Below are 57,671 nucleotides of genomic sequence, written 5' to 3' on the forward strand. Positions count from 1 at the left end.
ATCCGCAGCTTCGGCACATAGTTTTAGCCCCGTTACATCTTCCGCGCAGGCCGACTCGACTAGTGAGCTATTACGCTTTCTTTAAAGGGTGGCTGCTTCTAAGCCAACCTCCTAGCTGTCTATGCCTTCCCACATCGTTTCCCACTTAACTATGATTTTGGGGCCTTAGCTGGCGGTCTGGATTGTTTTCCTCTTGACTACGGACGTTAGCACCCGCAGTCTGTCTCCCGGATAGTACTCATCGGTATTCGGAGTTTGCATCGGTTTGGTAAGTCGGGATGACCCCCTAGCCGAAACAGTGCTCTACCCCCAATGGTATTCGTCCGAGGCGCTACCTAAATAGCTTTCGGGGAGAACCAGCTATCACCAGGCTTGATTAGCCTTTCACCCCTATCCACAAGTCATCCCCTGGCTTTTCAACGACAGTGGGTTCGGTCCTCCAGTTAGTGTTACCCAACCTTCAACCTGCTCATGGATAGATCGCCTGGTTTCGGGTCTACACCCAGCAACTATACGCCCTATTAAGACTCGGTTTCCCTACGGCTCCCCTATGCGGTTAACCTTGCTACTGAATGTAAGTCGCTGACCCATTATACAAAAGGTACGCAGTCACCACACGAATTTGCTCCCACTGCTTGTATGCATGCGGTTTCAGGATCTATTTCACTCCCCTCACAGGGGTTCTTTTCGCCTTTCCCTCACGGTACTGGTTCACTATCGGTCAGTCAGGAGTATTTAGCCTTGGAGGATGGTCCCCCCATATTCAGACAAGGTTTCACGTGCCTCGCCCTACTCGTCATCATTATGTGTGCCCTTTCGTGTACAGGACTATCACCCACTATGGTTGCACTTCCCAGAGCATTCCACTAAAACACACATAACTTAATGGGCTGTTCCCCTTTCGCTCGCCGCTACTGAGGGAATCTCAATTGATTTCTTTTCCTAAGGGTACTGAGATGTTTCACTTCCCCTCGTTCGCCTTGCAACACTATGTATTCATGTTGCAATACCTACCTTATGGTAAGTGGGTTTCCCCATTCAGACATCTCCGGATCAAAGGATATTTGCCGCCTCCCCGGAGCTTTTCGCAGGCTATCACGTCTTTCTTCGCCTCTGACTGCCAAGGCATCCACCACATGCACTTAATTACTTGACTATACAACCCCAAACAGTCGTTAATCCCTACAAGTAGGATTAAGACAATTAAATAAATAATCAATTATCTATTTAATCTACAGTTCGAAGTCACGTGCACTTAAGCACCGTACAGCTTCAATCTAAATTCATATACCAAAACGCTTGATTCAGTTAATTTGCTAGTTCTCAATTCAATCTACGTTCATCAACCCGTCATAACAACGCGTTAACGTATATTGATTGAGTGAACAATTTATTTCAGACTCAATTTTGCCAATCTGTTAATGATTCACTGCATCCTCGTCGGACTGCAGTCAACTGTGATAAATCACAGAGATTAATAAGCATAAACTTACTAAGCTCTATAATCTATGGTGGAGACTAGGAGAGTCGAACTCCTGACCTCCTGCGTGCAAAGCAGGCGCTCTACCAACTAAGCTAAGTCCCCAGCTTATCATTTAAGTCAATGTTCTGATTTCTATTCGCTCTGCAATTGCTTGCTTGTCGTTAGTGGTGGGTCTGACAAGACTTGAACTTGTGACCCCACGCTTATCAAGCGTGTGCTCTAACCAACTGAGCTACAGACCCTCAGATACATCGTCATGAAGAACAACTTGTTGTGGATTCTTACTAATCGTCAATCTTTCGTTAAGGAGGTGATCCAGCCGCAGGTTCCCCTACGGCTACCTTGTTACGACTTCACCCCAGTCATCGGCCACACCGTGGTAAGCGTCCTCCCTAAGGTTAGACTACCTACTTCTGGTGCAACAAACTCCCATGGTGTGACGGGCGGTGTGTACAAGGCCCGGGAACGTATTCACCGCGGCATTCTGATCCGCGATTACTAGCGATTCCGACTTCATGGAGTCGAGTTGCAGACTCCAATCCGGACTACGATCGGCTTTTTGAGATTAGCATCACATCGCTGTGTAGCAACCCTTTGTACCGACCATTGTAGCACGTGTGTAGCCCTGGCCGTAAGGGCCATGATGACTTGACGTCGTCCCCGCCTTCCTCCAGTTTGTCACTGGCAGTATCCTTAAAGTTCCCATCCGAAATGCTGGCAAGTAAGGAAAAGGGTTGCGCTCGTTGCGGGACTTAACCCAACATCTCACGACACGAGCTGACGACAGCCATGCAGCACCTGTATCAGAGTTCCCGAAGGCACCAATCCATCTCTGGAAAGTTCTCTGTATGTCAAGGCCAGGTAAGGTTCTTCGCGTTGCATCGAATTAAACCACATGCTCCACCGCTTGTGCGGGCCCCCGTCAATTCATTTGAGTTTTAGTCTTGCGACCGTACTCCCCAGGCGGTCTACTTATCGCGTTAGCTGCGCCACTAAAGCCTCAAAGGCCCCAACGGCTAGTAGACATCGTTTACGGCATGGACTACCAGGGTATCTAATCCTGTTTGCTCCCCATGCTTTCGCACCTCAGTGTCAGTATTAGGCCAGATGGCTGCCTTCGCCATCGGTATTCCTCCAGATCTCTACGCATTTCACCGCTACACCTGGAATTCTACCATCCTCTCCCATACTCTAGCTAACCAGTATCGAATGCAATTCCCAAGTTAAGCTCGGGGATTTCACATTTGACTTAATTAGCCACCTACGCGCGCTTTACGCCCAGTAAATCCGATTAACGCTCGCACCCTCTGTATTACCGCGGCTGCTGGCACAGAGTTAGCCGGTGCTTATTCTGCGAGTAACGTCCACGCATCTAGGGTATTAGCCTAGAGCGCCTCCTCCTCGCTTAAAGTGCTTTACAACCAAAAGGCCTTCTTCACACACGCGGCATGGCTGGATCAGGGTTCCCCCCATTGTCCAATATTCCCCACTGCTGCCTCCCGTAGGAGTCTGGGCCGTGTCTCAGTCCCAGTGTGGCGGATCATCCTCTCAGACCCGCTACAGATCGTCGCCTTGGTAGGCCTTTACCCCACCAACTAGCTAATCCGACTTAGGCTCATCTATTAGCGCAAGGTCCGAAGATCCCCTGCTTTCCCCCGTAGGGCGTATGCGGTATTAGCATCCCTTTCGGAATGTTGTCCCCCACTAATAGGCAGATTCCTAAGCATTACTCACCCGTCCGCCGCTAAGCTAAGGTGCAAGCACCCTCGCTCCGCTCGACTTGCATGTGTTAAGCCTGCCGCCAGCGTTCAATCTGAGCCATGATCAAACTCTTCAGTTAAAATCATTTCGAGTTTTATAAGTAAAACTCTTAAACTTGGCTCATCAATTTTCTGACTTAAATTTCGCTCAAATAAACTTCGAGTAATTCAAACCAATCAATCAATGAAAATAATTTCGATCAATCAACCAGTAAAAATCCACACAAGTTGTTCTTCATAATCTCTTAATGATCTTTCCAACACCTCGTCAGTGCCAGAAGCTGGACTTAATAAACTTAACAACTCAGCACTTCGTGCTTCGTTCGTTTCCGTCTATCTCGTCGGTATGGGGTGCATTATAGAGAAATTTAAAAGCTTTGCAAGCACATTTTATAAAGTTTTAAGAAAAAAGTACCTGTCTGGTTATTTTTAAACCAGATTGCTGCATATTTCATCTGTATTACTAAGTTTAGCTAAGTAATTATAAAAATAAAGTAGTCCACTTAGACTTTAAATCTATAAATAAAAAACCAGCCGAAGCTGGTTTTATAATCTTTTCATTTTATTGCGGTTTTTAATTGGCCTGTTCTGCCAGCCACGACATAAATTTTTGTCGTTCTGTTTTAGACGCTTGTTGCCACAGCTGAATCAGTTGCTGATCTGCACCGGCAACATTGCTAACAGTTGCAACGGGTTTGGTTGTCACGACTGCTTGCGGACTATACACCGCTGCTGGTTGTGTCACCGATACAGGTGCGGCCTGCGCAGATTCTGTTGAAGAAGTACTAAATAAGTTTTGTAAAATGCCACGGTTTAAATCTTTGGCTCCAGCCTGCTGCACCAGCAGCTGATTTTTCGCATCAAATAAACCGAATACCGGCTGCTTGGCAAACTCCTTGGCATCATCATGCGTTTTTGGTGGATTCACCAGCCCTAAACGGTATGTGGCTTTATCTTGTAAAACCGGAGTTTTAATATGCACGATGCCCGAACGTACAATATCGTGTGAACCAATGCCCGGATGCTCTTCAAAAAACTGTACATAACGTACGCTCAGCACATTCTCGCCAGGCTTCACGCTATAGTTATGATTACTGCTAAACAGACGGCTTTTCACTTCCTGACCATTTAAACCTTCAACCTTAATTTCTTCCGGTGCCGTAATGGTCACTGCGGAAAAAGCTGTACTACTTAAACTTAAAGCCAGTGCTGCGAAGGATAAACGTAAAGCCATGCTGTTCACTCTAGTCGATTGTTCAATTTTAGTTGCACTATGCAGCGCTGAAATGACAGTTTTATGACAAAAATGGGGAAAGCCCAATTTCTCTCTTTTTAGTGTCGTTTTGCCATAAAAAAGAGCGCTGAATGCCATTGCTGTCCCACAATTTTTCACAAGAGGAAGCTCATTTGAGCTTCCTCTTGTTTTATGGGTATTTTATCGGGTGAAAATAAAGCTTTTAAAGTTCTTCTTTCAAACAAATTCACTTGAATTATTCTGAGTAAACGTTGAACTGTCCAACCTGTTTTTCCTAAATGTCGAGCGAAACTCACCAATAAATAGGCGATCATCGCAATCCAGATTTGTGTCTGAATTGCGTTCCTGCTGCGGCCTAGAAACGCTTTTAATTTGAGATTCTGCTTAATCGCCTTAAAGAACAGCTCAACTTTCCAACGATCTTTATAAATCGCCGCAATGGTGGAGGCGGCTAAATGAAAGTTATTGCTGAGAAAGCTAAAGTGCTTGCCACTTTGCTGATCTCTATATTCAATTCTTCTTAACACTGGGGCTTTTCTTTTTAGGGCATGTGCGCTATTCAGCTGAATGGTTTCATCTTTTAGAATACCTTTGGATTCAAGCACTGGATGTTGCTGGATCACCTGATACACAGATTTAGGCCTAAAACGTGTGACAAATCCAATGTTTTGAGCAGTCAGATTTGCATACCATTGGTAATCGACATAGCCTTTATCAAAAACTACAATGCTGCCAGCAGGAAACTGGAATTTGCGGCCTTGTACCATGTCATTTTCTTTGCCATTTTCAACTGCAACAAACTCAGGAATATCATTGCTGTGATTCAATCCTATACTGAGTTTCATGCTGGCTTTTGAGTCGTGAACTTTGGCCCATTCACATAAGGAAAGCGACAGGTCAATATGACTGGCATCCAAGGAATACAAGGGATTCTTAAAGCGAAATTTATGAGCTACTTTTGAGTGTTCATAGTATTTAAGCAACTTGTAAAATAGCTGTTGATACAAGGCAGCAGGCTGCTGCTCATTGATTCGTGCCAGCGTGCTTCGGGGAATAGACTTTGCTCCGAGATGACTCAGCTTTTCCTGTTGGCACTCCAAATTGGATTGAATATCTCTCAGACTTTGTCTACAAGAGAATTGAGACATCAATATGGCAATAAACTGATCCCACCGGGAAGCCGCTCTAAATTTCTGTCCAACATGGTGTACTTTAGCAAGTTGTTCAAAATCCTGTCGCACAACAGGTTTAATTAGCTCATGAAATACGGTATTCTGATGTGACAAAACCTGAATCCTGGTCGTTAAAGTGTTTGTTTACACTCATATTTTAACTGTTAGGACTCAGGTTTTTTTATTTAAAGCAAACTATGGGACAGTAGTGCGCTGAATGCGCCCTTTCTTTGGTTTAGCTATGCAACTTAGTGAAAAGTTTTAAAACGATCTGCATCATTCATAAACTCTTTATCACCCGCTGGTGCTTCAATTGAACCGAACACCAGTTGCGCTCTTAATTTCCAGTTGGCTGGTACATCAAAGGTCGCCGCAACTTCTTCATCAATAATCGGGTTGTAATGCTGTAGCGATGCACCAATGTTGTTTTCTGCCAGCGCAATCCAGGTTGCAAACTGGGCAATCCCTGTTGAATGCTCTGACCATACCGGGAAGTTATCTGCGTATAGTGCAAATTGTTCTTGCAGTGCTTTCACGACATCTTGGTCTTCATAGAATAACGCAGTACCAAAACCTGCGGCAAAGCTGCTGATTTTGCTGTCAGTTGATGCAAAGTTTTCAGCCGGCACCATTTTACGCAAGGTTTCACGTACAATTTCCCAGAATTTGGCATGTGACTCACCAAACAGAATCACCACACGTGAAGTTTGCGAGTTAAACGAAGATGGGCTTAAACGAACGGCTTCTTTAATAATTTCTTCAATTTTCGCTTCGTCTAGCGCCACATTTTTACCAATTGAGTAAATGGTACGGCGTTTAAGTAAATGATCTTTAAATGACATATCTTTTTCCTTGGTATGGTCTTGTATTTATAACAGATGGATTTATCTTAACGGCTGCCTGGGCTGGAAAATAGTCCCAGTTTTATAACAATGTGTTGCATTTATGGAACAATAACCGCGCTTATCGTAGATTTTATGAAAACAAGTTAAATTTTAAAGCGCATCAAAGCTGTCTGAGCACAATCCCTGCTCTAGGTTTAGATCAATTATTAGGTTTTCTTCCAGTTTAAAGGATATATAAAAAAACTCCGCAAATCGCGGAGTTTTTTGAGCTACTTATTTGTCTGTTTCAAACAGCGCCGCCACAAAGGACTTGGCTGAGAATGGACGCAGGTCATCAATTTTTTCACCCACCCCAATAAAGCGGATAGGCACATGGGTACGGCTGGCAATATTAAACAGCACACCACCTTTGGCGGTACCATCCAGTTTGGTAATAGTTAAGCCAGTTAATCCAACCGCTTCATCAAACATTTCAACCTGGTTAATCGCGTTCTGACCGGTACCGGCATCTACCACCAGCATCACTTCATGCGGTGCAGTGGCATCAATTTTTTGCATCACACGTTTAACTTTGGTCAGTTCCTGCATCAAATGACCTTTGTTATGCAAACGCCCTGCAGTATCAGCAATCAAGACATCCATACCTTTGGCACGCGCACTTTCAAAGGCATCAAAAATGACCGAGGCACTGTCTGCACCATGACCTTGCGCGACCACAGCAACATCATTACGCTCGCCCCAGATTTGCAACTGTTCAGTAGCTGCGGCACGGAAGGTATCACCAGCGGCCAGCATAACTTTCTTGCCTTCACCTTGTAAACGTTTGGCCAGCTTACCAATGGTCGTGGTTTTACCCACACCATTCACGCCCACCACCAGAATGACATACGGATTTTTATTCGAATCAATATGTAACGGTTTAACACGCGGTGCCAGTAAAGCCACCAGCTCTTCCTGCAAGGCTTTATACAGCGAGTGTGAATAAATCAGATCACCACGCGCAGTACGTTCAGTCAGGTTGGCAATAATGGTTTTGGTGGCATCGACACCAATATCAGCCACCAGCAATTGCTCTTCAACTTCTTCTAAAAGTTCATCATCAATTTCTTTGCCACCAATTAAGATGTTGACCATCCCATCGGCAAAGTTTTTACGGGTTTTGGTTAACCCTTCTTTCATACGGCTAAAGAAACCGCCTTTTGATTTCTCTTCAGCTGCTTCTGTGGCTACAGGCGCAGAAACAGGTGCTTGTTCTACTTTAGGTGTTTCAACGATAGGTACATTTACCGCAGGTAAACTTGGTAAAGTGACATCGTCATCCCCGATATCAGCATCAATCAAAAATTTATTTTGCCCATTAGATTGCTGTTGCATGCCGAATCCTTGAAAAGCAGTGCGTTAAAAAGTTGGATTCTAACATAAACTGCCCGCTTTGACTTGTCATTGCCAATCATGTTTCGCAGGCTGCAAAAAGTTACAGGATTCCCTTGCTTTCACTGCCCCGTTTCTGAAGAATGAAAGCAAATACAGATGCATTGCGGATCATCTTTGTGATACTGAACAATAAAATTTTGCCTGCTGTGGTTCATCATTTAAAACAACAACGTTTCGCCCTTACCCTACTTCTGATCGGTTTCTCATCGAGCGCTTTGGCGGCCAATACTCAAAGCGAGCTGGCACGCAGTACCGTTGAAACCACGTTAAAAAACGGTTTAAAAGTCATTATTCGTGAAGATCATCGTTCGCCGATGGTGATGACTCAAATCTGGTACAAAGTTGGTAGCAGTGATGAGTCGGGAAATTTACTCGGTATTTCCCATGCACTGGAACACATGATGTTCAAAGGCACACATAAAGTGCCGAATGATGAGTTTACCCGACTCAGCCGGATTTACGGCGGCCGGGTCAATGCCTCGACCTTTACCAATTACACCAATTATTATCAGCTGTATCCAAAAACCTATTTTCCGATGGCGCTGGAGCTTGAAGCCGACCGGATGCGTAATTTATTGCTGCGCCAGCAGGATTTTGCCACCGAAATCAAAGTGGTGATGGAAGAACGGCGCCAGCGTACCGATGACAATCCGCGTGCTTTGGCTTTTGAACGGTTTAAATGGATTGCCTACCCGACCAGTCATTATCGCCAGCCAATTATTGGGCATATGAAAGATCTGCAAAATATCCAGCTGGAGGATTTACGTCAGTGGTACAAGCAGTGGTATAGCCCGAATAATGCCATTTTAATTATTGTCGGCGATGTTAATGCTGAAGCGGCTTTGCTCCAGGTACAAAAATACTTTGCCGATATTCCAGCGCGCAGCCTGCCAGCCCGCAATGATGTCCGCGAATTTGAACGTCTGGGCTATCGGCACATGGAACTGAATTTTCCGGTTCAGGTGCCGAATTTGTATATGGCCTGGAATGTCCGTTCGCTAACGACTGCGACCAATCCGCAAGATGCCTATGCGCTGACCATCATTCAGCATTTATTAGACAGCGGCATTTCTTCGCGCCTGCAGCAGCGTCTGATTCGTGAGCAAAAACTCTTAAGCGCCTTAAGCGTCAGCTATGATCCATATAATCGTGGCGACAGCCTGTTTACCATTTCAGCTTTACCGGTGGATGGCGTGGATCTGGCCCAAGCCGAACAGGCGATTCAGGCTGAAATTGAACGCCTGAAAACCGAGCTGGTGCATGAACCGGAAGTAAAACGCGTGACAGCCAAGTTTGTGTCGAATTTGCTTTATAGTCAGGATGATCTAGCGGGACAGGCCAAGATGATGGGTAATCTGGAGGTGAATGGATTGAGTTATCGCCTGATGGATGAGCTGCCCCAGCATTTTGAAACCGTACGCCCGCAAGACATTCAACGCGTCGCCAATGTCTATTTTGTGCGTGACAATTTGACCACCTTATATTTGCGTCCACACAGCAAGTCACCCTAAAGGATACCGACATGCCCTATTTCCGTTCCTGCGTTCTGGTGGCCAGCTTATTTGCGATCAGTTCTGCGCAGGCCAATGTCAATACCACCACCGAAGTGGATGAAAATCCAAATACCTTACAATCTCTGCCGCTGCTGCAAAGTCTCAGAAATATTAATCAGCAGAAATTGGATTATCGCGCGCCTTATGTGCATGACCTGAACAACCGTTATCAGGTCAGAACCCTGTTTGTGGAAACACAGGACTTGCCAATTCTGGATATACAGCTGACCTTTAATGCCGGTGCTGCGCGTGATCGGGAAATTGAAAGCGGCTTATACGGCGTGGCCAATATGGCCGCCCAGCTCTTAGATGAAGGCACGCCCAAATATAACGCACAACAAGTGGCTGCCGTGTTTGAACAGGTCGGTGCGCAGTTTAGTGCGCGAGCCTATCGAGATATGTTTATTGTCAAATTACGGGTGCTGTCTGACCCGGAAAAACTGGAACCGGCTTTAGCCATGATGATGGAACTGCTCAAACATGCCACCTTTGAAAAACAGAGTATTGGCATGGTGGTCAGCAATAACCAGCTGGGGCAAAAACAGCTGAAAGAAAATCCCAGCCGGATGATGGAGATTCAGCTGTATCGCAGCTTATATGGGCAACATCCTTATGCCCAGCCAATTAACGGTACCAATGGCAGTATTCAGCGGATTCAGCCCAAACATCTGCAACAGTTCCGTGAGCAGTTTCTGGTGGCGCAGAATATGAATATTGCCATTACCGGAAAAATGCAGGCCAAAGCAGCTTTAAATCTGGCAGAACGTATTGCCGGCAACTTAGCGCAAGGTCAGGCGGCTGCACCACTCCCCACACCCATCACAGCAAATGGCTTTCAGATTGTACACATGCCCTATCAGTCCAGTCAGGCGCATATTGTGCTCGGTCATATTGGCACCACACGTCATGATCCAGACCGGCTGGCTCTAGAAGTGGCCAATCGTATGCTCGGCGGTAGCGGCTTTCATTCTGTTTTGATGAAAGAACTGCGGGTAAAACGCGGCTATACCTATGGCGCATCCAGCAGCATGAGTTTTAGTCAGGCACCGGGTGTATTTCGCATCAGCTACTCAACCCGGCAAGATCAACTGATGGACAGTATTCGTGTCGCGCATAAGGCACTGGTCGATTTTGTCCGCGAACCGATTGATCCGAAACAGCTGGAAGAAACCAAAAACGGCTTGTTAAGAGCCTATCCTAACCATTACAGTAGCAATGCTAGTATTAATGCCCAGCTCGGCAGTTTGGGATTTTATGAACAATCGGCACAGAGCTTGAGTGAATATTCAGCACAGCTCAGCAAAATTAGCGCCGAAGATGTGCAAGCTGCGGTACGCCGGCATCTGCATCCGGAACATCTGACTGTGATTGTGGTCAGTGAAAGTTTAGATAAGGCGGCTTTAGAACAAGTTTTACAACACAATTTACAGACCACCGGCAGTCAATCGCTTCCTCAGGTTGAAGATATTCCGGCGATTAATATGCCTCCACATCCAGAGGAGGAAGTTGTTTTGCCTGACCCAGTTCCATCTGATGGGCCTGCATCAATTTAAGATATTGCCCATAACGCACCTGTGGCTGCTGCATTAAGCGCACAGCCATCTCCTGAGTTTCAGGATACATCGACTGCTGTGACAGATACTCAATATTCTGAAATTGTACGGACCCGACCGGGCGATAAAGTGCAATGGAAGATAACAGGAGAATAATGACAATAATGCTGACCACTACCCCATTATAAATTTGCTCTAACGTGAGTCGTGATTTTAATTGAATGAATAATTGAGAAATTTTTTGTATTGCGTCATGCATAGCCTACCTCGAATAGCCGTAGTGTAGGATGCTAGCGGTATTTGCACAAGATAGATGGCTCAATTTTACCCGAACTGGTGAGTAAAAGTGAGCCATTGCTGTTTAAGTCATCAACGCGCGGAATACGGTATACAGGATAATACCCGCGACAATGGCCAGCACAATGAAGATGGCAAAGATACTGACCCCTTTTTCGGCATCAGCCGGATGCAGTTCATCATCATCGGCAATGCTGATTAGCTCACCATTATAAATACGGTAGAATTCTTCACGCTGCTGTGGATCGAGTGTACTGGTAAAGTCATGCACACGTTTACGCTGCGCCAGACAATACTCACCTAAATGAATTTCCTGATGGAACACCGCCTCATCGAGTTTTTTACGGTGATGATGGGCCAGCTCGATAATCTGCTCCGCACGTAAAGGCAGATCAAAGTTAAAACCGTCTATTGTATTTGTCATGTGGCTCTCCTTTTTATGTTACCTTTCTTATATGCATATCATAATAAAATTATAGAGTGTTCAATGTTTAATCATGTAAACTTGAAATATCACGGATCTGCCCCATCTCTTAGTTGACATTTCCACGAATGTGTAATATTAGTTTAACACAACCTCGATAAACTATTATTTAGACTGGCTATACAGTCTTTATTGCGATCATAATTAAAATAAAGGAGTTTTATATGATTCAGAGTATCTCTCACCATGATCTTGAAATTGCATATGCAAATGCGGTTAACACCATTCAATCACAGATGAACTTCCAAGATGCTGTGGCTGAACTTGAACAGGTTGCCCGCGCGGGTCATGGCAAAGCCGCTATGTTCTTAGCTGAACTGTACTATCAAGGCTTCCGCGTAGAACGCGATTCACTCAAAGCACAGTACTGGCAGAATATGGCCACCATGCAAGCATAAACAGACGTCACCTAGGTGGCGTTTTTTAATGCCTGAAATTTGTTTTTTATATTTGTTTACGATTTAACGCAAAGCTTAAACGCTTTATTCATCTGAATTTCCTACAATACAGGCACCACATTAGTGTTTATATGACATGAACCAGATTAAGTCTTTAAAACCCGCTGCCCAAGATATTCACATGAAAATCAGTATTCTAAAATCAATGATGTATTGCGGAGTACTTTGGGGGCTATATCATCAGGGTTGGGCCATGACCTCCGATCAGGATGATTTTATTTTTCCCTTTTGGTTAAACGGTGTCCAAGCCTATAAATATGCCAAGAAACACTGGCCAAACTACACTCCGCGCCAGATTAGCCCGCAGGATTTCCAGAATTCCCTGCTACCGACCTTAACCCGTTTAAAAGTTACACCGGCGCTGTGTCATTGTTCCAGCCAGCAATTCAAGCTGACCACACAGCAAATGAAACACTTTTTCTTTAATGACGCCCAGTTAAAGACCGCTTAACGTAGAGATTCATGCACCATCAAACCTCAATGAAAACAATATGACTGCTGATTATGGCCTCTAATGATAAAACTATTGGCATTTTTCAAAATTGAGGTTAAGTTAGAACCCATACCAAGAACAAAAATGGCAAGGACCAGACAGAATGACCAATGTAACACACGTATTAAAAGATAAGCATAGCCAGGAAATATACACCGTTAGTCCAGAAGCAACTGTACTCGAAGCAATTTCAATTATGGCCGATAAAGGCATCGGGGCGCTTGTAGTGACCCATGAAGGCCAAGTGGTCGGAATTTTATCCGAGCGTGACTACACCCGTAAAATTGCGTTGATGGAACGCTCTTCTTATGACACCACCGTCAATGAGATTATGACCGCAAAGGTACTGACCGTGACCCAAAGCACCAGTGTAGAAGACTGTTTGAGCCTGATGACCGATCGTCATTTACGTCATTTACCGGTAGTAGAAAATGACAAACTGGTCGGACTGGTGTCGATTGGCGACTTGGTAAAAGCAGTAATGGATGATCAACGTAAACTGATCGACCAGCTACAACAATATATTGCCAGCTAAACAGACAATATAAAAAACAAAAAAACTCTCCTTCAAGAGAGTTTTTTTATGGCTAGCCTTTTAAAAAACGATCTTTTTTAAAACTGCTCGTTTAAAAGAGACTAAACAGGATTAATTCAAGCCCAGCTTGTGTGCCACATAGTCCGCATCTTTGTCACCGCGACCAGACAGGTTCACCACAATATTGGTGTCTTTGGACATTTTTGGTGCTTCACGCATTGCCCATGCGACCGCATGCGAGCTTTCCAGTGCCGGCACAATCCCTTCAACCCGTGATAGCTGAATAAAGGCGTCCAGACACTCCTGATCAGTAGCAGTGGTATATTCGACACGACCAGCATCTTTCAGGAAGCTGTGCTGTGGCCCTACACCCGGATAATCCAGCCCAGATGCAATCGAGTGTACCGGGAGTGGCTCACCCTGCTCATCTTCCAACACATAACAGGCCATACCGTGTAACTGACCCGGTTTACCTAAGGTGAGGGTTGCAGAGTGCATATCGGTATTCAGGCCATGACCGGCTGGCTCAACACCAACCAGTTTTACTTCCGGATCATTCAGAAACGCGGTAAAAGCGCCCACAGCATTAGAACCACCACCGACACAAGCCACAATATAATCCGGCTGTGCACCAAAACGTTCCTGCGCCTGAACTTTAATTTCATCACCAATAATGGCCTGGAAATCACGTACCATCATCGGGAATGGATGCGGTCCCACCACCGAACCAATCGCATAAATATAGTTTTTCGGATCTTTTAAGTATTCTTCGAAGGCGCTGTCTACCGCATCTTTTAAGGTTGCAGTGCCGCGGGTCACGGAAATCAGCTTGGCGCCCAGAATTTTCATTTTTACGACATTGGGATGTTCTTTCTCAATATCGACCTGACCCATGTGAATTTCGCATGGAATACCCACCAGAGCACAGGCGGTTGCCAATGCCACGCCATGCTGACCAGCGCCAGTTTCGGCAATGACTTTGGTTTTGCCCATATATTTGGCCAGCAAGGCTTCACCTAAACAATGGTTAATTTTATGTGCACCAGTGTGGTTTAAATCTTCACGTTTTAAATAGATTTGTGCCCCGCCCAACTGCTCAGATAAACGCTTGGCATGAAATAGCGGACTTGGACGACCTACATAATGTGCGAATAGCTCAGCCAGTTCCTGCTGAAATTCCGGAGTCTGACGAATTTCTTCGTAGGCCACTTTAATATCATCCATCGCCGCTTTCAGATGCGGTGGAATAAACTGCCCGCCATATTCACCAAAAAAACCATCTTCATTGGGTAAGGCAACGCCATTCATCTGAGAGTTCATGCAGTATTCCTTCTATTTTATGAAGCTTAACGCGCCAAATAACGGGTTAAATCTTCAATCCCCTTTAACGTCATGGGATACATATGATTTTCAAAAATTTGCTGAATTAAACCGATGGTCTGGGTGTAGTGCCAATATTGCTCTTGTTCCGGGTTCAGCCAGGCGGTTTTATCAAAATGCTGGCGTAAACGGCGCAACCACACTTGCCCGGCCTCATCATTCATATATTCCACTGAACCCCCAACGGCATTCAGCTCATAAGGTGCCATACTGGCATCCCCGACCACAATCACACGATAGTCGCGTCCATAGGTATTGAATAAATCCCAGGTGTTCATACGGGTGTGTGAACGGCGCACATTGTCTTTCCAGACATAGTCGTACAGGCAGTTATGAAAATAAAAATATTCCAACGTTTTAAATTCGGTTTTGGCCGCACTAAACAGCTTTTCACACTGGGCGATGTGCGCATCCATGGAGCCGCCGACATCAAACAGCATTAATACTTTAACGCGGTTACGCCGCTCGGGTACCAGTTGCACATCCAGAATGCCCTGTTTGGCGGTTTCACGAATGGTGCCATCGACATCTAATTCTTCAGCCGCGCCCTGACGGGCAAACTTGCGCAGACGGCGCAGCGCCATTTGCATTTGCCGTGAACCGAGCAGCTGGTCATCATCCAGATTACGGTATTGACGCTGTTCCCAGACTTTAACCGCCGAACGTTTACGGCCCGGCCCGCCTATACGCACCCCTTCAGGATGGTCGCCATAGGCACCAAACGGCGAGGTTCCACCGGTTCCAATCATGCGGTTACCGCCCTGATGCTTTTTATGCTGTTCGCGTAAACGCTCTTCCAGCATTTTCATCAGTTCTTCCAGTGAACCGGCTTTTTTCAGTTCTTCGCGCTGCTCTGGGGTTAAATGCTTTTCCAGTAGCTCCAGATCGAACCAGTCTTTGGGTAATTTATGGACTTGATTGAGCAATTCATCCAGATCAAAGGTAGAGATACCATCAAAGTAATCTTTCATGGCCCGGTCAAACTTGTCAAAAAAGCGTTCATCCTTGACCATAATGGTTTTGGCCAGATGATAAAACTCATCTTGATTGGCAAAGACCAGACCTTCTGCCACTGCACGGTTCAGGTCAATCAGTTCACGAGTGGTGACCGGGACGCCGTATTTTCTTAAGGTATAAAACAATCGCACAAACATGTGGCGATTACTCCCTTAACGACGGGCCATAAAGGCTAAGCGTTCCAGTAACTGAACATCCTGCTCGTTTTTAATCAGCGCACCGTACAACGGTGGAATGGCTTTGGTTTTGTCAGCATTACGCAGAATATCGTCCGGCATGTCATCGGCCATTAACAGGCTCAGCCAGTCAATCAGCTCAGAGGTTGAAGGCGGTTTTTTCAGGCCCGGAATCTGGCGTAGTTTAAAGAATACCTGTAAGGCTTCTGACACCAAAGTCGTGGAGATATTCGGGAAATGCACATTGATGATGTCACGCATGGTGGCTTCATCAGGGAAATCAATATAATGGAAGAAACAGCGACGCAAGAAGGCATCGGGCAGTTCTTTTTCATTATTGGAAGTGATGATCACAATCGGGCGCTGCGTTGCGGTAATGGTTTCGCCAGTTTCATAAACGAAAAAGGACATTTTATCCAGCTCATGCAGCAAGTCGTTTGGAAACTCAATATCGGCCTTATCAATTTCATCAATCAGCAGTACACAGCGCTCTTCACTGCTAAATGCCTCCCACAGTTTCCCCGGCTTGATGTAGTTTTTAATATCATAAACCCGGTCATCACCGAGCTGGCTATCACGTAAACGCGACACGGCATCATATTCATACAAGCCTTGCTGGGCTTTGGTGGTTGATTTGATATGCCAAGTGATCAGTTTCAGTCCCAGACTTTGGGCGACCTGCTCGGCCAGTAAGGTTTTACCGGTACCCGGTTCACCTTTAATTAACAGCGGTTTCTGTAAACGGCGTGCAGCCTGTACTGCCAGCTTTAAGCTGTCAGTGGCGATGTATTGATCGGTACCAGTGAAGTGTTGTGTATCTACAGACATGAGATAACCTTATTTCAATTTAAACTTATTTTTGTAATTAAAGCGCTGTGCTGTTGTTCTTGGCGGCAAGACCTTCTTTACGCTGGCTATATTTAGACCAGAAATAACCAACCACCAGTCCTAAACCAATCACCACCAGAATGGCAGATAAATTGGACCAGACCAGCGGCATTTCCTTGGTTAATACACCAAACAGCAAACCAAAGGTGGCCGGTGCAATACCTGCATTATGCCCTTCGGAAATGGTAGGGGTCAGCAAGATGGCAAAGACCACAATCCAGCTTACGCCGCCAAGTGGATGAGGCAGACGTTTGGCAATTTCATACCAGCACCATAAAATAATCAGGCTACCCAGCAGATAGACCGTAACGGCAATGGTATTTTCAGGAATTGATTCTAAAAAAGTCATTAAATTTTCCATTACTCAACTCCTGAATTTAACTTAGGCACCGCGTAAGCCTTCTGGCTCAACCGCATTCGGATTAATTAAACCTTCTGGCGGCATTTGAATAAAGAAGCCTTTGGTTTGAATCGAATCCATGACATGCAGAATATTGGCCCGCGCGAGTTTACGGTTTTCATGCAATTCTAAATCCATGACAAACGTTGCACGACCAAATGCAGTACGCAGTACTTCCGGTACCACTTCAAGCGGATCTGCCGCTTCTGCTTGATCATCTTGGCTTTCAATACGAGCGACATAAAGATACATTTCATCTTTTTTGCTCGATTTATAAATTGAACAGAACATATTCAGCACAATACTCGTTTAACTCAGGCCAAAGCATACATCAAAAAAAAGACGGATACATTAGTGATTATTAACGCATCAGTCGTGATTGTGTACAAATCATAATTCTGGCAGCAGTTTGCTGTTTTTTTAATCCATCACTTTCATATGATTGGATAAATACTGCTGATCTTGATGCAGCACTTCAATCAGCGGCTTGGTCAACAGATCATAACGCCAGCCCAATAAATAGCCCGGCAAATCCTGCTCATCATTTTTAAATACCACATGCTGATATAGAGCATTCAGCCATTTTTTCCGCATCAGCACTTCTTTGGGGATACCGGTTTCATTGACGCCGCGCTGAATCACCTGCTCAATGTGCTGCCCCACTTCTTTGGAAGAATGGCGAATTGGACGCGCCATGCGCAGCGGCCAGTGCTCTGAATCGGGCAGGAACTTCAACAGGTCTAAAATGGTTTTGCCATGTTCACGTAAAATATTCGGACGGATTTCCTTCACATGTGACAGCTGAAAATTATTTTTCGGATTTTTTTCAACCAGATCCAGTAAGGTGGTATTTTTCAGAATAAAGCTGCGTGGCTGGTTTAAAGCCTTAACCATCTGTTCACGCCAGACCACCAGTTGCTGTAACTGCATGAGCTGACGGCGTGAATGGCGGTAATTGCCGACATCCTGATACAAACGCTCTAGCGGTGTATCTTCCCCAATTTCCTGGGTTAAATGACGGCAATCTTCTACCACCAGATTCAGTAACGATTTTTGCTGCAAGTCCTGCTGTACTTTTTCTGCCAGTTGCATTAAATACAGCACATCATTGGCTGCATATTGCAACTGTTCCGGTGATAATGGTCGCGCCAGCCAGTCCGAGCGGGTCTGGTCTTTGTCAATATCGACTTCCAGCACCTGCTTTAAAGCATTCTGATAGCTGACCTGCAAACCATAGCCCAAAAAGGACATCCCAACCTGGGTATCAAATACATTTTTCAGTGATTTTTGCTGGGCATAATGATAGATCAGGTCGATATCTTCGCCGCAAGCATGGAAAATATTCTGCTGCGCCTGGAAGATTTTTTCCCAGAACGCCGAAAGATTCAGCGTTGTTCCATCCAACAAATAAACTTTTCCTGCGACATTAATCTGGAACACCCCCAATTTGGGCCATAAGGTATCAACCTTGATGAATTCGGTATCCAGTCCATAGGTAGAGTTTTGACTCATTAATGTTAAAACATTTTCAAAGTCTTGTTGCTGTTGAATAAATTGGAACATAGCAGAGAGAGTCGTTAAAGTTTCTCAAGGGGTATTTTAACCAATAAATATAATTTAGCTATAAAAAAATAAAACTTACGGTATATTTTGCTGATTTTTTTTAAAGTTTAAGCTCAAGATAAACAAAAGTTTATATTTTTTATATCTTAGTTAAAGTTTCAATATTTGATTAAGACACAATTTAAAAAGTTGAAATCTGATGAAATAAGCACCCGAGTACTTATTTCATGCGCATACGGTTATGGACAGCCTGACTTAAAGTGTGACTGTCGATATATTCCAGTTCACCACCTTGCGGCACGCCCTGGGCAATCCGGGTCATCTGCACCGGTAAATGCTTGGTCGCTTCGACCAGATAATGCGCCGTCGCCTGACCTTCTACCGTGGCATTGGTCGCCAGAATCACTTCTTTGACCTGACCCGAGCTTAAACGGTGAATTAAAGCTGGAATCCCGATTTCTTCCGGGCCAATCCCGTCAAGCGGCGATAAATGCCCGCCCAAGACATGATATTTACCGCGGAAGCTGCCACTTTGTTCAATTGCCATGACATCGGCTGGTGATTCTACCACGCAGAGTAATTCTTCATCACGTTCCGAAGATGCGCAGATATTGCACACTTCATCTTCGGTTAAAGAATGGCAGATGGAACATTCGTGAATATGCGTGGTCGCCTCATTTAAGGCATAAGCCAGACCCAGCGCGCCTTCACGGTTTTTCATGATCAGGTGCAAGGCCATGCGCTGGGCCGATTTTGGCCCAACACTTGGCAAAATACGCAAGGCTTGTACCAGTTGATCAAAACGATCGCTGAACACAGATGCGCTACCTTAGAACATGCCTGCCAAACCTGGTGGTAAGCCCATACCAGAATTCGCTGCTTTCATACGTTCTTCAGAAATGGTTTCTGCCTGACGCGCTGCATCATTCATGGCCGCAGCAATCAGGTCTTCAATCATGTCTGGATCGTCTTGTAACAATTCAGGATTGATTTCAATACGCTTTACCACGTTACGGCAGGTCATGGTTACTTTGACCAGGCCACCGCCCGCTTCAGCATGCACTTCAGTTTGTGCCAGTTCTTCTTTGGCTTTCTTGATATTGTTTTCTACTTCTTTCTGCATGCGCTGCGCTTGCTGCATTAACATATTAATGTTCATAAAAATCTCCGAACAAAACTGACATCTTTGGCTAAGCACTCTACACGAAAATTCAGCAAAAAGATGTCAGAATTTATAAATTAAATCAGGTCTAAACCACGGCTAAGGTCGCGAATAATATCATCAATATCTTCCAGACCCACAGAAACACGAATTAAACCTTCTGAAATACCGGCTTGCTGTTTGGCTTCGGCAGACATACGGCCATGTGAGGTGGTAGCAGGATGGGTGATTGTAGATTTTACATCGCCAAGGTTACTGGTAATCGATAAGAAACGTGTGTTGTCAATGACAGTCCAGGCGCCTTCACGCTCACCTTTCACCACGAACGATACAACACCACCAAAACCACTTTGTTGTTTTTTCGCTAATTCATGTCCCGGATGCTGTGGCAAGCCGGCGTAATATACGGTTTCCACTTTTGGATGGGCATCCAGCCATTCTGCCAACTTCTGTGCACTGGCACAGTGAGCTTTCATCCGCAGGTTCAGGGTTTCCAGACCTTTGAGGAATACCCAGGCATTAAACGGGCTCATCGAGTTACCCAGGGTACGAATCACGCCGTTAATTTCTTCCAATAACTGATGATTACCAACCACAGCACCACCCAAGGCACGGCCCTGACCATCAATATATTTGGTTGATGAATAAATGATTAAATCCGCACCAAATTTAATCGGCTGCTGTAAAACCGGGGTACAGAAAGTATTGTCAACGGCAAACAAGGCATTGGCTGCATGGGCAATATCGGCAATCGCTTGCAGATCACCGACCTGCGCCAATGGGTTAGATGGGGTTTCAATAAACAGTAAACGTGTATTTGGACGAATCGCCTGCTGCCAGGCCGCTAAATCTTCCAGATCAACAAAGGTTACATCTACGCCAAATTTCATGACGTATTTTTCAAATAATGAAATGATCGAACCGAATACCGCGCGTGAACACACCACATGATCGCCGGCTTTTAAATAGGCCAGGGTAATTGCATGTACCGCGGCCATACCTGAACTGGTGGCCACAGCACGTTCTGCACCATCCAGCACGGCTAGGCGTTTTTCAAAAGTATGGACAGTCGGATTGGTATAACGGGAATAGGTATTCCCTTCAATTTGCCCAGAAAATTTGGCGGCTGCATCAGCTGCACTTTCGCAAACAAAAGACGATGTTAAAAAGATGGGTTCACTATGCTCACCCTCGAAGGTACGGTCATGACCAGTACGAATTGCCAAAGTATCTAACTGATATTCGATCTCGTCTTGTTCGCTCATCTCGATTTTCGTCCTTAGACTACCGTTATAAGAATTGCCAACATTTTGAGCGCCCAAGGTGTTTAAGGTCAAGGTAAAATATGGAAATATTGCTTAGACTTCATCCAACTCAGCGTCATGACAAGCAGATAGAGGCTATGAACCCAGTACAGAAAAAATTTGCAGATCAACGCAAGAAGTTAAAAAACTTGTCGACCCGGCTTTTTAACAGCAAGACTTTGGTGCTCTCCCAAACTACACCGTATGAGATTATTGGCGAATACGAACACGCGCAAATCCGTTATTACGCTTCACCCAATAAAGCCTATCAGGAGCCGCTGGTCTTTGTTGCGCCGCTGGCGATTAATATGGCGATTTATGATTTGTATCCCTATCGCTCTTTAATCAAGCATTTCCAGCATAGTGGCTTTGATGTCTACCTGATTGACTGGGGACGTTTAAACTATGCCCATCGTCATTTAAATTTCATGTATTTTATTAATGCTGCAATTCCGCATTGTATTGAACAGATTCGACAGCATTCCCATAGTGAGCAGATTTCCCTACATGGCTGGAGTATGGCCGGTGTTTTTGTGATGCTGTACACCGCCTATCGTCAACCTCAGATCGTGAAAAACCTGATGGTGCTGGGCAGCCCGGTGGACAGTTATGCTTCCGGTCGCATCGGCCAGCTGTTTAAACGCAGCAACCAGCTGATTTCACGTAATCACAAATTAAAACAGGCCTTACATCAGGGCTCTATTCCTCCACATTTCATTCATACGCCCGGCATCATCAACGCTTTAGGTTTTAAAATTCTAGATCCTAAAGGCTGGCTGGACAGTCAGCGCCAGCTATTTCTCAACCTGCACGACCCGCAAGTGCTGCATGAACACGCCACGCTGGGGAGTTTCCTGAACAATATGATTGATTATCCGGGCGGGATTAATCAGGACATGGTACTGAATGTCTGGCTGCAAAATCCGCTGAAAAACGGCATCATCCGCCTGAAGGATGAACATATTGAACTGAAAAACATTCGCTGCTCTTTATTTGTCGGGGCCGGACAAAGCGACCAGATTGTGACAGCTGCTGCTGCACAGCCTTTAAGCCAGTTGACAAGTAGTACAGATGTCACGTTTACTCTTATTCCCGGTGGTCACTTAGGCCTGATGTCCAGCCAGAAAAGTGCCAATGAATTCTGGCCCAAGCTGACCCGGTGGCTCGAGCAAAGATCGACAAAAATACACAAGGAAACCGCATGATTCAGTCTGTTGCATTTATTGGTTTGGGCGCTATGGGATACCGCATGGCCGCACATTTACCCCAGCATTTTGATACAGTCTATGTCTGGAACCGTAATTTTGCCAAAGCCGAGCAACATGCAGCGGAATATGCTACACAGGCGGTTGAGCTTGAACAGGCCGTACAGGCCGATGTGATTTTCTCCTGCCTGCCGACCAGCCAGGATGTAGAAAATCTGTTAGACGGTTTGAGTTTAAAAGCCGGCTCCATCTGGGTGGACTGTACCAGCGGTGTGCCTGATTCTGCCAAAAAAGTGGCTGCGCAGCTCAAAGCACAACAGGTAGATTTTTTAGATGCACCTGTCAGTGGACAAACCATCGGTGCAGAAAAAGGCACCTTAACCGTGATGGTGGGCGGTGATGCGCAAGCATTTGAAAAAGCCCTACCCGCGATGCAGGCTTTTGGGCAACTGATCAAGCATGTCGGTGAACCGGGCGCTGGTTTTGCTGTTAAAGCCATTAACAACATGTTGATGGCTGTGAATTTATGCGCCGTTGCCGAAGGATTTACCACCTTAAAAGCGCATGGGGTAAACTTAAACGAAGCGCTGGATTGTATTAATGCCTCAAGCGGCAAAAGCGCGGTAACGGAAATGGTGCTACCTCAACGTATTCTTAATCGCGCATTTCCACTGACCTTTGCTCTGCCGCTACTGGCCAAAGATACCGGAATTGCTTTAGACTTGGTACGCGATGCAAAACTTTCAGCACCGGTACTGGGGCTGGCCCAAAGTTTGATACAGGCTGCCAATGCTACTGCTGAACCAGATAGCGACTTCTCCAGCGCCGTTAAAATGTATGAGGCCTGGAGCAAGATTACAATTGAGTAAGATCTGGCCATTGAATAATCAGAATAAAACCTAATATTGTGAGTAGATGCTTACCCACAATGTTATTACAGAGGAAACTCGTATGAATAAGCTCACTGTTGCATTATTGACCAGTCTTGCAACATTCATTGGGGCAAATACCACGGCTTTTGCTTCAGCACAGGAATGTCAAAAGCTGAAAAATGATCATGATGTGATTTATGCATCAAAAGGCTTCTGCTTTAAAGATCCTGAAGCCAAAGCCAAATTTGGCAATGACAACTGCTATACCACCAAGCCAAAATTTTCTGAAAGAGAGCAACAACGACTTGACGCCATTAAAGAACGTCAAAAAGAATTAAACTGTAAGTAAATCAGTTTAAGCGAAACTTAAGGAATAGACATGGCTTACGATGAGCAAAACATTTTTGCACGAATTTTACGTGGTGAACTTCCAGCCATTAAAGTATATGAAGATGACCAAGTTCTTGCATTCATGGATATTATGCCTCAAGCAGACGGTCATACTTTAGTCATACCCAAGACACCTGCGGTGACTTTACTCGACCTCCCTGCCGATGCTGCTGCCTACACCATTCAAGTGGTACAAAAAGTAGCAAAAGCCATTGAAGTCGGTTTGGATGCCCAAGGCATTGTCCTCATGCAATTGTCTGGAGCGGCTGCTGGGCAAACCGTTCCCCATGTACATTTCCATTTAATTCCAACCTCGGTTCATCAACTTGGGAAACATGCTGCACAAATGGGCGATCAAGAGAAAATTAAAGCCCAAGCGGAAAAAATTAAAGCAGCACTTTAAATATTTCAAAAGTGTCATACAAAATGAATGGAGCAGCTGCTCCATTTTTATTTAAATAAAATTCAAATACTTAAAAATAAATCACAATTATTAGACCTCTTGCGAAAATATAGTATTATCTAATTTTTGAATTGGCTAAAAGCTCATAAAATATAGCTTTCGGGTGATTAAAATGTCACTAACGCAAGAAGTCTATTTATTATATTTTATTACCTGTCATCAAATTGTAATTTTTTCTTCACTTCAATGTCATAAAGCTTACAGATACTGCTTAGCAAGTTGGTGAGCTTGTGTAACTTTTTGTACACAAGCTAACTAAATAAGAAAGCAAGGCGAATGCCATTTTTAAAAGTGTTTTGGAGAAATCTTGATGAAAAAATTGCTTCTAGCAGCTACTGTTGCAGCAATGGGTGTAAGCGCAGCACAAGCAGCACCAACTTTGTATGGTAAGATCAGTGTATCGGTTGACCAAATTCAAAATGATGATTTTGAAAAAGATCAAGATGCCACTGAATTAAATTCTAACGCTTCTCGTATTGGGGTTAAAGGCGAAGAAAAATTAACTGAAAATGTATCAGCAGTTTATGTGGCTGAATGGGAAATCAGTGCTGATGGTGATGAAAATGATGCTCAAACTTTCAAAAAACGTAATCTTTTTGGTGGTTTAAAGTTTGAAAATGTAGGTACTTTAAAAGCTGGTTTTTTTGATTCTTATTTCAAAAATGCTGCTGGAAAATACCAAGATATCTTTAATGATCACACCCTTGATATCACAAACATGATGTATGGTGAAGATCGTCTTAAAAACTCTATCGGGTTTGAAACAGACAAAAAAATGCTAGGTGGCTTACAATTTAATATCCTAGCGCAACAAGGTGAAGATGCAACTAAAGACTATGCCACATCTGGTCAAAAAGGAAAACGCGATGGTTTTGGTGATTCTATCTCTACTTCTTTGACCTATGATAATAAAGATGTTGGTATTGCTCTTGCACTAGCAGGTAACTTTGGCGTTGAAGGTAAATACGCTGGATTAGATGGTAAAAAACTATATTCAGATGCTGTACGCGTAACTGGTTCTTACGATTTTAGTAAAATCGGCGCAAATGGTCTAGTGTTAGGTGCTCTTTATCAACAAGCTGAACCTACTGATGATATTAATGGCTTAGAAGGTCTTGAAGAGAAAGCTTGGTTACTTAGCTCAACATATAAAGTTGGCAACACACCATGGGTTGTTAAAGCTCAATACCAAACTGCTGAAACAACAGCTGATGCATTTAATGATATCACCATTGACCAATATGGTATCGGTGTTGACTACAACTTAAATAAACAAACTCGTCTCTACGGTTTGCTTGCACAACAGAAACTTGATATTACTGGTGTAGATCTTGAAGAAGATAACAAAACAGTATTTGGTTTAGGTATGGAATATAACTTCTAATCTTAAGATTAAAGTGAATTCTACAAATAAAAGGGCTTATGCCCTTTTATTTTTTCTTAAATTTAACGCTTTAAAAACCCTGACACTAAATTCATCACTTGCTGAATATCATCATTGGCTTCTTGTTTGCTGGTTCGTTCACCCTGTGGTGTCAATGAATCAATAATTTGCGGCAATACTGCAGAAATCGCATTATAAATATCTTGCTTTGGCGCCTGAGTTTGCTGTGCAACCTGCTCTACATCGGCATCATCAAATAAACTTTGTACTTGTTCAGCACCTACATGTGCATTTTCACCTGGCCCTGTAGACACCCAATCATCCACCTGACTGGTTAAGCCCTGTCCTTTAAGTTTATCTAAAGCACCTTGCAAGCCCCCCTGTTTTTGAATCCATGCCAACACCAAAGGCAAAACTGCAATCAATAAACTTTGTGTACCTGAAGCACCCGCAGCAGTACGCTGTTGTTGCCCACCCAACTGACCAAGTACTGAACCCAAAATACCACCCAAGCCCCCTTGTGCAGATTGTTGGTTATTAGCACCAAGTTGCCCCAAAACTGAGCCTAAAATACCGCCCAATCCACCTTGAGATTGATTAGATTGCTGTTTCGCGCCCAATGCCTGCTTTGCTAAAATTTCAACAATATTGCTTAAATTAGTCATTTTATGTTCCTCAATATGCCCTAAGACAGCATACGAAGTTTTGACTGAATTTCGCGCTTGAAATTGTTAAATTTTGCAATATTCTAAATTTTTGTTAAGTATTCATCATGATTAAGTTTTTGTTAGTTTAATGCAGCACTTACCAACGGAATTTATCCCAATTTTCAGGGTTTGCCCAAAACTTAGAATTAAACCAATCTGGCACGTGCTTATAAGTCAAAATATTAAATTGCCATAAGCATAAATGATGCTGCTCAAAGCGATGTTCAATCAATTGTGTAAAACCAAGCGCTCTAAGTAATTGCTCATCTTCACGCGCAGCAATCACCACAATACGCTTTGCCAATAAATCACGTAGCTTCACCAAAATTTGTGAGGTGTGTTGTTGCGTCTGTGAGGCAAAATCAGCAGCATCTAAAAATACAACAGCTAAATCAAAACGTTGGGTAAAAGGCAGATTTAAAAATGCCAATGCGCTAAAATACTGCCATTGGATGCTGGGCTGATCAGGCGCTTGATTGTTATGCTTCGGACTTGCTTCAATATTTTGCCCTATACACAATGCAGTAGAAATTGGCTGTTGTTGAGATAAGTCATCAATTAATGCTTGAATTAAACGCATTTCAGCCATCACTGCATTCCTTCATTTTTGAGAGAGTATTTTCTTATGGAACTACAAGGCATTTGCCATAAAATGCACGCAGGTCTTAAGGACCATAGTGTAACTGATGAACAGGTACACAAGGCAAATGTTGAATATAAATTTATTCTGGATCGCTCAGAAATCGAACTGCCCTTTCGCTTGGGTCAAGAAATAGAAATTGAATGGACCGGCAATATTTACTGTGTTTCTTGCGGCAGTAAAACACCAAAATCCTATTCACAAGGTCACTGCTTTAAATGCTTTAAAACCAAAGCGTCCTGTGACATGTGCATTATGAAACCTGAAACCTGCCATTATCATTTAGGCACTTGCCGCGAAGAAGAATTTGCACGATCTGTCTGCTTCCAGCCGCATGTGGTGTACCTAGCCAACTCCAGTGGCTTAAAGGTCGGGATTACCCGTATTCGCCAAATGCCAACACGCTGGCTGGATCAAGGGGCGACTCAGGCCTTACCGATTATGAAAGTCGGCTCTCGTCGTTTATCTGGGCAACTGGAAATCATGTTTGGTTCACAAATTGCCGATAAAACTGACTGGCGCAAACTGCTCAAAGGTGAAGCTGAACCGGTCGATTTAATTGCGACCCGTGACCAGCTGATTGAAGAATTTGCACCAAAAATCAGGACCATTCGTGAAGAATTTAACCAGAATCTTGAGTTTAATGAAACGCTGGAATTGATGGAGCAGGAACGTCCACGCGAGTTTATTTATCCGGTGGAACAGTATCCTGAAAAAATTAAATCGCATAATCTGGATAAGACCCCGGTGATTCGCGGCAAACTTTTCGGGATTAAAGGTCAGTATTTAATTTTAGATACTGGCGTAATTAATATCCGTAAATATACCGGCTATGAACTGATTATCCGTACTGAATAAACTTTTCACCAAAATATAAGCACAATAAAAAAACCGGCGTTTGCGCCGGTTTTTTATTATGCAGTCAGACTTATTCAATATCTGCTTTAGCTTTCAGATACTGGGTATAGTCATCCAGCTCTTGCTGGGCGCGTAGCTGTTGATACAACTTGGCCAGCTCCTGTAACTGTTCAGGCGTTAAAGCATTTGAAGTGGTACGGTTCACATTCGATACCGCTACAACAACCAGTTCATTTGGCAAAGCTGCCGTGGTCACAGACCACATTCCTTGCTTCGGTGGCATCAAGCTGAATGCAGCACGCTCAATTTCACGCTTTAAACGACCTTCAGCACGGGTAAATACACCGGCATCTTCAAAACGGATTTGCTGCTGAGCCAAGACTTCTGCAGCCGGTTGCGTCTTGAACTCATCCAGTGATTTCTGGATTTTGGCTTTGGCTGCATTAAAGGCTTTTTCTTCAATCAGTTTGGCACGTACACGTGGTGTTGCTTCAGCCAGGGTTTGCACACCCGCAGCATGATACTCTCGTACTTTCACCCAAACCACATTACCATTGGCCATTTGAATGTTACTTGAAGCGTTACGATCGCCGTTTTTCACATCATCATTAAACAGTTTCACCTTCACACTTGGATCAGATAATACTGGATGCTGAGAGGCCAGACTAAAGCCTTTTACCGATTCAACCTTGGTGCCTTTGACTTCCTGAGATACCACATCCAGCGCATCACTACCCACCACCATCTCATTCAGGCTATTTACCGTATCCGAGAAGGCATTTTGCTGTTTGGTCTTTTTCAGTTCTGCAGTTAAACGGGCTTTTTCCGCTTCAAAAGAAGGCACCTGAACTGCATCGGTTTCAACCTGAATTAGATGATAACCATATTGGGTTTTCACCGGCTGAGAAATCTGACCTGATTTCAGACTGGTGACTGCCTGATCAAAGGCATTGCCAAAGGCACCCACGTCGTAAGCCTCAAATAAGCCACCCTTGTCTTTAGATTCCGGGTCTTCTGAATATTTCTGTGCAGCAGCGGCAAAACTGGTGCCCTGCTGGATTTCAGCATACACCTGATCCGCCAGTTTTTTGGCAGCTGCATCATCACGTGCATCGGTGGTAATTAAAATATGTTTAACCTCACGCGCTGCATTTTTTTGCTGAGCTTCAACAAACTTGTCATAGGCCTGTTGCAATTCTGCATCGGTAATTGCAGCTTCAGTCGCGGAAATATGTGCTGGCGTTAGAACAATAAAGTCGACATCAACATTGGCGACCTGCTTAAACAGGGTCGAATGTTTATTGTAATAATCACTGATTTCTTGCGCTGAAACCTGAATATTTTTCTTATATTCATCCAGTTTAATGCTGGATAAATGCAAGGTACGCTGTTCGGTTTGTAAATTGGCAATCTGCTGGATATCCAGCTCGCTCACCAAGGCATGATCCATAAAGCTCGCGCTAAGCATTTTCAAGGCATGATCCTGACGCAGATTCTGGATTAAAGCCTGACTGCTCATACCCACTGAACGCAGGTAATTGGCATACAGTGCTTCAGAAAACTGGCCATTTTCCTGAAAGCTTGGTTGCTGGGCAATCATCTGCTCAATTTGCGCATCGCTTAAGGAAATACCCAAATGTTCAGTCTGTTGTAACAGCAAGGTGCGTGCAATCAGAGTATCGAGTGCTTTATTTTCAATATATGACTGATTCAACAAGGTCTCATCACCTTGTGTATAGCTGAGATATTGTTGTTTTAATGAGTTGGTTAAGGCTTCTAATTCCTGTTTGGAAACCTGTTGCCCATTTACTGATTTTGCCGAGTCGGCAGAATTGCCGCCACTAAAATATCCTTCAATACCTACAAGTGCTAAAGGGATCAGAAACAGAACGAGCAAAACCTTGCCCAACCAGCCCTTAATAACATTACGAAAAGATTCCATAAGTATTCCAATATTTTACTTGTGCAGGATTTTAACCGAAAACCCTCAGCGAATGAATGTATTAAAACCCGAAACTCTGATTATTAATAAAAAACGCGCCAGGAGGCGCGTTTAATACTGCTTAAAAGATCAAGCTACAGAATCTTTTAAACCTTTACCCGCTTTGAAGCTAGGTACTTTGCTTGCTTTAATCTCAAGTGTTTCACCAGTTTGTGGGTTACGGCCTGTACGAGCAGCACGTTCTTTCACATTGAAAGTACCGAAGCCCACTAAAGTCACTGTGTCGCCTGCTTTCAGCGCTTCAGTGATTGAAGCAATTGTAGCGTCTAAAGCCTTACCAGCGTCAGTCTTAGACAATCCCCCTTTCTCTGCAATTGCATCAATTAATTCTGATTTATTCATGAAGATTACGTCCTCTTAATATCGTTTATTCAAGGTCCAAAGATTTCGTTTAAGTTACCGTAATGCCTTTATAGCAATGCTTTGAGGGTAAAAGCAATACTCCCCAGACGCATTTATACAAAATAAGTTGCAAAAATCTGCCAAAAAATGCCAAAGCTGTCGAGATTTTCACTTTTTCAGGAGTTGTTCTTTTAATTGCTTATTTTCTTTAATTAAAGCATCGACTTTGCTGTGCAGTTGCAGCACCAGCTGCTCTAAATGCTGGATATCTTTCACGGTTACCAGCCCTATACGGTTCAAGGAATGATGAACACTATGGTCAATCATCCGTTCGACCTTATCTTTGGTATCGACCACCGATTCTTTGGCCTTTTCAGAAACTTTTTCTACGGTCTGATCGGCAATTTCGGTGGTTTTGGATTCCAGTTCTTCCCCCACCTTGACCAGTGAGTCAAATAATTTATTGCCTTCTTCTTCAGCACGGGAAAATGCGCCTAAGCCGGCCAGCCAGATCTGTTTGGTATATTTGCGAAAATCCAGCGCCGATTTACGCCCAGAACGTACTCTTGCTTTGTTTTTAGACGCTTTTTCATTTTCGTTTTGTGGTTCTGGCGATTCTACTGCTGCTTCATCCATTCGCATTTCTCCTGCTTATTTTGTATACCATTCAATATCATAAACCAACAAAATGCTCTTATAATAGCAAATTAAGCACTTGAACGTTTTGTTAAACTGTTCTACAAAGCAAGAATATTATGTATTACTTCCTGGTAATGCACCGCTTGGATATGCATGACTCGATCTGGTTAGGGACTAAATTGTATGAATGAATCGCAACAAAGACAAAATGAATCACATTTGTTGCTGACGATGGTGATGATTGTTCTGGAAACAATCTTTAGCTTTATCTTGAAATATGATCGTGTCGTTGCACTTCAGGCCAAAAAATTTGTAGACCAGAAAATTGCAGTCAAAATTAACAGCTATATCCCCTATTTCGACTTCTATGTGCAGTTTAGCGAACACGGCATCCTGTTTGATCTAAAAGCACCTGAAAAAGCCGTCGAATTAGATGTCCGTACCACATTGCTGGATTTGATCAAGATTTTTGTCTTGGGGAATCGCCGCAGTATTCGAGCCATGCGCATTGAAGGCGACCCGACTTTAAAAGATGAATTCCGTGATCTGCTGACCTTATTCAGTATTCCTAAAGTACTGTCGGACTGGCGTCAATGGCTAGCCGATCCTGAACACGAGCAGGAACTGGAAACTTCTAAACGCCGGATTGCCCCTTTATTGGAGAAAATTGACCTACAACGCTCGACCATTAATACCCTGCAAGTAGAAGTTAAACAGTATAAAAACCGCATTCGTCGCATGCAACGCAACCAAAAACGAATTAATCTGGCTTTTAGTCTAATTACTCTGCTATTAATTGCGTTATTAGTGTATAATTTATGGATCGTTTAAATCCTTAATTTCCCTGCGATTGAATCGAATATCCGAATAATAAAAAAACTTGACTATTTTAGTCAGGATTCATAGAATCTACACATCTAGTCCAACCATGTGTATCGAATCATGCGCTTAACCACTCGCGGTCGCTACGCAGTGACTGCTCTACTTGATCTAGCTTTGCAGCCAACTGAACAAACGATCACTCTTGCAGAAATTGCAGCTCGACAATCTATTTCTGTCGCTTACCTTGAGCAGTTATTTGCGAAATTAAAGCGTCACGGCCTGGTTTCCAGTATTCGTGGAGCCAATGGTGGTTATCACCTGGCGCGCAGTGCCGATACAATCACCGTATTAGAAATCATTGAAGCTGTAAATGAAACGGTTGATGCCACCCGTTGTGACCATAAAGGCAACTGCCAGAATGGTGCAATGTGCTTAACCCATGATTTATGGCAAGAACTCTCCCACCATATTGCCGATTATCTTGCAAAAATCACCCTTGCTGACCTTGTAGCTCGTGACAACGTTCAAGCCGTTGCAATTCGCCAAAATTCAGCATCTTTTGATTCAGCCCTTTTATCGGTTACAGGTATTTGACATGAAACGTCCGATCTATCTTGACTATGCAGCAACAACTCCTGTAGACCCTCAAGTTGCAGAACGTATGATGGAATGCTTAACTTTCGAAGGCACCTTCGGTAATGCAGCATCTCGTTCACATGCCTATGGCTGGCAAGCAGAAGAAAAAGTGGAATATGCACGTGAACAAGTTGCGAACTTGATCAAAGCTGACCCACGTGAAATTGTCTGGACTTCAGGCGCAACTGAATCTGACAACCTTGCCCTGAAAGGTGTGGCTCAATTCTATGCATCTAAAGGCAAGCACATCATTACCTCTAAAATTGAACACAAAGCAATTTTAGATACCTGCCGCGAGCTTGAGTCTGAAGGCTTCGAAATTACCTATCTTGAGCCACAACCACAAACCGGTTTAATTACCCCGGAAATGGTTCAAGACGCAATTCGTCCAGATACTATTCTTGTTTCCCTGATGATGGTGAACAACGAAATTGGTACCGTGACTGACGTTGCTGCAATTGGTGAAATTACCCGTGCCAACAAAATCTTCTTCCACGTTGATGCTGCACAGGCTGCGGGTAAAGTCGAGATTGATCTTTCAACCTTAAAAGTTGATTTAATGAGCTTCTCTGCGCACAAAATCTATGGCCCTAAAGGCATTGGTGCCTTATTTGTACGCCGTAGCCCGCGTGTGCGTCTGAAAGCGCAAATGCACGGTGGCGGTCATGAGCGCGGTATGCGTTCTGGTACGCTGGCGACCCATCAAATCGTAGGTATGGGCGAAGCATTTGAGCTGGCAGGTAAAAACCTGGAAGCTGAACAAACCCGTTTACGCGTGTTACGTGACAAACTCTGGAATGGCCTGCAAGACCTTGAACAGGTGTTCCTGAACGGTCACCCGACTCAAAACGTAGCCAACTATTTAAACGTCAGCTTCAACTTTGTTGAAGGTGAATCGTTAATGATGGCGCTTAAAGATGCAGCAGTGTCTTCAGGTTCTGCATGTACGTCTGCAACCCTTGAGCCATCTTATGTACTGCGTGCGCTAGGTCTGTCTGACGAGCTTGCGCACAGTTCAATTCGCTTCAGTTTTGGTAAATACACCACTGAAGAAGATATTGATCATGTGTTATCAATTACCAAAGCTGCTGTTGAGAAATTACGTGAACTTTCTCCGCTTTGGGATATGTATAAGGAAGGTATTGACCTTTCTACAGTTGAGTGGGCGGAACACTAATTCGACTCTGAGATGAAGCTTTATTCAGCTTCATCTCATTGATAAAACGAATATTGACCCCATATTAATATTAACGCTGACCCCGAGGTTTGGAGAAGCAAAATGGCATATAGCGAAAAAGTAATTGATCATTACGAAAACCCACGCAACGTTGGTGTTTTAGACAAAAATGCAGACAACGTAGGTACAGGCATGGTCGGTGCACCAGCATGTGGCGACGTGATGCGTTTACAGATTCAAGTGAATAACGACGGTGTAATTGAAGAAGCACGCTTTAAAACCTATGGCTGTGGTTCGGCAATTGCATCAAGCTCACTAGTAACTGAGTGGTTAAAAGGTAAAACTTTGGACGAAGCTCAAGCCATCAAAAACATTGATATTGCAAACGAACTGGCTTTACCACCAGTTAAAGTACACTGCTCTGTACTTGCAGAAGACGCGATTAAAGCGGCTGTTGAAGACTATCGTACCAAACAGCAAAAAGCTTAATTGTTTCTCGTTTTAAAGACAGATTAACGGAGTTTTCATGATCCATTTAACTGAAAATGCTGCAACTCATATCAGCAATTACTTAAAGAATCGCGGTAAGGGTGAAGGTATTCGCGTTGGCGTGAAAACTTCCGGCTGTTCGGGTCTGGCCTATGTGCTTGAGTTTGTTGATGACGTCAATGCATACGATCAGGTATTTGAACAGCACGGTGTAAAAGTATTCGTTGACCCGAAAAGTTTGGTCTATCTTGAAGGTTTAGAGATGGACTATGTCAAAAACGGCTTGAATGAAGGCTTCGAATTCAATAACCCGAATAAAAAAGGTGAATGTGGTTGTGGTGAATCCTTCACGGTTTAACTCCCGACCTTCCCTTCTTTTGCAGATTAAAACAGTGTCTTGTACACTGTTTTAATCGCATTTATGCAGTCCTTTTTTGCAATCAATCGCGGATTATCTCTCCCATGAATCATTTTGAGCTGTTTAACCTGCCTGTAGCACTCGATATTGATTTGGCTACTTTAAAAGCAGAATTTTTAAAGTTACAGCAACAATATCACCCCGATAAAGCCGAAGATAAAGACCAGGCCCTGATTCAGTCCAGCGAAATCAACCAGGCGTATAAAGTTTTATCTCAAGTTGACAGCCGCGCAGGTTATTTACTGAGCTTAAAAAAACAGGATTATCATCTGGATCAGTCAATCAGTGATTTTGAGTTTTTACAGTCTGCCCTGGAAATTCGTGAGCAGTTGGATGATGCCCGCTCTGCCGATGAACTGGCTTCCCTGAAAACCGAAGTCCAGCAATGGATTGATGGTCTGGTTCGCGAATTTAAAATTGATTATGCAGATGAAGACTGGGGCGAAGCACGCGATACAGTACGTAAATTGCGTTTCTTTCAGAAAGTCATGACCGATATTGACAAGGCTGAAGATCGTTTCCTCGACGATGACAGCTTTGACCTAGATGACGATTTTTAATTTTATTTTTTCAAATTAACGTGCAAAGGATGTAACACAATGGCGCTCTTGCAAATTGCAGAACCAGGACAATCAAGCGCACCGCATGAACATCGCATTGCGATTGGAATTGATTTAGGCACCACACATTCACTGGTGGCCACTGTTCTTTCGGCGCAAGCCAAAGTCCTTCATGATGAACAAGGTCGTGTGTTACTTCCCTCAATTGTTCATTATGCCGAAAATGCCACGCAATATGGCAACGATGCCAAACCGTTTATCACCAGTGATCCGAAAAATACCATTGTTTCAGTAAAACGTTTTATGGGTCGCTCCAAGGCAGACATTAAATTTCAGCATCCTTACGATTTAGTGGGTGAAGCCAATGAAATGCCGGCTTTTGAAACTGCACAGGGTCGTAAAACACCGGTAGAAATCTCGGCTGAAATTTTAAAACAACTGAAAGACCGTGCAGAAGACAGCCTGAAAAATCCGGTCAATGGTGCGGTAATTACTGTTCCGGCCTATTTTGATGAAGCTCAGCGTCAAGCCACGCGTGATGCAGCTCAACTGGCCGGTCTGAATGTGCTGCGCTTACTCAATGAACCGACTGCTGCTGCAGTGGCCTATGGTCTGGATCAGGACAGCAATTTAAGCACCGATCGCAACTATGTCATTTATGACTTGGGCGGCGGTACCTTTGACGTGTCGATTTTACGTTTCTCGCAAGGTGTATTTGAAGTACTGGCGACCGGTGGTCATACTGCATTAGGCGGTGATGATCTGGATCGTTTAATTGTCAAATGGGCGAAAAAACAGCTGAATATTGACACATTAAATGATACTGAATATGCCCACTTTGTGGTCGCAGCGCGTCAGGCCAAAGAAGCGCTGTCGGATGCTGAATCGGTAGAACTACAACTGTTAGATCAAACATTGACACTGGATCGTGCGACTTTTGAAAGCATTATTCAGGTGGCGTTAGACAAGACCATTAGCGTCTGCAAACGCGTACTGCGCGATGCCAAACTGGAACTGACCGATATTCAAAACGTGGTACTGGTTGGCGGCTCTACCCGCTCCTATGCGGTGCAAAAAGCTGTCCGTGAGGTATTTAACCAGGAACCGCTGTGTACTATTAACCCGGATGAAGTGGTTGCGATTGGCGCCTCTATTACGGCCAATCAGCTGATTGGTAATACCAAAGATGGTTCATTGCTTTTAGATGTTACCCCACTGTCTTTAGGTCTGGAAACCATGGGCGGTCTGGTCGAGCGTTTAATTTCACGTAATACTGCAATTCCAGTCGCGCGTCGTCAGGAATTCACCACTTATCAGGATGGACAAACCGCCATGCTGATTCATGTGGTGCAAGGTGAACGTGATCTGGTTGAGCATTGCCGTAGTTTAGGCCGTTTTGTCCTGCATGGTATTCCACCAATGACTGCCGGTCAGGCGCGTATTGAAGTGACCTTTCAGGTTGATGCCGATGGCCTGCTTAGTGTTTCTGCCAAAGAAACGACTTCTGGCGTCTCTGCGCACATCGACATTAAACCGTCTTATGGTTTATCTAGCGAGGATACTGAGCGTTTACTGCTTGACGGTTTCAAATACGCAGAAGAAGACAAACACCTGCGTCATTTACAGGAAACCAAGGTCGAAGCACAGCGTGAACTGGAAGCCCTGGAACAGGCGTTAAAAGTTGATGCACAGCTATTGAGCACAGAACAACTGGACGCATTGAATGGTGCGAAAACCCATTTGTACAGCCAGCTTGAAACAACCGATATTCAGGCTATTGAACAGGCTATTGAACAGCTTAAAATACACAGTGATGCTTTTGCTGCGCTTCGCATGAACCAGCATATTGATGCTGCTCTTAAAGGCACCAAGCTCGATGATTGGTCAAACTCAAACTAATTTAAGGTAAAGACTATGCCACGTATTAAAGTACTTCCACATGCGCAATTCTGCCCAGAAGGTGCTGAGTTTGAAGTTGAACAAAATGCCAACCTGTGCGAAAGCCTGTTAAAAAACGGCATTAAAATTGAACATGCCTGCGATATGTCATGTGCCTGCACCACCTGTCACGTGGTGGTACGCCGCGGTTTTGACAGCCTGGAAGAAATGAATGATGTCGAAGCTGATCTGTTAGATCGTGCTTGGGGTCTAGAACCTGACTCACGTTTATCATGTCAGGTACAGGTGGTTGATGAAGATCTGGAAGTTGAAATTCCAAAATACACCATTAACCATGCTTCTGAAAATCACTAAGACTTAAAACAGAAAAACCACGCTCCGGCGTGGTTTTTTTGACTTGATAGAACACTCAACAATCTTCGATCAAGCAGATCATCTATCTTTATAATTTAATGAAATTCCCGATCTGGTCGATTAACCTCGACTTCTTCAATTACTTCATCTTCCAGTTTTAATTTCACAATACCCTGCGAGTTGGTCAGTTTTTGCTGGGTCTGAATCCGTTTAATCATTTTTTCCAGCACACCAATCAGTTCCGGATATTCAAAGTTTTGCACTTCATCCAGATTCAGCAACAGATGAAAACCTTTGTATTCATAGTCAAACCAGCGCTGATAATCGGATTTTCTGGCCGCATATTTTTCCATGACCTGCCAGGTTTTCACCGGACCCTGAATACCTTTCAGGAAAATTGGCGCTTTCGGCGCACACAGATAATCATTTTTCACCAGTTGATAGGTATCATCTGACAGCAGGATTTCATCAACTTCGGCTGCGCTTTGCAAACGCGCTGCCAGATTGGCATCGCGGCCGACAATGGTATAGGCCATCCGATGCGCCGCACCATAGTTACCCACGTGGCAATAACCGGTACTGATGCCCATGCGGATATGTAACGGCGGATAGCCCATTTTAATCCAGCGTTCACGCAGCAGTTTCATTTGCTGGCGCATGGCAATGGCCATTTCAACGCAGGTCTTGGCATCATTTTCTACACCCTGACTGCTTGGATCACCAAAGAAAATCAGGATGGCATCCCCCATAAACTTATCGACAGTGGCTTCATACTGCTTGGCAATTTCAGTCATATGACTCAAATAATCATTCAGCAGGTAGGCTAAATCGTCTGGAATCAGGGTTTCAGACAGCTCGGTAAAGCCCTGAATATCGGAAAAGAAAATGGTGAGTTTTTTACGTTTATATTCAATTTTGGCTTCTGACTCGCCTTTCATGATCGAATGCCAGAGCTGAAGCGGCGCATAACGGCTCAACTGGTTGGCAAACTCCATATAGCGGTTCATTTGCTGATAATAATGCTCACGCTTATGGTTAGAGGCACGAATCCGGCGGGTCTGATAAACACTGCCCATACCGAAATACACGATCATGCACAGGAAGGCCAGAATAGTCAGCTCATTGGTGGTGTATTCAAAATATTCACCAAAGCCAAATACGAAAATATTGCACAGATAGAATACCGACGCTGCAAATAAAGCCGCCAGCGACACCAAAAAGAACGACACTTTGACGTTAATGGCGGTATACAGCAAGGCAAAAATAGCCGCAAAGGTCAGGACCAGATTTAAATGCACGGCCGACAGACAGATGGCCACAATCATAATATCTATAATAAATAAGATATTTCTTTTAATCTGATAGTTATATTTAGATTGTAGCCAGCGCGACAGTTTCGGGGTAATAAACAGCAAAAATGCCAATAAAACCGGAATATAAATTTGGTACTGGGTGTCTGGATAGGTGTAATGATAGACAATCAGGATCAGCGATAAGCTCGCATAGCCCATGACCCGATGCAGGTAATCAAATTGTGTAGGATCTCGATCCATCCAATAACCTAGTGACACCGTACTCTACTCTCCTTAGCGGATCTGGTCACACCATACATCCCTGCATGATGCAAACACGAATATCAGTCCATTCGCCAGTCAAATGGCATATCGCCCTGACCGCGTAGTGCCAACATTAGCGTTTGGCGCATATGGTTCAGCACTTCATTGTTATACGGTACTGCTGGTGTTCCCCAGACCGGTTTTGGCCATGCCACATCATTTTGATAACGCACCACATGATGGAAATGTAATTGTGGCACCATGTTACCCAGTGCAGCGACATTCATTTTATCGGCACGGAATACACGTGACAGTTGGCTAGATAACCAGCTCGATTCACGCAGGAACTGTTCCTGATCGGCCTGGCTTAATTCATAGAGTTCGGTAATGCCCGGCACACGTGGAATAAGAATGAGCCAAGGAAATTGCATATCATTCATTAAACGACATGTTGACAGGGGAAAGTCGCCTACAAAAAAAGTATCTTGAGCAAGTTGTGGATGCAAACTAAACATATCTTTATAAATGACGCAAATTAGAATGATGGCTAATACTATCACATCCCAAAGGACGTGAATATTCTATAACGGCCGTTTCACCACAAATAACACACTATTTGCAGCCAGCCAGAGCAATCCCCTATCTTCAATAAATTTCCTTAAATAATCAAGACTTCTTTGCGCAGTCAGCGATTAAATAAACAGCAGGAATTGCATTGGGAATGAGCGCTAACTCATGCTGGCAGCTCACGCAGCAGTTGCTCCAGCAAATCGGAAATAAACTGAATCCGTTTTTGATGTTCATCCAGCAGCACCATGACTTTTAAACGCTGTCCGCCATCCATCCGGAAATAGGTCGGATGTTTCTGCATCATCTGGATAATGCTGATTGCCTGCACCGGGGTATCTGGTGAAAACTCGATATTGCCACCATTGGCACCCACATCAATTTTGGTAATACCGAGCTGCTCTGCTTTCAGACGCAGCTGATGCACGGCAAATAGCTGTTTTACCGGTTGTGGTGGAATACCAAAACGGTCAATCAGTTCCATACGGATGTTGTCGAGTTTATCCTGTGTATCGGTATTGCTGATACGTTTATAGAATAATAAACGCTGATGCACATCGCCCAGATACTCATCCGGAATCAAGGCTGGCATGTGCAGGTTGATTTCCGCTGTTAACGACAACGGCGCATCGAAATTTGGGGTTTTGCCTTTTTGAATGGCTTTGGTGGCTTTTTCCAGCATTTCCATATACAGGCTATAACCAATGGCCTGCATCGAACCGCTTTGCTGTTCCCCGAGAAGTTCACCGGCACCACGAATTTCCAGATCTTCGGTGGCCAGCATAAAACCGGCACCCAAGGTCGATGCACGCTGAATCGCATCCAGACGTTTTTCAGCATCACCTTTTAAGCCTTTAATCGACGGCACCAGCAAATAGGCATAGGCCTGATGGTGCGAACGTCCAACCCGGCCACGTAACTGATGTAATTGCGCCAGGCCGAGCTTGTCGGCGCGTTCAATTAAAATGGTATTGGCATTCGGGACATCAATCCCGGTTTCAATAATGGTGGAACAGACCAGCACATTATATTCTTTATGATAGAACTGCTGCATCACCTGCTCCAGTTCACGCTCACGCATCTGGCCATGTGCGACTGCAACTCGCGCTTCCGGCACCAGCTGGCGGATATTTTCTGCTGCACGTTCAATGGTATCGACTTCATTATGCAGGAAATACACCTGACCGCCACGCAGCAATTCACGCAAAATCGCTTCTTTGACTGAATCACCAGTCTGTTCCTGCACAAAGGTTTTTACGGCTAAACGACGCGCTGGTGGTGTGGCAATGATGGATAAATCGCGCATGCCACTAAAGGCCATATTCAGGGTACGTGGAATAGGGGTTGCCGTTAAGGTCAGCATATCGACATCGGCGCGCAAGGCTTTAATCCGCTCTTTATCGCGCACACCGAAACGGTGTTCTTCATCGACAATCATCAGGCCCAGCTGTTTGAACTGGACATTTTCCTGCAAAATTTTATGGGTACCAATCACAATATCGACTTTGCCTTCGGCCAAATCTTCAATGATTTTAGTATGGGTTTTGGATGAACCAAAACGCGACAGGACTTCAATACGCACCGGCCAGTCGGCAAAACGGTCTTTAAAGGATTCATAATGCTGCTGTGCCAGCAAGGTGGTCGGTACCAAGACCGCTACCTGTTTATTATTTTGCACGGCGACAAAGGCGGCACGCATGGCCACTTCAGTTTTACCAAAGCCAACATCCCCACAAACCAGACGGTCCATCGGTTTGGCCTGCTGCATATCATATAAAGTCGCTTCAATGGCATTGGCCTGATCCAGGGTTTCTTCATAGGCAAACCCCGACGCAAACTGCATATACAGTTTTTCATCCAGCTCAAAGGCATAGCCCGGCTTGGACTGACGGCGTGCCTGTATATGCAGCAATTCAGCTGCGACATCGTGAATCTGCTCTAAAGCCTTGCGCTTGGCCTTGTTCCAGGCATCAGTACCAAGTTTATGCAGCGGTGCCAAATCCGGATCGCCACCACTATAGCGGCTAATTAAATGCAAATTGGTCACTGGCACATAGACTTTGGCGCCATCGGCATAATCGAGCTGCAAGAATTCATGATCCTGCTGATCAATTTCCAGCGTCACCAGTCCGGCATAACGCCCCACACCGTGATCAATATGTACCACCGGCGCGCCAATACTCAGCTCGGTCAGACTGCGTATTAAAAACTCTTCCGAGACTTCCTGCTGACGTTTACGCCGACGTTGAACCATACGATGTTCATAGAGCTGATTTTCCGAAATGACCGAAAGCTGGCCCTGAATTACCAGACCACGATCTAAAGGAGCGTTGGTAATGGCAACGGCGTATAAAGATTTCTGGAATTCAGCAAAGTTCTCAACCGTTGGGATTTCTCCCAGAGTGGAACGCAGCGCATCTTTCAAAGTTTCACGGCGACCAGCACTTTCTGCAACTAGCAACACCGGATGATTGGCCGCGTTAATATATTCTTTGACCAGACTGAACGGTTTTTCCCGTTTCGGATCGACCGGCAGTTTAGGTGGTGCTTCAGTGGTCAGATTTACCACACCGGCTTTTTCGGCAAAATGATCTGCCGAGGCAATGATGCGGCCAAACTGGTTTAACTGTCCCAGCACCTGCTGCGGTGATAAAAACAGTTGCTCGGGCGGCAAAATAGGCTGGTCAATATTATGCCGGCGATCTTCATAACGGCGGTTTACTTCCTGCCAGAAGCTGTTTAAACCTTCTTCCAGCCCCTTATCTGTAATGACAATGCCATTCTCAGGTAAGTACGCCATTAAAGTGCTTTCAGTAGCCATCGCCTGAGCGTTAAAGAACAACGGGAAATAGAATTCTATCCCCGGCGAGGCAATGCCATCGAGTACATCCTGATACACGGGGCTTTTCTTTGGATTTGCGCTTGGGAATAATTCTGCATAACGATCGCGGAACAGCGAACGGCCTTCTTTTAAAGGAAACTCTTTGGCGGGTAGTACTGAAAATTGCTGAATGGTTTGGGTGGTCCGCTGGGTTTCCGGATCAAAAAACTTCAGGCTTTCAATTTCATCATCAAACAGGTCAATCCGGATCGGCGCTTCTTGCCCTGAAGCAAAAATATCCATAATACTGCCGCGTACCGCAAACTCACCATGATCATAGACTGTATCAACCAGATGATAACCGGCCTGAATCAGGCGTTTCTTTTGCTGTTCCAGTTCAAATTTCTGGCCAACCTGAATATCAAAATGCTCACCTAAGACCCAAGAGGTTGGCGCCACACGCTGCGCCAGGGTTGCAGCCGACACCAGCAGCACGCCCTGCTGTGGCATATTCGATAAAATCGCCAGACGCTCAGAGACAATATCCTGATGCGGTGATAAACGGTCATAAGGTAAAATTTCCCAATCCGGGAAAATGGTCGGTTGAATACCGTAAAACTCAAATTCGCTTTCCAACTGCCCCAGATGCTGGCTGTTACGCGCCACCACAATCAATAACTGTTTATGCAGGGTGCTCAGCTGCTTGATCAGCAAGGCCGCGGATGAGCCCTGCAAATTGCCCACCCAGCGTTTTTCGCCCGTTTTTAATTGTTTCAGATTGAGTTGGGAGCTTTCGTGTTGGAACATGTATATAGCTTTTAGGTCTAATCAACATGCGGCTTATACTAACACGAGCATTTCCATCCATTACGTTAATTTTTCTTAATCTTTATCTGAAAAATGAGACTGCATCTAGCTAAAAAGATGGATTGAAGCTTACTTTTTCTCACGCAAGAACTGACGATAATAATCATTCAGGCGTTTCACGATACTTTTAAACTGCAACAGGTTTTCTTCTGTGTTGCCCAAACGCGTCACAAAGCTTTGCGTGGCAATTTCCAGATCAATTTTTTCATTGATCAGCATGGCGGTAAAATACAGTTCTTTCAGGTCATCAAAACGGTTCATACGCCGATTAGACAAATACTCCAGCCGCTCCGATAAAGCATCATTCAGCACAATACCATCGACGATATAGCCGTGTTGCGGATCAAACTGAATCTGATGTTCAGCCAGAAATTCTGCTTCTGGAGAGGGCTTGCTTTTAAACAGTTGCGCCACTTTATTGAACATATGGTTATATCCTGAAATTCGCTGTGCCTAGTGTATCGGCTTTAGCATGGAGATCCAGCGTTTGAACGCGGATATCTTCATAAAAACAAAAAAGCATCCGAAGATGCTTTTAACTTGAGAGTTTTAACCATACTGGCGCTGCAAATAATGCACAATATCATCCGATTCAAACATATGAGCGCCGCTATTTGGATCGACCAGATAAGGCACCTGAATATTCTCGCCCATCAGTGCCAAGACTTTCTCACGTTTACCACCCTTTAAAGGTACATATTTACCGGGCTTTAAACGTAATTTGGCCAGCCCCTGATCCTGCCAGCGCTCTTTGGCCACATTATGGAAAATAAAAGGCAATTCCAGCTCGGTTAAGGTACTGCGCACAATGCGCGTATACGGACTGGCTTCAAAGCCCCACAGCTCCAGCAGTTGCTCCGGTGCCGCACGGTTTTTAATCTTTTTCTTGACCCAGACCCCACGTGCGCCATTGAGCAGCGTACCCGCAAAGGCCACAAACGGAATTTTTGGATAATGCGCATAGCGCCGCGGGGTTTTCCCGCTTTTGCCATAGTGTTTAAATAGATGATGAATAATCTGCTGCGATCCGTAGAGATGATCTCCGGTATTTTCATCTACCAGAAATGGAAATTGCAGTTTACCACCCAATTCCTTGACCTGCGGACGGTATTTTTTACCGCCTTTAGGACAGGGATAGACTTCATAATCCAGATTCAGCAAGGTCATGACTTCGCGTACACGTCGACAAAATGGTGAACCTTCAAACTCATACAACTTGAGCGGCTGCTCAGGTTGCTTGGGAAATGCTGTGCCATTGCTTCCGCGCCCGCCTTCGGTCAAAGCAGAAGCCAATGCCTGTACCACTTTAATTTGATGATGCAACATCATGACCTTCCTGTTCTTGTTATGTTCTAGAAGATGAATGCCGAATCGGGTTGATTACAGCTCCACCAATGCTTCTTTGGCCACCACAATACCATTATTATCGGCATAAATATAATCACCCGACTGAATATTCACACCACCAAAGCTGAGCGGAATATCGACCTCACCCACGCCTTTACGGTTACTTTTTTGTGGAATTGCTGCCAGCGCATGTACGCCTAAATCCAGTTCAGCAATGGCATCGACATCACGTACACAACCGTAAATAATCACACCATTCCAGTTGTTTTTTACTGCAGATTCGGCAATCAGGTCGCCCATAAGTGCACAGCGCATTGACGCACCACCATCCACCACCAGCACTTTGCCCCGGCCTTCAGTCGCCAGTAATTCTTTTACACGCGAATTATCTTCAAAGCATTTTACCGTCACCACCTGACCGCCAAAACTTTTACGCGCGCCATAGCTTTTGAAAAATTTGCCATCCATTGATGGGGTGACCACTTGCAGCTGTTTATCCGGGTTATCATCCAGCAAATCACAAGTAACGAAAGCGACTGTAGACACGTGTGTTTCCCTCATTTTGTATGTTGTATGCGTAAATTATCATAAATTTCAAACTTTTCAGTTTGAGTTAAGGCAGCCTCGACCATAGTATGAGCCACCTGCCCGGCTGTCACTGGCCGATGTTTAAAATTTTTAGGCAAAAAAGATGAACAGCGCTGAAACAGCTGCTGTGACAGATCTTCCAGAAAACGTGCATCCTGACGCTCGCCTAGCAATAAAGATGGGCGCAGCAGTGAAACTTTGCTTAAAGATAAGTTCTGAATGTACTGTTCCAGTTCACCTTTGACCCGATTATAAAAAAATGGCGATCGGGCATTGGCCCCCAAGGCACTGACCAGCAGATAATGGGCAGAGGTTTGCTGCAACAGCTCGGCAAAATGGGCATTGATAGTAAAGTCAGTCGCATAAAAGTTATCTTTTGAGCCGGCTTTTTTCAGGGTGGTACCCAAACAGCTAAAGCCATGACTATGCTCGCTGACATCCTGATCATTCAGCATCAGTAAATCTTCCAGCACCAATGGCTGTACTTTGGCCATCTGTTCAAAGGCTGTATCCGGGCGACGCACCACCGCCGTAACCTGCTGACAGGCAGGATGATCATTTAAGGCAGAAACCAGCGCCCGGCCGACCAAACCGGTCGATCCAATGACAATGGCTTTTTTTATGATTTGAGTCATTTTTTATCCAATATTCAGGCACTCACACTAATCTAACGTTTTCTTTCATTTTTTTCTGCATCTTAAATGTTGTCAAAGCTTGTCAAGACTTGACTTCGACGCATTGTTTAATCAAAATATGGCACTTGTTTACGGGCTGGTGAAATTCTGCTGATGTGGTTTTCAGTTGAATTGCGGCCCGCCCAGACCAATCTATTTCAAGGAGTGCACGAGTGGCAAACTCTGCTCAAGCTAAAAAACGTGCTCGTCAAAACGTTAAAGCACGTAAACATAACGCAAGCTTGCGTTCTATGGTTCGTACCTATCTTAAACGTACAGTAGCTGCTATCGCTGCTGGTGACTATGCTGTTGCTTCAGAAGCTTACAAAAAAGCTGTACCTGTAATCGACCGCATGGCTGATAAAGGCATCATCCATAAAAATAAAGCTGCTCGTCATAAGAGCCGCTTGAACGCGCAAGTTAAAGCATTAGCTTCTAACTAATCGCAAAGCAGAAAGAGCCCTGATTCAGGGCTTTTTTTGTATCTGTAGATTTTATTTTGGTCCGATCTTATCCTCAATACGTTTACGTCCCAATCGATTCCATCTCAATTCCACACTAAACCTTCTAAAAAAACATCTAACCATCACACGACCCACCATCACTAGAAAATAAATCTGTCCCCCCTATATTTTTGATTGCCACAACATCCCCCATAAAAAACACCTCCTAAACTACTTAGAAGGTGTTTATGTAATTCAGACTAGAATGTTGAATATGAATTGTTATTTCAGCATCAGTCTTAAGTTTTCTGGGGTTAAATAAGCCAGTTGCAGACTATTATTAGCGCTTAACTGGGTCCATTGCTGGTTAGCCCCACCGGTACAGCCATAGCGGATTAAACGGGCACGATTGTCTTTTAAATAGCCATGTTCCAGATCAAAACATTGAGCACCCTGGCGGATGGTTCCGGTTTCTGTATGCATTGTCCACACCTGACTGTCCTGTGTGGTGCTACAGCTGGCCAGTGTTACCACATTGCTGTTATTGCTTAAACACAAATCTATCTCGGCTTTACTATGAATCCGGCCCAAACCATCATAAATCCATTGCTCGGTGTCATCTCCGGTACAGGCGCTTGCACCACTGATATAGACATTTTTCTGACCTGTCGCCAGAGTTTCCACTTTCAAACAGTTATTTCTGTTTTTAAGTAGCGTTGCTTCAGCCAGAAGATCTTCATTGGCCAGTCCCAACTGCGTCACGAAGCCTTCCAGCGCTGTTTGCGCTTCAGGTTTTGCATGCTCCAGATCGGCACGGTAGACATTCATCCAGCGATTCAAACGGTAGATGTTCTGTTGCTGCTGTTCATAACGCTGCAACTGCTGCTGAGCTAGTGCACTCAATTCATGACGATTTTCTGCATAAGAATCATATAGTAATTGTGCAGCTGGCTTTAAAGCGATCACCGCCTGATTGGCCTGTGCTTCCAATTCTGCTGGAATTCCGGCAATTCCACTTTTCTAAGCGCCGTATAACCATCCTCACGTCCAATTTTTACAGCAGCTGAAATGGCAGTGCCGTATTGAGGCATCGTAAGTGTCGATAATAATTTCTCGGCTTCATTGGCTTTTTGCAGTACAAATTAACCTGTTGCGGCTGATCTGTAATGGCCAGGTTCACATGCAGCTTATTGGCATTACCACGCATACGATGAGGTGCCAAAGCCACGTTCTGGCTGCGATTGGTATATTGAACATCTAACCAGCAAGCCGCCTGCTCTGCGCCACGCTGTGCAGCCGGCAAATCATAGACATTGCCCCAGTTGCTGCGTGCTGCCGGATACAACACCCCTTGCTGGGTTTCCGGATCATAGCCGCCAATAATGGTAATCACCGGCACCCCAAATAAACGCGGTTTTAAATAATAGCCATCGGCGCTGTTATACCAGACCTCGCTTGAATTCGGCACTTTCGGATAGACCACTTCCATCTGGCGGCTGTCCGGATTCCAGCGTTTATAGCCGGATGGCGAGCTTTCATCCCACACATGACGATTGGTAAAATGCGACTGGATACGCAAAAAGGTACTATAACCGGTGTAATGGGTATAACGTGAAATACTGCTATTGGTGGCACCGCCTGACATGGCATCCCAACCATACGGATACAGTTTCAGGAAATTTAGCACCCCGTTTTTGCCATCGCCCAGATTGGAGGATTGCCAAGCCAAATTACCGCGCATTTTGTTGCGATAGCCTATATAGCCCCAGCCACTATCGGCATGATGTGCCGACCAGAAATAATTGGTGGTGGTATCATCTACTTTAAAAGAGCCCGGATAATGGCCTAAACCATAATGATGGCCAATTTCATGGCTAAATTCGTTACCCACCGAGTTATACAGGGTCAACATGCCGTTACCGCCACTCAAGCCATGGGTCTGTTCACCATTGCTATATTTACCCCGCGCATGGTGAGTTACCACAGTTTGAGTCAGTTGAGGCTGTTGCTGACTGAGCATCGAAGCACTGGTCACCCCCAGTTGGCCAAGTTAATTCCCACACTAAAGGTCGATTTCGCCGTGTTTTCACGCATATCCCCCGAATAAACACCGCCTTCGCCTGCACTTTGACTGTCGTAGATGGTGCCGTTGGCCACCATCACCCGATCCAGCTGAATATCATCATATTTAGCCACCGTCATGTGCGCTGCCGGAATGGTCTGGAAATAGTCTGTGCCTGAATTTTCCGGTTCAAGCAGCATGGCATGTCCTGTTGAATGTGGCGGCGCAGTGAGCAGTCCAATCCGGATATTATTTAGTACCAGTTCACCAGGCGCAGCAAAATCAATCTGCTCTGCCAGTAAATCACCACTGCGGTTTTTGCTGTCAATGATCCGTAATTTTAAGCCCGGACGTACCTCATCCCAGTTTAAGCGCGCTGACCAGGCCCGTTTACTGTAGCGCACTTCTGCACGGCCATCACGATTGCTCTGGTCCGAGGCCGGAATTTGAGTCGGATCAGCCAGGTTGATACGGCGTAACAGCCGTTCATTCTGATACACCTCAACCTGCAGTGCATTAATCTGATCCATCTCCTGCACCGGTGTGATTAATAACAATGCCTCCCGTTCTGCGGTTAAACGTGGCATTTTTTTCTCTTCGTTACCATTCGGGTCAACCACATGGCCTTGGGCAAACTGCACCATCGCCTGCAAAGAACCTGTTAAATCATTACGCACTTCACGTGATTCAGACTGGGCATTAAAATCATAAAAACCCAAAACAGATGGACTTACCACATCTTGCGTTGGCTCAGGATAATGACTTCCATGCAGCGGAGCATCTGGTGCTGTCCCATTGTTCGGCTGTTGACTTTCTCCATCACTACCACCACCGCCACATGCCGTCAGCATAAACGACAATATACTTACACTTAACAAACTAAGCGGAAACTTGATCACACTTTTCACTATTTATTTTACCCCAATGTCAAATTATGACTAAAAATAAAAAAATAAACACATATTTTTCAATGATTTAAGAAATTATATTAGAGTAATTTAAAATCTAAAGCAATGTGTTGTACTTTATTGGACAGAGAAAGAGACAGCTTATTTTTATTTTTTTTAAATGATGGACAAAAATGCAGCAGAAAAGAAAATTTTGATTTAGGCGGTTTTTAGACAAACAAGACTCTTGCACCCCAATAGAAATAGGCGTAACACATAGTCATTTTAGGTGGATTTTTTTTGAGTGTGAGCAAGATATATTAAAGCCAGCCATAGCTCACCTTCACAAACCATCCCCAGCGCAAATTTATATTAAACTTTTTGATGAAACTGCGAGATATCCAAGGTATGTACTTTGCCGCGCCAGATCCATTTCAACTGTGATTCCAGAAAATTTTCACCTTCAAACCAGACAAACAGCCCTTCCATCATTTGTGGCCAGTCTTCCTGTGACACCTCATTACGCCCTGAAATTACCGCAATAATCGCAGCCAGAATGGTGTCATGACTGACCGCCAGACTTAGGCCGCCCGGACTGTTAGGATGAGTGTTATAAATCAGTTCCAGCACATCCACCACGCCATGAATCGGATGTTTCATGCCCGGCAAGGCATTATTGACAAAGCTGTTAATAAAGCCCAACGCACCCTGCTGACGAAAATATGGCCCGGCCTGCTTGATGTCCAGCACAAAACTGCCCGGCTCAACCAGCAAACCCTGCTCGACAATTTCAATATGATGGGTATTTGGCGCAATATGTACCGAGTCGGCGCCTTCAATCATTAAGGCGGCAGTATCGACACAGCGCTGGATCGGACTAGAGATACAATGCTGAATGGCGCGTCCGCTATGGTCAATGAGATAAGCCCCCCATTTTTGCGCCAGTTCACGCCCCGGACCGGTTAACTGCAAATCATAGCCCGCCAGCCCCTGTCCAGCCACATTTTCACGAATGGAATGCCGGGTAAACAAGGTCACGGGAGTATGTACATCGGGCAATAAATCAATTGCCTTTAACATACTCGGTGGAAGCAGCTCTAACGCCATGGATCAAGCCAAATACAAAGGTGTTAAGCCCACTATAGCATGTTGGCAAATTAGCTCAATGTTCATTCGCCATAAGTGCTAGAGCACGCAAGGCAATCTCTTTCATTTCGGCATTTTTATAGGCAATAAAATTGCCATTTAACAGCGTATCACGATGGTTATATAAAAATGGCCGTCCCTGAAAATCAATCAGGCCACCGCCAATCCGTTCAATCAGGCATTGGCCAGCACTGGTGTCCCATTCACTGGTTGGGTGAAAACGCGGATATAAATCCACTTTATCTTCCAGCATCATGCAGAACTTATAAGCACTGCCAGCACGAAAAACCGTATAGTCCTGTTCAATCGTAGCGAGCGCCTGTAGATACTGCTCATAGACCGGTTTATTTTGGCTACTTTGACTTAAACCGACTTGAATCTGCTGACCACTGTCTACATATAGATAGGCGTACCATTGCTGTTGCTGGATATTAAACCGTAGCGGCAGGCCCTGTTTGGGGCAGATATACACCGTTTGCTCGCCCGGAATCGCCAGAATGGCAAAGGTGGTATGAATGCCTTCGACCAGACTCAGGTTAATGGTAAATTCCGGACGTTGATGTAAAAACTCTTTGGTGCCATCGAGTGGATCAAGCAGCCAGAACGTGTCCCACCGCGCCCGATCATAAACTGCGCCTTCTTCTGACAGTAGCGGCACATCTGGAAACTGCTGGGCCAGCTGTTCTGTAATGAAGGCATTCACCCGAAAATCGGCCTGGGTTACGGGCGATTCATCGCTTTTGTGTTCAATATCAAAATCGGCACCGGAACAATAACGCTGATATTCTTCTCGCAAGATTTCACATGCCTGTGTCACAATGGGCATCAGCTGCAAAATCAGTGGATCTTGTGGTGCTGTGGTTTTTTTAAACATAGATAGCCTTATATGTCGAATTATTCTGATCAACCCACCATCATCTTTGACATGGATGGTACGCTGCTTGACCTTGCCTATGATGATTTCATCTGGAATGAGCTGTTACCGGTCCGCTATGCCGAGTTGCATCAGTGCAGTCTGGCCGAAAGCCGGGATACCCTGTTCCAGTTTTATCAGGAACACAACCATACCCTCAACTGGTATTCATCGCGCTTCTGGACCAGTAAAGTCGGGGTCGATGTACTGGCCATGCAGATTGAGCACAAACATAAGGTGGCTTTAAGACCGGGCTGTATCGAGCTGCTCGATTACCTAAAAGCCAATGGCTATCCAATCTGGCTGGCCACCAATGCCGACTGCGCCGGACTGGCCTTTAAACTTGAGCAAACCGGTCTGACCAACTATTTTGATGTCATGATCAGCAGTGAAAGCGTTGGACATGCCAAAGAATTTGTCGAATTCTGGCAACACCTGGCACAGCAGCATCCTTTTGATCCTGCCCGCTGTTACTTTATTGATGATACCGAAAAAGTACTCAATGGTGCAGCAAAATTCGGTATTCAACAGCTGCTGACCATTCAGCAGCCTTCATCAGGCAAAGCAGCCCGTGCAGACAGCCGTTATCCGATGCTGCATGCGCTGACCGACCTGATTCCCCTATTGCAACACGCTGAGGAAAACAAAATATATGCCTAAATCTGCTCAACACGAAGCTGTAGAAAGCATGCGTATTGACAAGTGGCTCTGGGCGGCCCGCTTTTTTAAAACCCGTTCAATTGCCAAAGCGGCCATTGAAGGCGGCAAGGTGCATCATAATGGTGAGCGCGTCAAAGTTTCCAAGGAAATCCGGGTTGGTATGGAGCTGACCATACAACAGGGCTTTGACCGCAAAACGGTCAAAGTACTGTCTTTATCGGCAGTCCGTGGTCCGGCACCGGTGGCCCAGCAACTTTATGAAGAAACTGAGGTCAGTATTGCTCGTCGGGAATTGATTGCATCACAAAGAAAGTTGCATAATCTAGCACGGCCTGATCATCGTCCAAGTAAAAAAGACCGACGACAAATCAGTAAATTTAAACAAGAAAATGATCAGTCCTATGACCAGTCCTGGTCATATCATGATGATTAATTTTGGGCGTCAGAATGTGTCGCAAGGCCACTGATTTTCATAGAAGAGAAACATAAATTCTGTCACTATACTCGGGTGGAAAGAGTTTGAAGTACATACATCCACTTGAGTATATTGTTTGGTGACATCGTATTGAGGTTGTAAGATGGATGAGAATAAAAGCAAGGCGCTAAATGCTGCCCTAAGCCAGATTGAAAAACAGTTTGGTAAAAACACAGTAATGCGTCTTGGTGACAATACCGTACAAGCTGTAGAAGCAGTATCTACCGGTTCATTAACGCTGGATATCGCGCTCGGTATTGGTGGTTTACCAAAAGGCCGTATTATTGAAATTTATGGCCCTGAATCTTCAGGTAAAACCACAATGACCCTGCAAGCCATTGCGGAATGTCAAAAAGCCGGCGGCACCTGTGCCTTTATTGATGCCGAACATGCTCTTGATCCTCAATATGCGCGCAAACTGGGTGTAGATATTGATAACCTGCTGGTCTCGCAACCGGACAACGGTGAACAGGCGCTGGAAATTGCCGACATGCTGGTACGTTCAGGCGCAATTGACCTGATCGTTGTCGACTCTGTTGCAGCCCTGACCCCACGTGCCGAAATTGAAGGCGAAATGGGTGATTCACATATGGGCTTGCAGGCTCGTCTGATGAGCCAGGCGCTACGTAAAATTACTGGTAATGCCAAACGTTCTAACTGTATGGTGATCTTCATTAACCAGATCCGTATGAAGATTGGTGTGATGTTTGGTAGCCCGGAAACCACCACTGGTGGTAACGCACTGAAATTCTATGCCTCAGTACGTTTAGATATTCGCCGTGTTGGTCAGGTTAAAGAAGGTGACGAAATTGTCGGTTCTGAAACCAAAGTAAAAGTGGTGAAGAACAAGATGGCACCTCCGTTCCGTGAAGCGCTGTTCCAGATTCTGTACGGCAAAGGTGTGAACCATTTAGGTGAACTGGTCGACCTGGCTGTGCAGCAAGAGATTGTGCAAAAAGCTGGTGCCTGGTATTCATATCAAGGTGAAAAGATTGGCCAAGGTAAAAACAATACCATTCGCCATCTGGAAGAACATCCTGAACTGGCACAGACCATTGAAAAAGTGATTCGTGAACAACTGTTAACCACAGGCAATGTGGTGGAAGAAAAAGACGAAGAGGAACCTGACTTTTCATTAGATCTGTAAGACTCAACTGTTGAGACTTTAGACATTACACAATACGCCCTACGGGGCGTTTTGTTATTATGCTGATGGCCCTTTTCTGCGAGATGCTTATGTCAGATGCAAAATTCACTAAACTGTTGGACTATGAAACCTTAAAGCAGCAATTTGGCGATGCAGAAGATCAGCCAGCACCATCTGTATCTGCAACTGCCCCGCCTGAATTTGATCCTGAAGAACGTTTATTCGATCATAATAACAGTCAGGAACACAAACCAGGTTTAAGCGGTTCACGTTTGCGCTCTTATGCCTTTGCAGTCCTGACCCGTAAAGAATATTCCAAAGCTGAACTGATTGAGAAACTGGCGCTGTATGCAGAAAACCGTGAAGAAGTGGTCGTTTTGGTCGATGAACTGTCACGCGAGAATTACCAGAGTGACCAGCGTGTGGCCGAAACCCTGCTGTCCAGCCAAAAGCGCAAAGGCAAAGGCCCCAATCAGATTAAAATGAAGCTGAAAAGCAAAAAAATTGATACCGCTTTAATTTCAGAAGAACTGAAAGAAACCGACTGGGTGCAGCAAGCCTACGAATTAAAAGTTAAAAAGTTTGGTCCTGATGTCACGAAAGACCCGAAACTGAAAGCCAGACAGATCCGCTTTTTAATGTATCGTGGGTTTGAAATGGATGCGATTATGAAGGCGATTAACCGTAAAGCAGAAGATTAAAAACTGAATCTAGAGATGTAGATAAGCATCTAACTAGGATGAAACATCGACAAATATAAGAAAATAATATAGGGATTAAATCGAAAGGAAATTAAAAAGAAAAAAGCGATATTCTAAGAATTATAAAAATGGTGGCAACCCTACCAGCAAAGCTTCGGCACATCCCACGTCTGCTACCGTTGCTACCTTCCGGTCCTGGCGGGGTTCACAGGGTGAAATTGCGAAGTAACCGGCAGGGCTACCATTGCAGAAACAGAGTATAGACAATTTTATTGAACTTGCAAGTCCTGATTGCGCTTTTATATAAATCAGCCATCTATTTGATTATTAAAAAAACAGTTTGTATTTAATTGGTTATTTTGCAACAGAATTCCGAGAATTTTGACAGACGCCTAATTCATGACAACTTTGTAAAAGCTTATTGCAATTCGGGTTCGGGCCGTTTTTAATGTGCACATGATGATTTGGAATGAGCCCTTTCCTGACCGCACATTCCCAGTAAAGATAAAAGATGGATATGAAAATGATGCTAAAAAAGCATACGCTCTGTGCACTCACCCTGCTCTGCTCTGCGCCAGCACTGGCCAATATTCCCATTGAATCACGCGGCTTAAGTCAGAACAGCGGCAGCGCCAGCACCCCGGCGGCCATTGGCGCCTCCAATAGCGGCGCTCCGGTCACCACCAACCTGAACTGGCAATTGATGCAAAAAAACCAGCAGCTTGAAAATGATATTCGCACCCTGCGTGGCAAAATGGAAGAACAGGAAAACGAGATTGCCCAGCTCAAGCATGAACTGACCAACCGTTATACCGATTTAGACCAGCGTCTTGAACTGCTGAACCAGAAAATTGATCCGGAAGCGGCACCTGCTGTAGAGGAGGATAATCAACAGGATAGTTCTCCCAGTACAGCCAGCAGCAGCCAACCCACCAGTAACCCCGTAAATAATACCGCTGCCCCAGCACCAGCAGCGACCACCGTGGTTAGCACACAAAGCTCGACGGAAGAACTGGAAAAAGCCGCCTATACCATTGCTTTGGATGCCTATAAACAAGGCGGGGCCAAAAAAGCCATTGCCCCGATGCAGAACTTTATTAAAAACCATCCTAATAGCGTGTATATCAGCAATGCCTATTTCTGGCTGGCCGAGTTTAATCTGGCAATTGAACCGACCAATTACAGCGAAGCCAAAAAGAATTTTGAAATTGTTGCCAGCAAATATCCAAATTCGTCTAAAGCCTCCAATGCGGTGTATCGTCTGTATAGCATTGCCAAAAATGTCGACAAGAATGATGCACTGGCCGCGCAGTATCGTAGCACCCTGCTGACCAAATACCCGTCTTCCCAGGAAGCCGGCTTTGTGAAAAGCTCATAACCCAAAAGCCTCAGATGAGTCTTTTTTATAACAGCAGGATCGTGTTTAACGATGGGTATGTACCGACATGACAATACCCATCCCGGCCAGCAGACTGACCACAGCCGTACCGCCATAACTCATTAACGGTAATGGATCGCCGGTTACCGGTAAAATCCCGCTGACCATACCGGAGTTTAAAAACACAAAGAAGAAGAAGGTCAAGCCAACTGCACCGGCATATAGGCGACCGAAATTATGAAAACAGCTCAGGCTGATAATCAGGCAGCGGATAATAATTGCAGCAAACAGCGCGAACAGTAAAAATACGCCAAAGAAGCCAAATTCTTCAGCATAGGTTGACATAATAAAGTCAGTATGATGCTCCGGCAAATAACCCAAATGCGACTGAGTGCCTTCCAGATAGCCCTTACCGGTCAGACCACCCGAACCAATGGCAATTTTAGATTGAATAATATTCCAGCCAGCGCCGAGTGCATCAGATTCCGGATCAAACAGGGTTAAAATCCGTTTCTTTTGATATTCCTGTAATAAAAACATCCAGGCCAGCGGTGCAACAATGGCCATCGCCGCAAATGCCCCGCCAATTAAACGCCAGGACATGCCGCTCAGAAACAATACAAAAATGCCCGGAATAATCAGGCCAATGTTCAAGTCCGGCTGTAGCGCCACCAGCACAAAAGGAATGCCGAGCAGCACCAGCGCACCGACGATTTGCAGGAATTTGGGTGGAAACGGTTTACGAGCAAAATACCAGGCCATCATCAGTGGCATGGTAAATTTCATGAATTCACTGGGCTGCATACTGCCAATACCGGGCAGACTGATCCAGCGTTTGGCCCCCATGCGGGTTTCACCAATCAGCAGCACCAGTACCAGCATGAGCACGGCCAGGGCATAAAAATAGGGACTGGCGGCCTGATAGACCTTGGGCGGAATCTGCGCACAGATAAACATGGCAATAAAGCCGATACCAAAGCTGATGCCCTGACGCATCACCATTCCCATATCCTGTGCGGTGGCACTATACACCACCATCAGCCCTAAAATTGCATTCAGGATCAGGAAGCATAATAGCCAAGGATCGAGGTGTAGTTTGGTCCAGCGAGAGGTATCGCTTTTAATGCTTCTTCCATCACGTAAAGAGTGACGTAAAAAACGATACTGCTGAGAAGGTATCATTGCGCCCCATTCAATCCAGATAACAAATCATCGGCAATTATAGGATGAACCATGCGCAGAGTGAATCGGAAATACACACCCGACTCATGATTTCAGCAAAGATTTTTTATACAGTACTTCCGGCGTGCTGGGCTTGCAGAATTAAACGTGCCAGCTCCAAATCATCGGGATAGGTAATTTTAATATTGTCCGAGCGACCTTGTACCACCTGTACCGGATAGCCACCATGCTCCAGCGCACTGGCTTCATCGGTAATATTCACCTCTTGCGCCAATGCCTGTTCAATCGCACGTTTAAGCTCACCTAAGTGCGCCATTTGCGGGGTTTGTGCCTGCCACAGCTGGGCACGGTCTACCGTGGTCTGAATCTGCTGCTGCGTTTCTACACGCTTGAGGGTGTCACGGACCGGAATGGCCAAAATAGCACTCTGGTTGCTGTGTACTGCCTGATTCACCAATGCATATAAGTTTTCAACCGCCACACAGGGACGCGCGGCATCATGCACCAGTACCCAGTCCTCATCCGATGCAATAGCAGATAAATACTGCAAGGCATTCAGCACCGAGTTGACCCGCTCTGCGCCACCCAGACAAAAATGGGCTTTATCCTGATGTGCAAACGGCAAACGCTGGGCCACATCATCCTGCGCACCAATGGCCACCACATAACCTGCCAGCGGCAACTGATTTAAACGCGCTACCGTATGCTCCAGCACCGTGTGGTCCTGGATCATCTGATATTGCTTGAGTTCGGATTTGGAAAAGCGACTGCCCGAGCCTGCTGCCGGAATAACGGCCCAAAGTTTATGGTGTAGGGGTTGTTGCAGCTGGCTGTGGTGCTTCATTGGTACGTAAATCTACCTGGGCATTCGGATTGATATAAATCGGCTTATATTGGGTACTGATGGTACTCATCTGTACAAAAGTTTCATGTGGTTTAATTAAGCCCAGATCAAGACGGGCATGTTCTTCGATGGCTTCTACACCATTTTTTAAATCATAAACTTCCGCGGCCAAAACCCGGTTACGTTCTTTTAATTCATTATTGAGTTCGGTTTGTTGTTGTATTTTCTGGGTCAGTTCCTGATGTTCACGATAACCACCTTCACCAAACCAGTATAAATATTGAAACCCTGCGATCAGAACGATCGCAAGGCCCAACAGTACTTTACTCGATTTCGAGTCGAAT

The 57,671-nt window shown here is 44.8% G+C and carries 57 protein-coding genes, 2 tRNA genes, 2 rRNA genes, 1 other RNA gene and 1 pseudogene (1 of these 63 running past the window's edge); 25 read left to right on the top strand and 38 right to left on the bottom strand.

Annotated elements, in window-relative coordinates; genetic code table 11:
• From P253_RS04745 to ftsY, 8 genes are all read right to left on the bottom strand, one after another.
• Window positions 1-1,156: ribosomal RNA gene (locus P253_RS04745) — 23S ribosomal RNA — on the bottom strand; the annotation flags it as partial.
• Window positions 1,157-1,509: 353 nt separating this feature from the next.
• Window positions 1,510-1,585: transfer RNA gene (locus P253_RS04750), tRNA-Ala, on the bottom strand.
• A gap of 63 nt (window positions 1,586-1,648) precedes the next feature.
• Window positions 1,649-1,725 (bottom strand) — tRNA-Ile (locus P253_RS04755).
• 61 nt (window positions 1,726-1,786) lie between these two features.
• Window positions 1,787-3,323: ribosomal RNA gene (locus P253_RS04760) — 16S ribosomal RNA — on the bottom strand.
• 494 nt (window positions 3,324-3,817) lie between these two features.
• Window positions 3,818-4,477 (bottom strand): DUF2057 domain-containing protein, encoded by a 660-nt coding sequence (locus P253_RS04765; RefSeq protein ID WP_035363193.1) that lies wholly within the window; start codon window positions 4,475-4,477, stop codon window positions 3,818-3,820.
• A 155-nt stretch (window positions 4,478-4,632) separates the two neighbouring features.
• On the bottom strand, window positions 4,633-5,784 hold the full coding sequence (locus tag P253_RS04770) for an IS4-like element ISAbe18 family transposase (RefSeq protein WP_005176703.1): 1,152 nt from the start codon (window positions 5,782-5,784) through the stop codon (window positions 4,633-4,635).
• A gap of 134 nt (window positions 5,785-5,918) precedes the next feature.
• Entirely contained in the window at window positions 5,919-6,512 is a 594-nt protein-coding gene (locus P253_RS04775) for a nitroreductase family protein (RefSeq protein WP_016658994.1), read from the bottom strand.
• Between the two features lie 276 nt (window positions 6,513-6,788).
• Entirely contained in the window at window positions 6,789-7,889 is a 1,101-nt protein-coding gene (ftsY, locus tag P253_RS04780) for a signal recognition particle-docking protein FtsY (protein WP_016658995.1), read from the bottom strand.
• 176 nt (window positions 7,890-8,065) lie between these two features.
• On the opposite strand from ftsY, the gene P253_RS04785 reads away from it, so the two are divergent.
• The gene (locus tag P253_RS04785) at window positions 8,066-9,460 is read left to right on the top strand and encodes a M16 family metallopeptidase (protein WP_016658996.1); all 1,395 of its coding nucleotides are present in this window, start codon (window positions 8,066-8,068) and stop codon (window positions 9,458-9,460) included.
• Between the two features lie 11 nt (window positions 9,461-9,471).
• Window positions 9,472-11,055: a M16 family metallopeptidase gene (locus tag P253_RS04790; RefSeq protein WP_016658997.1), complete on the top strand. Its 1,584-nt coding sequence runs from the start codon at window positions 9,472-9,474 to the stop codon at window positions 11,053-11,055.
• Here the strand turns inward: P253_RS04790 and P253_RS15430 are convergent.
• Window positions 10,979-11,314 (bottom strand): hypothetical protein, encoded by a 336-nt coding sequence (locus P253_RS15430; RefSeq protein ID WP_005178398.1) that lies wholly within the window; start codon window positions 11,312-11,314, stop codon window positions 10,979-10,981. The two genes, P253_RS04790 and P253_RS15430, sit on opposite strands and share 77 nt — an antisense overlap.
• Before the next feature lie 102 nt (window positions 11,315-11,416).
• The gene (locus P253_RS04795; RefSeq protein WP_005178401.1) at window positions 11,417-11,776 is read right to left on the bottom strand and encodes a hypothetical protein; all 360 of its coding nucleotides are present in this window, start codon (window positions 11,774-11,776) and stop codon (window positions 11,417-11,419) included.
• Between the two features lie 224 nt (window positions 11,777-12,000).
• Between P253_RS04795 and P253_RS04800 the strand changes: the two genes are divergently transcribed.
• The 3 genes from P253_RS04800 to P253_RS04810 all read left to right on the top strand — a co-directional run bounded on the left by P253_RS04800 (window position 12,001) and on the right by P253_RS04810 (window position 13,322).
• Window positions 12,001-12,234: an SEL1-like repeat protein gene (locus tag P253_RS04800; RefSeq protein ID WP_005178404.1), complete on the top strand. Its 234-nt coding sequence runs from the start codon at window positions 12,001-12,003 to the stop codon at window positions 12,232-12,234.
• A 136-nt stretch (window positions 12,235-12,370) separates the two neighbouring features.
• On the top strand, window positions 12,371-12,745 hold the full coding sequence (locus tag P253_RS04805; protein WP_005178408.1) for a DUF2750 domain-containing protein: 375 nt from the start codon (window positions 12,371-12,373) through the stop codon (window positions 12,743-12,745).
• 145 nt (window positions 12,746-12,890) lie between these two features.
• Window positions 12,891-13,322 (top strand): CBS domain-containing protein, encoded by a 432-nt coding sequence (locus P253_RS04810; protein ID WP_016658998.1) that lies wholly within the window; start codon window positions 12,891-12,893, stop codon window positions 13,320-13,322.
• Between the two features lie 111 nt (window positions 13,323-13,433).
• Here P253_RS04810 and trpB read toward each other — a convergent pair whose 3' ends face one another.
• The 9 genes from trpB to P253_RS04855 all read right to left on the bottom strand — a co-directional run bounded on the left by trpB (window position 13,434) and on the right by P253_RS04855 (window position 21,173).
• Window positions 13,434-14,642 carry a tryptophan synthase subunit beta gene (gene trpB / locus P253_RS04815; RefSeq protein WP_016658999.1) on the bottom strand — a complete coding sequence of 403 codons (1,209 nt, stop codon included), beginning with the start codon at window positions 14,640-14,642 and terminating at the stop codon, window positions 13,434-13,436.
• A 26-nt stretch (window positions 14,643-14,668) separates the two neighbouring features.
• Entirely contained in the window at window positions 14,669-15,856 is a 1,188-nt protein-coding gene (locus P253_RS04820; RefSeq protein ID WP_005178414.1) for a vWA domain-containing protein, read from the bottom strand.
• A gap of 15 nt (window positions 15,857-15,871) precedes the next feature.
• Entirely contained in the window at window positions 15,872-16,723 is an 852-nt protein-coding gene (locus P253_RS04825; RefSeq protein WP_016659000.1) for an AAA family ATPase, read from the bottom strand.
• Window positions 16,724-16,760: 37 nt separating this feature from the next.
• Complete coding sequence (locus P253_RS04830; protein WP_016659001.1) at window positions 16,761-17,144, bottom strand: hypothetical protein; 384 nt, start codon at window positions 17,142-17,144, stop codon at window positions 16,761-16,763.
• A 21-nt stretch (window positions 17,145-17,165) separates the two neighbouring features.
• Entirely contained in the window at window positions 17,166-17,474 is a 309-nt protein-coding gene (locus P253_RS04835; RefSeq protein WP_005178417.1) for a YcgL domain-containing protein, read from the bottom strand.
• A gap of 129 nt (window positions 17,475-17,603) precedes the next feature.
• A complete protein-coding gene (locus P253_RS04840; protein ID WP_016659002.1) occupies window positions 17,604-18,746 on the bottom strand; it encodes a ribonuclease D in 1,143 nt (380 codons plus the stop codon).
• Window positions 18,747-18,966: 220 nt separating this feature from the next.
• Window positions 18,967-19,563, bottom strand: coding sequence for a recombination mediator RecR (gene recR / locus P253_RS04845; protein ID WP_005178420.1), 597 nt, complete (start codon window positions 19,561-19,563; stop codon window positions 18,967-18,969).
• Between the two features lie 12 nt (window positions 19,564-19,575).
• Entirely contained in the window at window positions 19,576-19,905 is a 330-nt protein-coding gene (locus P253_RS04850) for a YbaB/EbfC family nucleoid-associated protein (RefSeq protein WP_005178423.1), read from the bottom strand.
• 80 nt (window positions 19,906-19,985) lie between these two features.
• The gene (locus P253_RS04855; protein ID WP_005178426.1) at window positions 19,986-21,173 is read right to left on the bottom strand and encodes an O-succinylhomoserine sulfhydrylase; all 1,188 of its coding nucleotides are present in this window, start codon (window positions 21,171-21,173) and stop codon (window positions 19,986-19,988) included.
• 137 nt (window positions 21,174-21,310) lie between these two features.
• Here P253_RS04855 and P253_RS04860 point away from each other — a divergent pair, with 137 nt between their 5' ends.
• The 5 genes from P253_RS04860 to P253_RS04880 all read left to right on the top strand — a co-directional run bounded on the left by P253_RS04860 (window position 21,311) and on the right by P253_RS04880 (window position 25,526).
• Entirely contained in the window at window positions 21,311-22,417 is a 1,107-nt protein-coding gene (locus P253_RS04860; RefSeq protein WP_035363196.1) for an alpha/beta fold hydrolase, read from the top strand.
• Window positions 22,414-23,286: an NAD(P)-dependent oxidoreductase gene (locus P253_RS04865; protein ID WP_016659004.1), complete on the top strand. Its 873-nt coding sequence runs from the start codon at window positions 22,414-22,416 to the stop codon at window positions 23,284-23,286. Before P253_RS04860 ends, P253_RS04865 begins: the two co-directional genes overlap by 4 nt.
• Window positions 23,287-23,368: 82 nt before the next feature.
• Complete coding sequence (locus tag P253_RS04870) at window positions 23,369-23,638, top strand: YARHG domain-containing protein (RefSeq protein ID WP_016659005.1); 270 nt, start codon at window positions 23,369-23,371, stop codon at window positions 23,636-23,638.
• Window positions 23,639-23,668: 30 nt separating this feature from the next.
• Window positions 23,669-24,082, top strand: a complete 414-nt coding sequence (locus P253_RS04875; protein ID WP_016659006.1) for an HIT family protein — start codon at window positions 23,669-23,671, stop codon at window positions 24,080-24,082.
• A gap of 370 nt (window positions 24,083-24,452) precedes the next feature.
• Entirely contained in the window at window positions 24,453-25,526 is a 1,074-nt protein-coding gene (locus P253_RS04880) for a porin (RefSeq protein WP_016659007.1), read from the top strand.
• A 62-nt stretch (window positions 25,527-25,588) separates the two neighbouring features.
• Here P253_RS04880 and P253_RS04885 read toward each other — a convergent pair whose 3' ends face one another.
• Window positions 25,589-26,191: a YidB family protein gene (locus P253_RS04885; RefSeq protein WP_016659008.1), complete on the bottom strand. Its 603-nt coding sequence runs from the start codon at window positions 26,189-26,191 to the stop codon at window positions 25,589-25,591.
• Window positions 26,192-26,330: 139 nt separating this feature from the next.
• A complete protein-coding gene (locus P253_RS04890) occupies window positions 26,331-26,822 on the bottom strand; it encodes a DUF6231 family protein (RefSeq protein WP_016659009.1) in 492 nt (163 codons plus the stop codon).
• Between the two features lie 36 nt (window positions 26,823-26,858).
• Between P253_RS04890 and P253_RS04895 the strand changes: the two genes are divergently transcribed.
• Window positions 26,859-27,731, top strand: a complete 873-nt coding sequence (locus P253_RS04895; RefSeq protein ID WP_016659010.1) for a DUF2797 domain-containing protein — start codon at window positions 26,859-26,861, stop codon at window positions 27,729-27,731.
• A gap of 70 nt (window positions 27,732-27,801) precedes the next feature.
• Here P253_RS04895 and P253_RS04900 read toward each other — a convergent pair whose 3' ends face one another.
• The 3 genes from P253_RS04900 to P253_RS04910 form a co-directional block, all read right to left on the bottom strand.
• Window positions 27,802-29,673: a SurA N-terminal domain-containing protein gene (locus tag P253_RS04900; protein ID WP_016659011.1), complete on the bottom strand. Its 1,872-nt coding sequence runs from the start codon at window positions 29,671-29,673 to the stop codon at window positions 27,802-27,804.
• Window positions 29,674-29,802: 129 nt separating this feature from the next.
• Window positions 29,803-30,075, bottom strand: a complete 273-nt coding sequence (locus P253_RS04905) for an HU family DNA-binding protein (RefSeq protein WP_005178445.1) — start codon at window positions 30,073-30,075, stop codon at window positions 29,803-29,805.
• 168 nt (window positions 30,076-30,243) lie between these two features.
• Window positions 30,244-30,711 (bottom strand): phasin family protein, encoded by a 468-nt coding sequence (locus P253_RS04910; RefSeq protein ID WP_016659012.1) that lies wholly within the window; start codon window positions 30,709-30,711, stop codon window positions 30,244-30,246.
• Between the two features lie 186 nt (window positions 30,712-30,897).
• Between P253_RS04910 and P253_RS04915 the strand changes: the two genes are divergently transcribed.
• From P253_RS04915 to fdx, 8 genes are all read left to right on the top strand, one after another.
• On the top strand, window positions 30,898-31,545 hold the full coding sequence (locus P253_RS04915; RefSeq protein WP_005178449.1) for a hypothetical protein: 648 nt from the start codon (window positions 30,898-30,900) through the stop codon (window positions 31,543-31,545).
• Window positions 31,546-31,656: 111 nt separating this feature from the next.
• A complete protein-coding gene (locus P253_RS04920) occupies window positions 31,657-32,130 on the top strand; it encodes an Rrf2 family transcriptional regulator (protein ID WP_005178455.1) in 474 nt (157 codons plus the stop codon).
• Between the two features lies 1 nt (window position 32,131).
• Window positions 32,132-33,349 carry an IscS subfamily cysteine desulfurase gene (locus tag P253_RS04925; protein WP_005178458.1) on the top strand — a complete coding sequence of 406 codons (1,218 nt, stop codon included), beginning with the start codon at window positions 32,132-32,134 and terminating at the stop codon, window positions 33,347-33,349.
• A gap of 102 nt (window positions 33,350-33,451) precedes the next feature.
• Entirely contained in the window at window positions 33,452-33,838 is a 387-nt protein-coding gene (gene iscU, locus P253_RS04930) for a Fe-S cluster assembly scaffold IscU (protein WP_005178460.1), read from the top strand.
• A gap of 37 nt (window positions 33,839-33,875) precedes the next feature.
• On the top strand, window positions 33,876-34,196 hold the full coding sequence (iscA, locus tag P253_RS04935; RefSeq protein ID WP_005178462.1) for an iron-sulfur cluster assembly protein IscA: 321 nt from the start codon (window positions 33,876-33,878) through the stop codon (window positions 34,194-34,196).
• Window positions 34,197-34,300: 104 nt separating this feature from the next.
• On the top strand, window positions 34,301-34,816 hold the full coding sequence (gene hscB, locus P253_RS04940; protein WP_016659013.1) for a Fe-S protein assembly co-chaperone HscB: 516 nt from the start codon (window positions 34,301-34,303) through the stop codon (window positions 34,814-34,816).
• A 39-nt stretch (window positions 34,817-34,855) separates the two neighbouring features.
• Window positions 34,856-36,715: a Fe-S protein assembly chaperone HscA gene (hscA, locus tag P253_RS04945; protein WP_016659014.1), complete on the top strand. Its 1,860-nt coding sequence runs from the start codon at window positions 34,856-34,858 to the stop codon at window positions 36,713-36,715.
• Between the two features lie 15 nt (window positions 36,716-36,730).
• Entirely contained in the window at window positions 36,731-37,069 is a 339-nt protein-coding gene (gene fdx / locus P253_RS04950; RefSeq protein ID WP_005178469.1) for an ISC system 2Fe-2S type ferredoxin, read from the top strand.
• 95 nt (window positions 37,070-37,164) lie between these two features.
• On the opposite strand, the gene P253_RS04955 is transcribed toward fdx, so the two are convergent.
• The 7 genes from P253_RS04955 to P253_RS04985 all read right to left on the bottom strand — a co-directional run bounded on the left by P253_RS04955 (window position 37,165) and on the right by P253_RS04985 (window position 45,450).
• Window positions 37,165-38,622 carry an adenylate/guanylate cyclase domain-containing protein gene (locus P253_RS04955; RefSeq protein WP_171525163.1) on the bottom strand — a complete coding sequence of 486 codons (1,458 nt, stop codon included), beginning with the start codon at window positions 38,620-38,622 and terminating at the stop codon, window positions 37,165-37,167.
• Window positions 38,623-38,705: 83 nt separating this feature from the next.
• Window positions 38,706-39,140: an HIT domain-containing protein gene (locus tag P253_RS04960; RefSeq protein ID WP_005178471.1), complete on the bottom strand. Its 435-nt coding sequence runs from the start codon at window positions 39,138-39,140 to the stop codon at window positions 38,706-38,708.
• A 218-nt stretch (window positions 39,141-39,358) separates the two neighbouring features.
• Window positions 39,359-42,820: a transcription-repair coupling factor gene (gene mfd / locus P253_RS04965; protein WP_016659015.1), complete on the bottom strand. Its 3,462-nt coding sequence runs from the start codon at window positions 42,818-42,820 to the stop codon at window positions 39,359-39,361.
• 129 nt (window positions 42,821-42,949) lie between these two features.
• Window positions 42,950-43,306: a hypothetical protein gene (locus tag P253_RS04970; protein WP_005178476.1), complete on the bottom strand. Its 357-nt coding sequence runs from the start codon at window positions 43,304-43,306 to the stop codon at window positions 42,950-42,952.
• A gap of 123 nt (window positions 43,307-43,429) precedes the next feature.
• On the bottom strand, window positions 43,430-44,206 hold the full coding sequence (locus P253_RS04975) for a glutathione S-transferase N-terminal domain-containing protein (RefSeq protein WP_035363200.1): 777 nt from the start codon (window positions 44,204-44,206) through the stop codon (window positions 43,430-43,432).
• A 54-nt stretch (window positions 44,207-44,260) separates the two neighbouring features.
• The gene (gene rraA / locus P253_RS04980) at window positions 44,261-44,773 is read right to left on the bottom strand and encodes a ribonuclease E activity regulator RraA (protein WP_005178481.1); all 513 of its coding nucleotides are present in this window, start codon (window positions 44,771-44,773) and stop codon (window positions 44,261-44,263) included.
• A gap of 11 nt (window positions 44,774-44,784) precedes the next feature.
• Window positions 44,785-45,450, bottom strand: a complete 666-nt coding sequence (locus P253_RS04985) for an NAD(P)H-binding protein (RefSeq protein WP_005178483.1) — start codon at window positions 45,448-45,450, stop codon at window positions 44,785-44,787.
• A 212-nt stretch (window positions 45,451-45,662) separates the two neighbouring features.
• Between P253_RS04985 and rpsT the strand changes: the two genes are divergently transcribed.
• Window positions 45,663-45,932 carry a 30S ribosomal protein S20 gene (gene rpsT, locus P253_RS04990; protein WP_005178484.1) on the top strand — a complete coding sequence of 90 codons (270 nt, stop codon included), beginning with the start codon at window positions 45,663-45,665 and terminating at the stop codon, window positions 45,930-45,932.
• 282 nt (window positions 45,933-46,214) lie between these two features.
• Here rpsT and P253_RS15755 read toward each other — a convergent pair.
• The 3 genes and pseudogenes from P253_RS15755 to P253_RS05005 form a co-directional block, all read right to left on the bottom strand.
• Window positions 46,215-48,890: pseudogene (locus P253_RS15755) on the bottom strand (M66 family metalloprotease).
• A 363-nt stretch (window positions 48,891-49,253) separates the two neighbouring features.
• Window positions 49,254-49,988, bottom strand: coding sequence for a histidine phosphatase family protein (locus P253_RS05000; RefSeq protein WP_005178488.1), 735 nt, complete (start codon window positions 49,986-49,988; stop codon window positions 49,254-49,256).
• 55 nt (window positions 49,989-50,043) lie between these two features.
• Window positions 50,044-50,901: a 3'(2'),5'-bisphosphate nucleotidase CysQ family protein gene (locus P253_RS05005; protein ID WP_016659020.1), complete on the bottom strand. Its 858-nt coding sequence runs from the start codon at window positions 50,899-50,901 to the stop codon at window positions 50,044-50,046.
• Between the two features lie 12 nt (window positions 50,902-50,913).
• Between P253_RS05005 and P253_RS05010 the strand changes: the two genes are divergently transcribed.
• From P253_RS05010 to P253_RS05025, 4 genes are all read left to right on the top strand, one after another.
• Window positions 50,914-51,600, top strand: coding sequence for an HAD-IA family hydrolase (locus P253_RS05010; RefSeq protein WP_016659021.1), 687 nt, complete (start codon window positions 50,914-50,916; stop codon window positions 51,598-51,600).
• Window positions 51,593-52,033, top strand: a complete 441-nt coding sequence (locus P253_RS05015; RefSeq protein WP_016659022.1) for an RNA-binding S4 domain-containing protein — start codon at window positions 51,593-51,595, stop codon at window positions 52,031-52,033. Before P253_RS05010 ends, P253_RS05015 begins: the two co-directional genes overlap by 8 nt.
• A 145-nt stretch (window positions 52,034-52,178) precedes the next feature.
• A complete protein-coding gene (gene recA / locus P253_RS05020; RefSeq protein WP_016659023.1) occupies window positions 52,179-53,222 on the top strand; it encodes a recombinase RecA in 1,044 nt (347 codons plus the stop codon).
• An 89-nt stretch (window positions 53,223-53,311) separates the two neighbouring features.
• On the top strand, window positions 53,312-53,923 hold the full coding sequence (locus P253_RS05025; RefSeq protein WP_005178497.1) for a regulatory protein RecX: 612 nt from the start codon (window positions 53,312-53,314) through the stop codon (window positions 53,921-53,923).
• Window positions 53,924-54,061: 138 nt separating this feature from the next.
• On the opposite strand, the gene ffs is transcribed toward P253_RS05025, so the two are convergent.
• Window positions 54,062-54,158, bottom strand: an RNA gene (gene ffs / locus P253_RS15450) — signal recognition particle sRNA small type.
• A gap of 288 nt (window positions 54,159-54,446) precedes the next feature.
• Between ffs and P253_RS05030 the strand changes: the two genes are divergently transcribed.
• Window positions 54,447-55,301: a YbgF trimerization domain-containing protein gene (locus P253_RS05030; protein WP_016659024.1), complete on the top strand. Its 855-nt coding sequence runs from the start codon at window positions 54,447-54,449 to the stop codon at window positions 55,299-55,301.
• Window positions 55,302-55,346: 45 nt separating this feature from the next.
• On the opposite strand, the gene rodA is transcribed toward P253_RS05030, so the two are convergent.
• The 3 genes from rodA to P253_RS05045 all read right to left on the bottom strand — a co-directional run.
• Window positions 55,347-56,483: a rod shape-determining protein RodA gene (rodA, locus tag P253_RS05035; RefSeq protein ID WP_005178500.1), complete on the bottom strand. Its 1,137-nt coding sequence runs from the start codon at window positions 56,481-56,483 to the stop codon at window positions 55,347-55,349.
• Between the two features lie 106 nt (window positions 56,484-56,589).
• On the bottom strand, window positions 56,590-57,327 hold the full coding sequence (ispD, locus tag P253_RS05040; RefSeq protein ID WP_016659025.1) for a 2-C-methyl-D-erythritol 4-phosphate cytidylyltransferase: 738 nt from the start codon (window positions 57,325-57,327) through the stop codon (window positions 56,590-56,592).
• A protein-coding gene (locus P253_RS05045) for a septum formation initiator family protein (protein ID WP_075167982.1) crosses the window boundary here: on the bottom strand, window positions 57,287-57,671 show its 3' portion. It continues 17 nt past the right edge of the window; only the last 385 of its 402 coding nucleotides appear in the window; its start codon lies beyond the right edge, outside the window; its stop codon occupies window positions 57,287-57,289. The genes ispD and P253_RS05045 overlap by 41 nt, the downstream gene beginning before the upstream one ends.

The sequence above is a fragment of the Acinetobacter indicus CIP 110367 genome (assembly GCF_000488255.1).
Taxonomy (GTDB): Bacteria; Pseudomonadota; Gammaproteobacteria; order Pseudomonadales; family Moraxellaceae; genus Acinetobacter; species Acinetobacter indicus.

Bases quoted from the DNA above. Each gene is read 5' to 3' on its own strand.
- P253_RS04765 (WP_035363193.1), bottom strand. From the start codon at position 4,477: ATGGCTTTACGTTTATCCTTCGCAGCACTGGCTTTAAGTTTAAGTAGT.
- P253_RS04775 (WP_016658994.1), bottom strand. From the start codon at position 6,512: ATGTCATTTAAAGATCATTTACTTAAACGCCGTACCATTTACTCAATT.
- ftsY (WP_016658995.1), bottom strand. From the start codon at position 7,889: ATGCAACAGCAATCTAATGGGCAAAATAAATTTTTGATTGATGCTGAT.
- P253_RS04790 (WP_016658997.1), top strand. From the start codon at position 9,472: ATGCCCTATTTCCGTTCCTGCGTTCTGGTGGCCAGCTTATTTGCGATC.
- P253_RS15430 (WP_005178398.1), bottom strand. From the start codon at position 11,314: ATGCATGACGCAATACAAAAAATTTCTCAATTATTCATTCAATTAAAA.
- P253_RS04795 (WP_005178401.1), bottom strand. From the start codon at position 11,776: ATGACAAATACAATAGACGGTTTTAACTTTGATCTGCCTTTACGTGCG.
- P253_RS04800 (WP_005178404.1), top strand. From the start codon at position 12,001: ATGATTCAGAGTATCTCTCACCATGATCTTGAAATTGCATATGCAAAT.
- P253_RS04805 (WP_005178408.1), top strand. From the start codon at position 12,371: ATGAACCAGATTAAGTCTTTAAAACCCGCTGCCCAAGATATTCACATG.
- P253_RS04810 (WP_016658998.1), top strand. From the start codon at position 12,891: ATGACCAATGTAACACACGTATTAAAAGATAAGCATAGCCAGGAAATA.
- trpB (WP_016658999.1), bottom strand. From the start codon at position 14,642: ATGAACTCTCAGATGAATGGCGTTGCCTTACCCAATGAAGATGGTTTT.
- P253_RS04820 (WP_005178414.1), bottom strand. From the start codon at position 15,856: ATGTTTGTGCGATTGTTTTATACCTTAAGAAAATACGGCGTCCCGGTC.
- P253_RS04825 (WP_016659000.1), bottom strand. From the start codon at position 16,723: ATGTCTGTAGATACACAACACTTCACTGGTACCGATCAATACATCGCC.
- P253_RS04830 (WP_016659001.1), bottom strand. From the start codon at position 17,144: ATGGAAAATTTAATGACTTTTTTAGAATCAATTCCTGAAAATACCATT.
- P253_RS04835 (WP_005178417.1), bottom strand. From the start codon at position 17,474: ATGTTCTGTTCAATTTATAAATCGAGCAAAAAAGATGAAATGTATCTT.
- P253_RS04840 (WP_016659002.1), bottom strand. From the start codon at position 18,746: ATGTTCCAATTTATTCAACAGCAACAAGACTTTGAAAATGTTTTAACA.
- P253_RS04850 (WP_005178423.1), bottom strand. From the start codon at position 19,905: ATGAACATTAATATGTTAATGCAGCAAGCGCAGCGCATGCAGAAAGAA.
- P253_RS04855 (WP_005178426.1), bottom strand. From the start codon at position 21,173: ATGAGCGAACAAGACGAGATCGAATATCAGTTAGATACTTTGGCAATT.
- P253_RS04860 (WP_035363196.1), top strand. From the start codon at position 21,311: ATGAACCCAGTACAGAAAAAATTTGCAGATCAACGCAAGAAGTTAAAA.
- P253_RS04865 (WP_016659004.1), top strand. From the start codon at position 22,414: ATGATTCAGTCTGTTGCATTTATTGGTTTGGGCGCTATGGGATACCGC.
- P253_RS04870 (WP_016659005.1), top strand. From the start codon at position 23,369: ATGAATAAGCTCACTGTTGCATTATTGACCAGTCTTGCAACATTCATT.
- P253_RS04875 (WP_016659006.1), top strand. From the start codon at position 23,669: ATGGCTTACGATGAGCAAAACATTTTTGCACGAATTTTACGTGGTGAA.
- P253_RS04880 (WP_016659007.1), top strand. From the start codon at position 24,453: ATGAAAAAATTGCTTCTAGCAGCTACTGTTGCAGCAATGGGTGTAAGC.
- P253_RS04885 (WP_016659008.1), bottom strand. From the start codon at position 26,191: ATGACTAATTTAAGCAATATTGTTGAAATTTTAGCAAAGCAGGCATTG.
- P253_RS04890 (WP_016659009.1), bottom strand. From the start codon at position 26,822: ATGGCTGAAATGCGTTTAATTCAAGCATTAATTGATGACTTATCTCAA.
- P253_RS04895 (WP_016659010.1), top strand. From the start codon at position 26,859: ATGGAACTACAAGGCATTTGCCATAAAATGCACGCAGGTCTTAAGGAC.
- P253_RS04900 (WP_016659011.1), bottom strand. From the start codon at position 29,673: ATGGAATCTTTTCGTAATGTTATTAAGGGCTGGTTGGGCAAGGTTTTG.
- P253_RS04905 (WP_005178445.1), bottom strand. From the start codon at position 30,075: ATGAATAAATCAGAATTAATTGATGCAATTGCAGAGAAAGGGGGATTG.
- P253_RS04910 (WP_016659012.1), bottom strand. From the start codon at position 30,711: ATGGATGAAGCAGCAGTAGAATCGCCAGAACCACAAAACGAAAATGAA.
- P253_RS04915 (WP_005178449.1), top strand. From the start codon at position 30,898: ATGAATGAATCGCAACAAAGACAAAATGAATCACATTTGTTGCTGACG.
- P253_RS04920 (WP_005178455.1), top strand. From the start codon at position 31,657: ATGCGCTTAACCACTCGCGGTCGCTACGCAGTGACTGCTCTACTTGAT.
- P253_RS04925 (WP_005178458.1), top strand. From the start codon at position 32,132: ATGAAACGTCCGATCTATCTTGACTATGCAGCAACAACTCCTGTAGAC.
- iscU (WP_005178460.1), top strand. From the start codon at position 33,452: ATGGCATATAGCGAAAAAGTAATTGATCATTACGAAAACCCACGCAAC.
- iscA (WP_005178462.1), top strand. From the start codon at position 33,876: ATGATCCATTTAACTGAAAATGCTGCAACTCATATCAGCAATTACTTA.
- hscB (WP_016659013.1), top strand. From the start codon at position 34,301: ATGAATCATTTTGAGCTGTTTAACCTGCCTGTAGCACTCGATATTGAT.
- hscA (WP_016659014.1), top strand. From the start codon at position 34,856: ATGGCGCTCTTGCAAATTGCAGAACCAGGACAATCAAGCGCACCGCAT.
- fdx (WP_005178469.1), top strand. From the start codon at position 36,731: ATGCCACGTATTAAAGTACTTCCACATGCGCAATTCTGCCCAGAAGGT.
- P253_RS04955 (WP_171525163.1), bottom strand. From the start codon at position 38,622: ATGGATCGAGATCCTACACAATTTGATTACCTGCATCGGGTCATGGGC.
- P253_RS04960 (WP_005178471.1), bottom strand. From the start codon at position 39,140: ATGTTTAGTTTGCATCCACAACTTGCTCAAGATACTTTTTTTGTAGGC.
- mfd (WP_016659015.1), bottom strand. From the start codon at position 42,820: ATGTTCCAACACGAAAGCTCCCAACTCAATCTGAAACAATTAAAAACG.
- P253_RS04970 (WP_005178476.1), bottom strand. From the start codon at position 43,306: ATGTTCAATAAAGTGGCGCAACTGTTTAAAAGCAAGCCCTCTCCAGAA.
- P253_RS04975 (WP_035363200.1), bottom strand. From the start codon at position 44,206: ATGTTGCATCATCAAATTAAAGTGGTACAGGCATTGGCTTCTGCTTTG.
- P253_RS04985 (WP_005178483.1), bottom strand. From the start codon at position 45,450: ATGACTCAAATCATAAAAAAAGCCATTGTCATTGGATCGACCGGTTTG.
- P253_RS05000 (WP_005178488.1), bottom strand. From the start codon at position 49,988: ATGGCGTTAGAGCTGCTTCCACCGAGTATGTTAAAGGCAATTGATTTA.
- P253_RS05005 (WP_016659020.1), bottom strand. From the start codon at position 50,901: ATGTTTAAAAAAACCACAGCACCACAAGATCCACTGATTTTGCAGCTG.
- P253_RS05010 (WP_016659021.1), top strand. From the start codon at position 50,914: ATGTCGAATTATTCTGATCAACCCACCATCATCTTTGACATGGATGGT.
- P253_RS05015 (WP_016659022.1), top strand. From the start codon at position 51,593: ATGCCTAAATCTGCTCAACACGAAGCTGTAGAAAGCATGCGTATTGAC.
- recA (WP_016659023.1), top strand. From the start codon at position 52,179: ATGGATGAGAATAAAAGCAAGGCGCTAAATGCTGCCCTAAGCCAGATT.
- P253_RS05025 (WP_005178497.1), top strand. From the start codon at position 53,312: ATGTCAGATGCAAAATTCACTAAACTGTTGGACTATGAAACCTTAAAG.
- P253_RS05030 (WP_016659024.1), top strand. From the start codon at position 54,447: ATGATGCTAAAAAAGCATACGCTCTGTGCACTCACCCTGCTCTGCTCT.
- rodA (WP_005178500.1), bottom strand. From the start codon at position 56,483: ATGATACCTTCTCAGCAGTATCGTTTTTTACGTCACTCTTTACGTGAT.
- ispD (WP_016659025.1), bottom strand. From the start codon at position 57,327: ATGAAGCACCACAGCCAGCTGCAACAACCCCTACACCATAAACTTTGG.